Here is a 57,671-nt window from a genome sequence, read left to right on the forward strand (position 1 = left end):
GCCGTACGCGGGCCGGGCGACGGGGGACCCGTCGGGAGCGGCTGCCGCCGCGGAGCCGTCGGAGTGCCCGGAACCGTCGTCAGCCGCGCGCACCGGCCCGGCGGCGCAGCAGCGCGAAGCCCAGCGCGCCCGCCCCGACGGCGGCCGCGGCGCTGCCGCCGACCAGCTTGGTGCCGGCGTCGTCGAGGGCCCCGCTGCCGTCGCCGGCCTGGGCGGCGCCCTGAGGCACCGACTTGACCTGCGGCTGGTCGGCGCGGGAGTTGTCCTGCGGGACGGGGCCGCGGCTGGGCTGCGCCGCGCCGCTGGGGGTGACGGTCGGCGCGGCGGGGGCGGCCGGGGCGGGCTGGGCGCCCTTGGCGGACGGCGCGGCCGGGGCGGGCTGGGCGGCACCGTTGGCGGCCGCCGGCTGGGAGACGGCCGGGGCGGGATGCGCGGGCTGGCCGGGCTTGGCGGCGGGTGCCGAGGGCGCCGCGGCCGGCTGGTCGGGGTGGTCGACGGCCGGGGCGGTCGGGGACGGGGTCCGGACCCCGTCGGCCCAGGCCTGGCCGCCGGAGACGGTGGCGAACAGGGCCGCCCCCGCGATCGTGCAGCCCGCCAGGGCCCGACGGGCGGTCGAGTTGGTGGTGCGGGTGGAGCGGTGCTTCGACATACGGGCGTCTCTCCTTGTCGCGGTGCGCCCACCGTGCGGTCGGCGCGTCCCGACCGACAGTAGGAGGGCCTTGTCGCGGTCCCCGGGAGGTCGTGTCACGACTGTCCATCGGCTGGGTAACAGCCGGCCGTGACCGTTGCACGGCGTGGTGCGCGCAAGGGTTGCGGACGGCGGGCGGAGCTCCGGCGGGGTGGGTACGGGGCCAACCCGAGGGGGGTTCCGGGGTGCCCCGGCGAGCCGGTGGCGCGGCTGGTGCCGAGTACTGAAGGAGCGGTCCGGCCCGGTAACGACCCAGGCCCTGTCGCCCCTACGGCGCCCGGGAGTTCAGGGCTGGAGCAGCATGCCGAGCCGGGGGCCGCCCCGGCGGTGGAGCCGGCGCAGGAAGGAGAGCACACCGCTGGTGCCGACCGCCCAGGCGGCGGACTCGACGGTGGGATCGGTGGCCGGGAACACCGGTCGGCCCGCGCGGCCGCCGCTGCGGGCCAGGACCAGCCCGGCGATCTCCTCGGCGGCCTCCCAGTGCCGCTCGTCCCCGGTGGCCAGCGCCAGGTCGATCAGCAACTCCCCGGCGCCCGCGAGCCCGCAGCACTGGACGACGGGTGCCGTCCTCGGGGCCGACTCGCGACAGGCCCGGGCGGCGTCGGCGGCCCGGGTGAGGAACTCGTCCGCGCCGTAGTACCGGCCCGCCTGGACGAGCGTCGTGCCGATGCCGGCCAGACCCCGGCACCAGGACCCGTACCGGCGGGTGGCCCCGGGCCGGCCGGCGGCCACCACGAGCCGGGGGACGTCCTCGGCGAGCGCGTCCACCAGACGGCGCGCCGCGGCGGCAGCCTCGACGTCTTCGGTGCTGTGGGCGCTCTGGGCGAGGTCAAGGGGGCTGGCCGGAGCGGTGGTTGTGGCAGTCGTGCCGGACGCGGCGGACAGGCCGAGGAGGAAGTGGGCGACTCCGGCGCGGCCGTGCGCGAAGCCCTCTTCGAGTGCGGCGGTACCCGGGTTCGGCGTCTCCCGGGGCCCGTCGGCCCGGCCGTCGGTGAGCAGCCGGGCGCAGGCCCGGGCCGTCGCGAGGTGCTGCTCGGCCTCGGCTTCGCGACCCGCGGCGCGCGCTCGCCCGGCCAGCAGCAGCCGGCCGGTTCCGAGGCCGGCCGCGCCGGAGATCTGGTCCGTGGAGCGGACGTCACCCGGACCGGGATCGGTGCCGAGCGGCTCCTCGGTGCCCAGCACGTCGGCCGCCCGGGCGAGGAAGAGGTCGACCCCGGTGCGGCCCTCGTACAGGCCGGGGCCGAGCCGGTCGATCGCGGGGTGTGCCGCCGTCCACCGGGCCAGCGCGGCGGCCGCCGCCCGGGCGTCGGGGCGGTCGGCGTGCTGCAGCAGTTCGAGACCGAGCCCGGCGCTGCCGTCGTAGAAGGAGAGCAGGGCGCGCGGCTCCCTGCTCCGCGCCTCGGCGGTGACCAGCTCGCCGGCCAGCCGCACGCAGGTGGTGACGGTGTGGTCGACGACCTCGCCGAGCAGTTCGGCGGTCACCCGGGGCGGACGCGGCGGCGCGGGAACGCGCCGAGCGCGGTCGCTGCGCTCGCCCACGGTGCCCGCAAGGCCCGTGCCGGGCGGCGCGGCGTGGTGGCGCAGGGCGTCCGCGGCGGCCGCTCGCTCCGCCGGGTCGAAGCCGAGCAGGCCCGCGACCAGCGCGACCGCCGGGTGCTGCGGGTCGGGCAGCGCACCGGCCAGGCAGGCCAGCGTGCGGTCGCGGTTGGTGGCCCGGTCCGGGTCGATCACCACCGGGTCGAGACCGGTGGCCGCGTAGTGCAGCGTCGTCCCCAACGCGTAGTAGTCGTCGGTGGGGTGGGCGGTCGTGGTCGCCGGGCCGGGCAGTCCGTACCCCCGGGTCGTCCCGGCCGGCCGTTCGCCGTCGAGGGCGCTGATGCCGAAGTCGACCAGCGCGCACCCGCCCGCCGCGTCGAGCACCACGTTGGCCGGCTTCAGATCGCACATCACCACGCCGCGCGCGTGCACCGCGTCCAGTGCCCGGAGCAGTCCGCGCGCCAGCGACCACCAGTCGCGGCCCGGCCCGTGCGTGCCGCCGGGCCCGGCGGCACGGGCCTCGTAGGGGCCGACTTGGAGCACGTCGCGACGCAGGTCGCGCCGGCCGCAGGCGCTGCTCACCAGGTACTCGTCCTCGCCGTGCCGGACGTAGTCGACCAGGCGCGGCACTCCGCCCACGCCCGCCAGTGCGGTCAGGACCCGCCGCTCGTGCCGGAGCCTGCCCCGCGCGTCGATGCCGGCGGCGTCCTCGGCGACGAAGGCGCGGGCCTGCTTCACCACCACCTCGCGGCCGGTGACCACGTCGACCGCCCGGTACACATGGCCGCCCGGTGCGCGGGTGATGCCGGCGGTGATCCGGTAGCGGCCGCCGTCGCCGATCCGGGTGCTCGTCCGTCGCGGGGCGGTGCGCGGTGCGAACGGGTCGCTCACCCAGGGTGGTTGGCGATAGTGGGGGGCCGCCGGGGCGGGAAAGGTCTCGCCGGCCGGGCCGGTCATGACGAGCGTCGAGTCCTCGGCGGCGACCCGGAACAGGCCGTACCGGTAGTAGACCGGGGCGTCGGCCCGCAACTGCCGGTCACTGGGCACCCGGGGGCCGGTCCAGCCCGTCAGCGCGTTCGCCAACTCGTCCGCGAGGGCGGCCTCTTCGCCGGGGCGCGGGTAGACCGTGACGGCCTTGCCCACGGCGGCCGGGTCGCGCAGTCCGGTGTTCAGCTCGCGCAGCACGGCGGTGCCGGCGGCGAACTTGGCGTCGCAGGTGCGCCGCAGCAGGATCGGGACCACCGCGTCCAGCAGGTGCGGGAACCGGTCGGGGCGGGCCGACACATGGAGCTTCCAGCCGTGCGGGAGCGCCGGCATGTCGGGGTCGTGCAGATACAACCAGTCGTCGGCGCGGTGCAGTTGGCGGCGCGAGCCCGGGGCGGCCGCGACCAGGGCGGCGATCCGGGCCCGCAGCGCCCCGGCGGTGCCGGGGTCCGGCCGCGCGCCGGTCGGTGCTGCTGCTGACGGCACGAGTCCACCACGTCCCGGGGTCCGGTCGCACGGGTACCCCGCCGGGTGTCGGCGGGCAGGTGCGAGAAGGTACGGCGTGCGAGCCGGTGCGGTGGCCTGCGGGCTTGCGGCGCACGGAAGTTCGGGCGGCGCCCGCCCGCAGGCCGGGTGTCCGGCGAGGGTCAGGCGTCCACCGCGCAGTCGAAGCGGGTGGGGACGTAGGTGACGAACGGGTCGTCGAGACAGGCCGCCGGGGCGAGGTCGGCGTCGAACTCGTCCTCGAACGCGATCACCTCGTCGTCGATGTCCAGTAGGCCGGCGTCGCGGATGTCCAGTACCAGTGCACTCATGGGTGGTTCCTCCCATTCACCTTGGCTGATTCCCGTGCGGGCGGCCCATGCTAGCCATTCGTTCGGGCCCGCCATAGAGGTGCGACAGCGCAGATGTTCGACCCTTTCGGACCGTCGGGCCGCGCTGCTTCGCACCCGTCCCAGGGGCACCACCGGCACCCCGGGTGCCCGCCGGTTCGGCACGGCGGGGGCGAGGTCGGGGGCGGTTCGCGCACACGGTCCCGGCCCGTCGCCCCGCCCCGGGTCGCCCCGCCCCGGTGCACTCCGCCGTGCGACGGAGTGCACCGGGCCGGGTCTCGGACAGCTGTGCCGGGCAGGGGGCCGACGGGCGTCGGTGCGGCACTGGCGTCAGGTCAGAACTTGACGTCGGTGCAGGAGTAGAACGAGTTGTTGGTGTCGGCGATCTCCCAGACCGCCACGACGACCTGGTGGCCGGTGCGGCCGCTGGGAAGGGTCCCGGTGTGGGTGGTCGTGGCGGCGGGCTGGCGCCCGTTGTAGTTGACGGTCAGGAACGGGGTCAGGTCCAGGTTGGCCCGGGTGATCTTCTGGGTCGCGTCGTAACCGGGCTTGGTGAGGTAGTACTTGAACGTGGTGGTGGCGTGCCGGGCCTCGATGTTCCAGGTGAAGGTGAGCTGCTGGCCCGCCGTCACGTTGGTGGTCGGCCAGTTGCCGTTGCGCGGGGCGTCGAGCGGCGCCCAGCGCGGGTCGGCGCCGGCGCAGATGGTGCCGTCGGCCGGTCCGCGGCTGGGGAAGCCCTTCGGGCCCTCGACGCTCTGCGGCTCCCACTGGATGTCGCCGCAGTTGGTGACGACGCCCGCGCCGCACAGGGCCGCCCGGCTGGGCGGCAGGTTGATGAAGCCGTGCGACTGCGCCGGCAGGGCCAGCGTGAGCGGCAGCGCGACCGCGGCCGCGGCCACGACGGCGAGATGACGTTTGCGCATGGTGCTCCTCCGTGGGGGTGGATGGAGTGTGCGCCCGACGCAGGGCGCGCGCGTGGGGGTGCGGCGGCCGTCGATCTCTTGGCATGCCTGCGCCAGGTCGGTGTGGTCCCCACCGTAGGAGTTGTGGCCCCGGGCCGTCAATGGTCTGAACCATTCGCCGTCATGAACGCCCTTTCCCCAGAGGGGCGTTCGTCATTCCTGCGCGGCGACAGGGTGGCCGGCCGGTATGTTCGGGAGCGGCCCGGCGGGAGCGCGGTACGGTCCTCAGTCGTCGCCGGCGGTCTCCGCCAGGGCCCGGCGGAGGGCGGTGGGGGTCCACTGCGCGTCGGCCCCCGGGCGGGTGCCGAGGTAGTCGGCGATCCGTCCGAGGTCCCAGCCGTGGGCCTGGACCAGTCCGGCGGCGATGGTGCGCAGATAGGCGGCGCGGGGTGCCCGCAGGTCGGCGTCGGCCAGGCCGCCGGAGGCGGTGAGGGTCAGCACGGGGGTGTGGTCGAGGGAGCCGGGGCACACCAGCGTCCCGTAGCGGCCGGGCCACAGCCGGTCCCGCCCGGTGCGCAGGGCGGTGGCCGGCGAGAGGTCGGCCCCCGGCGCCCGGTGCCTCTCCTGGGCCGCGATGTCGCTGAACTGCCCGGTGGTCAGCAGATACGCGCGCGCGGGCACCACGCCGGGGCGGTCCGGGTCGTAGAAGGCCGTGCCACCGCCCCAGACCGTCGACTCCAGCGCGAAGTACAGCTGCCCGGGGAGCGTCACCGGCACGGCCCGCTCCGGCGGCCGCCCGTCGCGGCAGCCGGGGTACGTCCGGGCGCCACCCGCCGGCCGGCCGCCGCGAAGGTAGCAGGCCAGCCGCTCGGCGCACATGTTCGAGCCGTACGCGGCGTACCAGACGTGGTCGGGTTCGCCGCCGGCCGCCGCGGCGCCCGCCGGGCGGAGCCGCCACCGTGCCACGATGTCGCGGCTCCCGGCCGCGCGCCCGGCGGCGACCGGCCGGAAACCGGGCCGGGGCAGACCCGGGGTGGCGCCGTCGGGTCGGCCTACTCGGTCCGCCACTTGAGCTCGACCTCAAGCTCGATCTGCCCGTCCTCGACCTCGACCTCGATCTCGATCTGGAGTTCGTCGGGGACGCGCACGGTCAGTGTGCCGGGGCCGAGGTCCAGCTCGGCGCTGGCGCCGTGCCGCAGCGCGTCCGCGAGCGCGGTCAGCCGGTCGGCCGCTTCGAGCCGGGTCAGCGAGGCCTTCTGCTCGAACTTGAGCTCACTCACGGACGCCTCCAAACCCGGGGACCGGCGGATACGTCCAGTGTGACCCCGCCGCCCGGCCGCCGCCCGGGCAGTCCGGTCACGGCCGGCCGCCACCGGTCGCTCTCCGCGGTCCCGTGCCTCCCGGGCGTGACCCCGGACCGCCCGCGATCGGCCCGCCCAGACCGGTCACCCGGGCGGCTCACGCCCCGGCGGGTCCGAATCGCGGCGGGGGTGCCGGATCCGGGTCCGGGAACGGTGGGACGGGGGGAGGCACGGGTACGGGTTCCTCGCCCGGATGGCGTGGCCCGGGGGCCGGGTGCGGGAACGGCTCGGTGTCCGGGTCCGGGGGTGTCGGTCTGGTCATCACGGCCACCTCTCGCTTCGGGGGTGCGGCGGGGTGCGCGGGCGGAGTCAGCGGCCGAGCGCGTGCTCCAGCTCCCGCTTGTTCATCTTCGAACGGCCCTTGATGTTGCGGTGCCTGGCCTCGTTGTACAGCTGGTCGTAGGTGCGGCCCCCGGCGCCCTCGTGGGACCGCAGTCCGCCCCGCCGGCCGGAGGAGATGTCGTGGGTGGAACTCCGGCTGGCGGTCCGCGCCTCGCCGTGTCTGGCCCGCTCCTTGTTGACCGTCCGGGCGGCGATCTCCTCCGCCACGTCCTCGCTCTCGCCGCGCTCCAGCACGCTCTCCTTGATGTGCTCGTACTGGCGCTCCCGCTTGGGGCTCGATTCTCGGGGCATCGCGGTTCTCCTCTCCTGTCGGCGCGCGCCTACCCGGTCGCCGCGCGGCGAACCGGCGGAAGCCGGGGGAGTTCCCGCCGGCCCGTATCGCGCGTCGGGCAGGGCTACTCCTGCGGGTCGGCCAGCAGGCCCTCCGGCAGGTAGCCGGAGCGGGTCTCCAGCTGCCAGCCGTGCGCCCGGACGGCGAGGGCGGCCAGGGCGACGGTCTCGACCGGCAGCAGGGTCCTCGGCTCCGGGTCCGGTCCCACGCCGTCCCGGTGGAGGCGGAGACGCTCGGTCAGGGCGTGCTCGAAGGCGGCCCGGTCGTCGTCCAGGAGCACGCGGAGCAGCCGCTGGTCCGGGGTGAGGGCACCGGCCGCGTCCAGCCGCCGGGCGGCCTCGGCGCGGGCCCGCGCGTCGGGCTTGGTGATCGGCTCCGGGGCGACCCGCATCGCGGGCCAGGTGCCGACCATGTCGGCGAGGTACCCGCACAGCGCGTCCATCGCGGCGAGGTCGCCGGGGTCCGACACCGACTCCAGCGGCGAGTACGGCACCCCGTCGCGGATCGCGGGCGCGTAGTCGTCCTTGAGCAGGGGGCCGACCACCCGCTCCGGCCGGTGGAGCAGGTCCGTGGTCACGCAGAGCGCGAAGGTGTCGAGCCAGGTGCGCGCCGTGGACACGTCGTCCACCGCGTCGCCGAAGGCGAAGTCCCCGCTGTCGAGGGTCTCGTCGTTGAGCGGGAAGTAGACCTCGAAGTCGCCGTTCGGGAAGCTGCCGAGCGCCAGTGCCCCGAGCGCGCACTCGGCGGCCGCCCGCAGGACGTTCCGGCCGGACGGACCGGTCAGCGCGGGGTCCGTCAGGGTGCGGGCGCCGACGTGGTCGAGGAGTTCGCCCTGCAGCCGGATCAGGCCCCGGATGGACAGCGAGTCGTAGCGGAGCGAGTGCCAGCGGTTGAACGACTGTCCGCGGATGTCGTCGAGGGCCCGGGCGATGCGGTCCTCGCCGACCTTGTGGCACGTCACTTCCTGCACGACTACTGCCTTTCCTGTGATCGTTCCGGCTGGCCGCCCGACGCTACCAGGGCGGTTGCCGCCCGGCCGACCCGCCCCGGACGGGCCGGACCCACCGGGGCGGGGAGCGTCACCGCCCCCGCCGCGGGGGCCGGTTCACCGCCGGATCCGCCCGCGCCGCACCCCGCCGCGGGGCGGTCGCGCGGGGCCGACCCGGCCGTCGGCGGGCGGGCGGGCACCGGGCGGGCCCCGGGACTGGCAGACTGGTGATCGTGACCGCCGACTTGCGCCCCTTGTGGCAGCCCTTCTCCGAGCCTTCCGCGACCGTTCCCGTCCAGACGGACCGCCACCACCTGCAGCCCGTGGAGCGCGCGCCGTTCCTGGAGCCCGCCGGGGTGGCCGACCAGGAGGAGCAGTTCCCCGAGGCCTGAGGCCGCCCGCACGACTCCCGGCGGCCGACCCCCGCCCCCACCCTCACCATCCTGCCGTCGCTCCATCCGTCGTCGCTCCGCCCCGTGGCCGCTTCGCCCGGTGCGGGTCGACTCATGCGTCGGGCCACCGTCGCGCGCCACCGCCCCGCGGATCCTGCCGGGCGGCCGCCGCCGGTGCGCGGCCACCCGCCGTCGCACCGGCGTCCTGCGCGGGCCGCGCGGGGACGCCCGCCCTGAGATGGACGATGCCGCCGTCCTCCAGGGCGCGCAGCGCGGCGGTCAGCCGCGCGGCCAGGTGCCGGGGCAGCCGCCGCTGGGCCTCCCCCGGATCGTGCCAGGAGGCGGCGCGGATCTCCACGTCGGCGAACCGCAGCGCGCCGGCCTGCGCGGCCGTGAGCGGCGCCGCGTCGTACAGGAAGCAGGTGACGGCCCGTCCGTGCCCGGTGGCCGTCGCGGGCGCGGTGTCCACCACCAGGAGCCGCCCGACCGGGAGGTCCAGCGCCAGCTCCTCCCGCAGCTCGCGGGCGGCGGCCTGCTCGGGGGACTCGCAGGCCTCGACCATGCCGCCCGGCAGCTCGGCCTCCGGCTTGTAGGACGGATCGAGCACCAGCACCCGGCCGGCGGTGTCGCGCACCAGCACGGTGGCCGCCGCCATCGGCGCCGGCAACTGGGCGAAGTGGTCGCGCGGCGGCATCGGCGGGCGGTGCCCGTCGCGCAGCACCGCCGTGTGCGCGCCGCGTTCGGCGGCCGCCGCGGCGGCCAACCGCCGGGCCACCGTCGGCACGAGCAGCGTCAGCGCCTCCCGCTCCGGTACGAACTTCGCGGCGCGGATCTCGCCGGGCTGCAGCACCAGCGCGGCCGCGTCCACCGCCGCCCTCGGGCGGGCGGCGTAGACGAGGGAGATGATCGCCCGGCCCCACCGTTCGGCCGGGGCGGTGTCGACAGCCAGCAGGCGGCCGATCTCGGCGTCGAGGCCGAGCTCCTCCTGGAGCTCGCGCACCAGGGCGGGTTCGGGCTCCTCGTCCTCCAGCATGCCGCCGGGAAGGTCCCAGCCCGGCTTGTAGTCGGGGTCCACGATGAGCACCCGGCCGAGGTGGTCGCGGATCAGGGCGTCGGCGCAGGCGGCCGGTGCGGGGTGCGCGACGAGGTAGCGGGCCAGCTCGGGGTCGGGCAGGGGGGGTGGGTTCACGGCTCTCCTGACGGGGCCCTGCCGGCGAACGGTCCGGACGCGGCGGTGCGCCGACAGGGCGGACGGGGGGTGGACGCGGGCCGCGCCGGTGGGAGGCGGCTCCGGGACCGGACGGACCGGCGGTCGCCACCGGAGCGGTGGGCCGGGGACCGGCGGGGCAGCGGGCCGTCAGGCCTGCCCGGGGAGCGCGGCGACGCGCCCGGCGCCGTCCCGGGTGCGGACCCCGGGGCGGCGAAGTCGGCCCACCGGCAGCCCGGTTCGGGCCGTGCTCGGGCGGGACGCGCCGGAGCGCGACGGCGGCGGGGCGGCAGGGGGACTGGCGGTGGTGCGGACGCGCACGGTGCTCTCCCGGTCACATCGGAGTTCGTCGGTCCACCGATGATGGCCGCACGGCCCGCCGGTCCGGCGGCGTTTCCGGACCGCGCCACTCGAAGGTGTGGTCCCGTCCCGGCCGCCGCCCGGCCGGACCTCCCGACGGGCGCGACGGGCGCGACGGGCGCGACGGGCGCGACGGGCGCGCCGGGCCGGGCGCGCCGGGCCGAGCGCGACGTCCCGCGGTACGACCGGTTGCGGAGGACGCCACCCAGGTAGCGGCCACCACCCGCCCCCCGAACGGTGGTTGACGGCCGGCCGGGAGGCGGGTGGTGGCGGGCGGGTCGACGTCCACCATCCTGAGAGCGAGGTCAGCCTTCCCTAACGTCCCGAGCTGGAGGCTGTCGCGGACCAGGACCATGGCTGATGGGGCGTCGTCCTCAAGCCGAGGCGTGGCAGGGACTTCGCGTTGACGGTGACCGGCCTCGAGGACGTCACGGAGAACTGCCGCCGGGTGCGCTTCACGGACGGCGGGCTGCTCGCGGCCACCGGTGTCCATCCGACCACGTGGATGCGGCTCTGGTTCTCCCGGTGCCGGCCCAGTTCGCCCGCCGGGAACTCGCCGTCCCGAAGGGGCGGTTGCCCGCGCTCGGCTACTGGCGCCCGTGACCGCGCCGCCGCGCCGCCGCGGTCCGGGCGGACTGTGCTCCGGGTGCCCCGGTTTCGCACGGGCGGGCGACGTTCGTACGGGATGGTGACGGGAAGGGTGAAGAAATGTAAGGTTACCCTTGCCTAAGTGGTTCTGGAGCGACCGAACCGCACTCCCTCCGGCACTCGCGAAGCCGGGTGGCGGGGTGGAGGGGAGCGAATGCCGCACATCCCGGTGCGGGCATCCTGAGTGCAGGGGGATCGGTGGAGAACGGCCTGGCCGGGCGCGCACGTCGCACCGGGGTTGCTGGAACTTCGCGCACGGGTGGCCCCCTCGCGGCGCTGCCGTGGCTGGAGCGGTTCCGCGGCAAGATCGTCGTGATCAAGTTCGGCGGGAACGCGATGGTGGACGAGGGCCTTAAGGCGGCCTTCGCCCAGGACGTCGTGCTGCTCCGCTACGCGGGTGTCCGGCCGGTCGTGGTGCACGGCGGCGGTCCGCAGATCAGTGCCCAGCTGGGGCGCCTCGGGATCAAGTCCCACTTCACCAACGGCCTGCGGGTCACCACGCCGGAGGCGATGGACGTCGTCCGGATGGTGCTGGCCGGTCAGGTGCAGCGCGAGCTGGTCGGCCTGGTGAACCGCCACGGCCCCTTCGCGGTCGGCATGACCGGCGAGGACGCCCACACCATGACGGCCGTCCGGCGGCACGCCGTCGTGGACGGCGAGCGGGTGGACATCGGGCAGGTGGGTGACATCGCGTCCGTCGATCCCTCGATGGTGCGCACGCTGCTGGCGGACGGCAGGGTCCCGGTCATCTCCCCGGTCGCGCGCGGCGTGGGCGGTGACGTCTACAACGTCAACGCGGACACCGCCGCCGCCGCGGTGGCCGCCGCGCTGGGCGCGGAGCTGCTGGTGATGCTCACCGACGTGGCGGGCCTCTATCGCGACTGGCCGCACTCGCAGGAGGTGGTCCCCTCCCTGACCGCCACCCAACTCGCCGAACTCCTGCCGAACTTGGCGAGTGGCATGGTCCCGAAGATGGAGGGCTGCCTGCGGGCCGTCCGGGCCGGCGTGGGCAGTGCGCGGGTGCTGGACGGGCGGGTCCGCCACGGGGTGCTGGCGGCCTTCGGCGGGCCGCCGGTGGGTACCGAGGTGGTGCCCGACGCGCCGCTGGTGCGCCGGGACGAGACGGCCGGCGCGGAAGGGCGGCAGGTCGCGATGGTCGGTTCGGGCACGATCTGAATGTGACTCACCCGATCACGTGATAGAACTTAGGTAAGCCTTACCTATGGCAAATGGGCGAGTGACGGACGGCCGCCGCGGCGGCCGACCGGACACCGGCGGGGCCGAGAAGCAAGAAGCAACGGAAGGATCGATCATGTCGAGCGAGAACGGCGCAATCGACCGAGGCGAGGGCGCCGACGACCTGGTCGGCATAGGCTTCGGTCCCGCCAACCTGGCCCTGGCCATCGCCGTCGACGAGCACAACCGCCGGGACCCTCAGCAGGCACTCAAGGTCGGCTTCCTGGAGAAGCAGGCGACGTTCGGCTGGCACCGCGGGATGCTGCTGGAGGGGGCGACCATGCAGGTCTCCTTCCTCAAGGACCTCGTGACGATGCGGGACCCCCGCAGCCGCTTCACCTTCCTGACCTACCTCCAGGAGCGCGGCCGGCTCGCGGACTTCATCAACCAGAAGTCCTTCTACCCGACCCGCCTGGAGTTCCACGACTACTTCGAGTGGTGCGCCGCCGAGTTCGCCGGTCTGACGGCCTACGGCCGCGAGGTCACCGCGGTCCGCCCGGTGACCACCCCGGACGGCCGGGTCGAGGTCGTCGAGGTGGAGTCCCGGTCGGTCACCGACCCGGCCGACCGCGAGGTCCGGCTGGCCCGCAACATCGCGGTGGGCACCGGCCTGAAGCCGCGGATGCCCGAGGGCGTCACCGCCGGGGACCGCGTCATCCACACCCGCGACCTGCTGTTCCGCGCCCCCGACCTGATCGAGCGGCGCGCGGAGCTGCGCCACCGCCGCTTCACGGTGGTCGGCGCCGGCCAGTCGGCCGCCGAGGCCGTCGAGTTCCTGCACCGGACCTTCCCCGAGGCGGAGATCTGCGCCGTCCTCACCCGCTACGGCTACAGCCCGGCCGACGACAGCCCGTTCGCCAACCGGATCTTCGACCCGTCCGCCGTGGACGAGTTCTACGCCGCGCCGGACGAGGCCAAGCGGACCCTGCTCGACTACCACGCGAACACCAACTACTCGGTGGTCGACGGTGACCTGATCGAGCAGCTCTACCGGACGGTCTACCAGGAGAAGGTGGCCGGCCGGGAGCGGCTGCGGATCCTCAACGCCACCCGGCTCACCGGCGTCGGGCAGCTGGCCGACGGCGCCGTCGCCGAGATCCGCTCGCTGACCACCGGCGAGACCATGGCCCTGGAGTCGGACGCGGTGGTGCTCGCCACCGGCTACGAGCACGTCGACCCGCGGGACCTCCTCGGCGACCTCGGCGCGACCTGCCGCACCGACCAGCTCGGCCGCCTCCGGGTCGACCGCGACCACCGGGTGCTGACCGACGACCACGTCGAGGTGGGGATCTACCTCCAGGGCGGCACCGAGCACACCCACGGCATCACCTCGTCGCTGCTCTCCACCCTGGCGGTGCGCTCCGGCGAGATCTGCGACTCGCTGCTGCTGCGCCACACCGGCCGCCAGCTGCGGGCCGAGGACGGCCGCCTCGGCGTGACCGGCTGACGGTCCGCCGGCCTGCCGGGCCGCACCGGCGAACTCCCCCTCGACCTGGAAGCGAAAGAACCACGCCATGACCGATACCAGCCCGTCCGGGTCCGCCCCCGTCCTGGACACCGAGAGCATCCGCGCCGACATCGCCGAACTCCTCGGCGAGGAGCCGGCGGCGGTCGGTGACGACGACGACCTCCGGGACCTCGGGCTCGACTCGATGCGCCTGATGCACCTGATCGAGAAGTGGCGCGCCCGGGGCGCCCGGGTGGACTTCGCCGACCTGGCCGACCTCGGCGCCCCGACCGTCCGGGTGTGGTCCGCCCACCTCTCGGCAGCCTGACCCCCGAGCAGCCCGCGGGGCTCACCCCTCGCCCCGCCCACCGCACGCCCAGCGCCCCCGCGCACGCCACGCAGTACCCCCAAGGAGAACGATGAACACCCGTGCCCTGCCGTCCCGTGGTCTGAGAATCGCCGCCGTCGCCGGTGTCGCCGCCCTCGGCCTCACCGCCTGCGGCTCGAACGGCGACAGCAGGAGCGAGGCCGCCTCCGGTGCGTCCGGCGGGGCCAAGGCCGCCCAGGTGATCGAGGCGACCAACGGCAAGGTCACCGTCCCGGCCGGGGTCAAGCGGATCGTCTCCGTCTCGTACGCCACCGGCGCGCTGCTCGACCTCGGCGTCCAGCCGGTCGGCACCAGCACCATCGACGACAACAACCCGATGGAGCTGCTGCCCTCGCAGACCGAGGCCGCCAAGAAGATCGAGGCCATCGGCTCCGGCATCGAGATCAACGTCGAGAAGGTCGCCTCCCTCAAGCCCGACCTGATCGTGGTCGAGGGCGCCACCGCCTTCGACTGGGGCGTCAGCAAGCTCGAAGGCATCGCGCCGACCCTCTACTTCGGCATCGACAAGCCGGTCGACCTGTACACCGCCCAGGAGAAGATCGCCACGGCCGTGGGCAAGGAGGCCGAGTTCAAGAAGCTGAAGTCGGACTACGACACCAAGGCCGCCAAGATCAAGGCCGACTACGCCGGCAAGCTCAACACCGTCAAGTGGACCATCGCGTCCTCCTACGGCGGCGGCGAGTTCCTCGTCGACACCAGCAGCTCCTGGGTCGGCCGGGTGCTGAGCGACGTGGGCGCCACCTTCTCCCAGGCGTCCGGCGACACCAAGGAGCACGAGGTCACCTACTCGACCGAGAAGCTCGACGTGCTCGCCGACGCCGACATCATCCTGGTGCCCAGGATGGCCGCCACCGGCGAGGTCCCGCAGGACACCAAGGACCTCGACAAGCAGCCGTCCTGGAAGAACCTCAAGGCCGTCCAGGCGAACAAGGTCATCCCGGTCACCTACGCGACCAGCGACCGGTACGGCACCTCGATCGACGTGCTCGGCCAGATCGAGACCATCCTCAAGGGCCTCTAGGCCCCGGCCGGCCCGCCGGGCACGAACCCGGCGGGCCGCCCCGCGCCCCGCGCCCCAGCACCGCGCACACCAGGGCGCACCAGCACACCAGGGCGCACCAGCGCACCAGCACGCACCACCACGCACCACAGCGCACCAGCGAGCGCCCCGGGCTTGCATCGTCGGCGGGGCCGCACCGAACCGGGAAGGGCCGACCATGCCTCAGGCGGGCACCAACACCACGCAGGTCGAGCCGGCCGCAGTCCTCCAGGAGCTGACGGCGGCACAGGCAGGGGTACTCGCCGCACAGCGGATCGACCCGGACAACCCGGCCTACAACGTCGGCCAGTACGTCGAGATCACCGGGCCGTTCGACCCCGCGCTGCTGGAGCGGGCGCTGCGCCGGACCCTCGCCGAGGCCGACGGCCTGCACGTCCGGCTCGCCGAGCACGAGGGCCGCACCGTCCAGCTGCCCACCGCCTTCGACGCCGAGGCCTGGCAGCTGCCCCGGCTCGACACCAGCGCCGCCGCCGACCCGGTGGCCGCCGCCACCGCGCTCGTCCGGGCCCAACTCGCCGTCCCGACCCCGCTGGAGGGCCCCGAGGCCGGCCCGCTGCACGGCGCCCTGCTGGTCCGGGTCGGCGAGCAGCGCCACCTCTGGTTCCAGTGGTTCCACCACCTGGTCGTCGACGGCTACAGCGTCGCGCTCCTCACCCGCCGGGTCGCCGAGGTGTACACCGCCCTCGCCGCCGGCACCGACGTGCCCGACAGCCCGCTGCGCCCGCTCGCCGTCCTGGTGGAGGCCGAGCGCGAGTACCTCGCCGGCCCCGCCGCCGCCGAGGGCCGGGAGTACTGGAACGCCCGCTTCGCGGACCGCCCCGCCGTCGTCGGCCTCACCGAGGCGACCGCCCAGGCCGCGCCCGCCGCCCGGTACCACCGCGTCGAGCTGACCGCCGAGGACTCGGCCGCCGTCCTCGCCTCGGCCCGGGCGGCCCGCGCGACCTGGGCCGAGGCGGCCGCCGCGGCCCTCGCCGGCTACCTGCACCTGATGACCGGGACGCCGGACGTCGTGCTCGGCATGCACTTCATGGCCCGCACCGCCCCGGGCACCCTGCGGGTGCCCGGCATGGCCGTCAACATCCTGCCCGTACGGATCGCCGTCGCCGGGACGGACAGCCACACCGGGCTGATGCGCCGCGCCGCCGCCGAGCTCACCGCGACCCGCCGCCACCAGCGCCACCGGGGCGAGGAGATCCGCCGCGACCTCGGCCTGGTCGGCACCGACCACCGGCTCCACGGGCCGCTGCTCAACATCAAGCCCTTCGACCTCGCGCTGGACTTCGCGGGCAGCCCCGGACAGACCGTCACCCTGGCCTCCGGCCCGGTCGACGACCTCTCGCTGTCCGTCACCAAGACCCCGGACGACCGGCTGGTGCTGGAGTTCGGGGCCAACCCGGAGCTCTACACCCGGGCCGCGCTGGAACTGCACGCCGACCGCTGCGCCGGCCTGCTCGCCCGGCTCGCCGCCGACCCGGAGCGGCCGATCGGCGACCAGCCGCTGCTCGCCGACGCCGAACGGGCCGCCGTGCTGCACGACTGGAACGCCACCGCCCGGGAGGTCCGCGAGGGCACCCTGGTCAGCCGGATCGCCGAGCGCGCCGCCGCCACGCCGCAGGCCCCCGCCGTCGTCTTCGAGGGCGAGACGCTCAGCTACGCCACGCTCGCCGAGCGCTCCGACGCGCTGGCCCGCTCGCTGGTCGCCGCCGGCGCCGGCCCGGAGACCGTGGTCGCCGTGGCCGTGCCGCGCTCCGCCGACCTGATGGTCGCCCTGCTCGCCGTCCTCAGGGCCGGCGCCGCCTACCTGCCGCTGGACGCCGACTACCCGGCCGACCGGCTCGCCCACATGATCGAGGACGCCCGCCCGGTCCGCGTCGTCACCGTCCCCGAGGTGCTGGACCGGCTGCCGGAGAGCGCCCGCGCCGCCGCCGTCCTGATCGGCCCCGGCCACACCCCCGCCGGCGCCACCACGACCGCCCTGCCCGCCGTCGACCCCGACTCCGCGGCGTACGTCATCTACACCTCCGGCTCCACCGGCCGCCCCAAGGGCGTCGTGGTCCCGCACCGCGCCATCGTCAACCGGCTGGCCTGGATGCAGCACGCCTACCGCCTCACCCCCGAGGACCGCGTCCTGCAGAAGACCCCCGCCAGCTTCGACGTCTCGGTCTGGGAGTTCTTCTGGGCGCTCTGCGAGGGCGCCGCCGTCGTCCTGGCCCGCCCCGAGGGCCACAAGGACCCGGCCTACCTCGCCGCCCTGATCGCCGACACGGGCGTCACCACCCTGCACTTCGTGCCGTCCATGCTCCGCGCCTTCCTGGAGGAGCCGACCGCCGCCGCCGGCTGCGGCGGCCTGCGGCGCGCCTTCTGCTCCGGTGAGGCCCTGCCCGGCGACGTCGTCGAGCGCTGGTACGCCGCGCTGCCCGACGTCCCGCTGCACAACCTCTACGGGCCCACCGAAGCGGCCGTCGACGTCACCCACCACCCCACCGAGCCCGGCGCCGGCGTCGTCCCGATCGGACGCCCCGTCTGGAACACCCGCCTGTACGTGCTGGACGCCCGGCTGCGGCCGGTCCCGGTCGGCGTGCCCGGTGAGCTGTACCTGGCCGGCGTCCAGCTGGCCCGCGGCTACCTGGGCCGCCCCGGCCTGACGGCCGAGCGCTTCGTCGCCTCCCCGTTCGCCGACGGCGAGCGGCTCTACCGCACCGGCGACCTCGTCCGCTGGGCCCCCGACGGCACCGTCGAGTACCTCGGCCGCACCGACGACCAGGTCAAGGTCCGCGGCTTCCGGATCGAACTCGGCGAGATCGAGGCCGCCCTGGAGGCGCTGCCCGGGGTCGCCCAGGCCGCCGTCGCCGCCCGCGAGCTCACCCCCGGCGGCGCCCGCCAACTGGTCGGCTACGTCGCCCCGGCCCCCGCCGACCCGGACGACCTGCTGGCCGCCCTGGCCGCCACCCTGCCCGAGCACATGGTCCCGGCCGTCCTGGTCGGCCTCGACGCGCTCCCGCTGAGCCTCAACGGCAAGCTCGACCGCAAGGCGCTGCCGGCCCCCCGGCAGGCCGGCGACGGCGCCGCCCGCGCCCCGCGCACCGAGACCGAGCGGATCCTCACCGACCTCGTCGCCGAGGTCCTCGGCCTGGACACGGTCGGCGTCGACGACAACTTCTTCTCCCTCGGCGGCGACAGCATCTCCGCCATCCAGCTCGGCAGCCGGGCCCGCCGGGCCGGCCTCGCCCTCACCCCCCGGGTGGTCTTCGAACGGCGCACCGTCGCCCGGATCGCCGCCGTCGCCGAGCAGACCGCCCCGGCGGTCCGCCGGCCCGGCGTCGAGGGCACCGGCCCGCTGCCCGCCACCGCGATCAGCTCCTGGCTGCGCGAGCGCGGCGGCCCGGTCACCCGGTTCAGCCAGCACACCGTGGTCACCGTCCCGGCCGGCCTCGACCGCGCCCGGCTCACCGCCGCCCTGGACACCCTGACCGACCACCACGACGCCCTGCGGCTGCGCCTGGACATCGCCGCCGACGGCACCTGGACCCAGCAGATCCGGCCCGCCGGCAGCGCCCCCGCCGCCGAGCGGCTGCGCCACCTCACCGTCGCCCCGGCCGAGCTGTCCGCCGCCGCCGCGATCGAGCGCGAGGCCGCCGTCGACCGGCTCGACCCCGAACAGGGCGTCGTGCTGCAGGCCGTCCACCTGGACGCCGGCCCGGACACCGACGGCCTGCTCGTCCTCGCCGCCCACCACCTGGCCGTGGACGGCGTCTCCTGGCGCATCCTGCTCCCCGACCTGCGCGCCGCCTACGAGGGCCGCCCGCTCGACCCGGTCGCCACCTCGCCGCGCGGCTGGGCCCTCGGCCTCGCCGAGGCGGCCACCGGTGACCGGATCCGCGCCGAACTGCCCGGCTGGCAGGCCGTGCTGGCCGACGGCGCCGGCCCGCTGCTCGGCGACCGCCCGCTCGACCCGGCCCGCGACACCGCCGCCACCACCCGCCGGCTGCGCCTCACGCTGCCCGCCGCCCGCACCGCCCCGCTGCTCACCGCGGTGCCCGCCACCCACCGGGCCGGCGTGGACCACACCCTGCTCGCCGGTCTCGCGCTCGCCCTGCTCGGCCGCCGCCGCGACCGGCACGGCGCCGGCGCCCGCGCCGACCTGCTGCTGCGGCTGGAGGGCCACGGCCGCGAGGACCAGCTCGTCCCCGGCGCCGACACCACCCGCACCGTGGGCTGGCTGACCACCGAGTTCCCGGCCCGCCTCGACCTGGCCGGCCTGGACCTCGACGAGGCGCTGACCGGTGGCGCCGCCGCCGGCCGCGCCCTGGCCCTGGTCAAGGAGCAGCTGCGGGCCCTGCCCAACGCCGGCGCCGGCTACGGCCTGCTCCGCCACCTGGACCCGGTCTCCGGCCCCGCCCTGGCCGACGCCGACCAGCCGCAGCTGCTCTTCAACTACCTCGGCCGCTTCACCGCGGACGGCGCGCACTGGACCGTCGCCCGCGAGGCCGGCGACGCCGTCGCGGCCGGCGCCGACCCCGCGCTGCCCACCGCCCACGCCCTGGAGGTCGGCGCCTTCGTCCACGACGGCCCCGACGGCGCCGAACTCGCCGTCACCCTCTCCTGGCCGCACGGCGTCCTGACCGAGGCGGCCGTCCGCGACATCGCCGAGCGCTGGTTCGCCGCGCTGGACGCCCTCGCCGCGTACGCCGCCCGGCCGGACGCCGGCGGGCTCACCCCCAGCGACGTCCCGCTGGCCGCCGTCAGCCAGCCGCTGCTGGACCGGATCGCGGCCGAACACCCCGGCACCGTCGACGTCCTGCCGCTCTCCCCGCTCCAGGAGGGCCTGCTCTTCCACGCCCTCTACCAGCGCGAGGAGGGCACCGACGACCTCTACACCTCGCTCACCTCGCTGGACCTGCGCGGCCCGCTGGAGCGGCCGGCCCTGCGCCGCGCCGTGGACGCCGTGGTCAACCGGCACTCCGCGCTGCGCTCCGGCTTCACCGCGATCGGCGAGCACCCGCTCCAGCTGGTGGCGGACACCGTCACGGTGCCCTGGACCGAGCACGACCTCACCGCCCTGCCCGCCGGCCGGCGCGACGCCGCGGTCGCCGGGATCGAGGACGAGGAGGCCTCCCGCCGGTTCGACCTCGCCCGGCCGCCGCTGGTGCGCTGCGCGCTCGTCACCCTCGGCGCGGACCACCACCGCCTGGTGCTGACCCGCCACCACATCGTGATGGACGGCTGGTCCACCCCGGTCCTGCTGCGCGAGCTGGTCACCGCCTACGGCGACGGCGGCGCGAGCGCCGCGCTGCCCGCCACCACCCCGTACGCCGACCACCTCGGCTGGCTGGCCGCCCGGGACGCCGGCGCCGACACGCTCGCCTGGCGCGAGGCGCTGGCGGGCCTGGAGGCGCCGACCCTGCTCGCCGACACCCTGGGCCGCCCGGCCGGTGGCCCGGCCGCCGCCGGCGCCGAGATCCACCTGCCGCTGTCCGCCGAGCTCGCGGCGGCGCTCACCGGCACCGCCCGGGCGCACGGACTCACCCTCAACACCCTGGTCCAGGGCGCCTGGGCGATCCTGCTCGGCCGTCTCACCGGCCGCGCGGACGTGGTCTTCGGCGCCACCGTCTCCGGCCGTCCCGGCGACCTGCCCGGCGTGGAGTCCATGGTCGGCCTGTTCAGCAACACCGTGCCGGTCCGCTTCCGCCCCGAGGAGGACGAGCCCGCCGTCGAGGCGCTCACCCGGCTGCAGGCCCAGCAGTCCGCGCTGCTCGACCACCAGTACCTCGGCCTGGCCGACATCCAGGCGCTCGCCGGGCACGGCACCCTCTTCGACACCCTGCTGGTCTTCGAGAACTACCCGGTCGACCCCGACCGGCTGACCGCCCGCGGCCTGCGGGTCGCCGGCATCGGCAACCGGGGCGCCACCCACTACCCGCTGACCGTGCTCACCCTCCCCGGCGAGGCGCCGCGGCTCACCGTCGAGTACCGCGCCGACGTGTTCACCGCCGAGCAGGCCGCCGCCGTCGGCGCCCGCCTGCTGCGGGTGCTGGAGACCGTCGCCACCCGGCCCGGGACGCCCGTCGGCGAGCTGGAGATCCTGGACGGGCGGGAGCGCGACACGCTGCTGCACGGCTGGAACGCCACCGGCCGCGAGGTCCCCGCCGGGACGGTCGTCGACGCCTTCGAGGCCCGCGCCGCCGCCACCCCCGACGACACCGCCGTGGTCTTCGGCGACCGGCGCCTCAGCTACGCCGAGCTGGCCGGGCGGGTCGAGCTGACCGCCCGCCACCTCGCCGCGCTCGGCGCCCGCCCCGGCCGGGTGGTCGGGCTGGCACTGCCCCGCTCGGCCGAGCTGGTGGCCGCCCTGCTCGGGGTGCTGAAGTCGGGCGCCGCGTACCTGCCGGTCGACCTCGACCACCCGGACGAGCGGATCGCGCTGATGCTCGCCGACGCCGAACCGCTGGTCACCCTGACCACCGACGAGGTCGCCCGCACCCGCCCGGTCCTCGCCGGGCACGGCCTGGGCACCCTGACCACCGGCCGGCTCGGCGCGCTGGACGCCGACCCTGTCCGCCCCGACCCCGACGACCTCGCCTACGTCATCCACACCTCCGGCTCCACCGGCCGCCCCAAGGGCGTCCAGGTGCCGCACCGCGGCCTCGCCAACATGCTGGAGCACCACGGCGGGACGGTCTTCGCCCGGGCCGAGCGGGCCGCCGGCGGCCGCCGGCTGCGGGCCGCGCACACCGCGTCGTTCTCCTTCGACTCCTCCTGGGAGCAGCTGCTCTGGCTGATCCGCGGCCACGAGCTGCACGTCTACGGCGAGGACCTGCGCCGCGACCCGCAGGCCCTGGTCGCCCGGCTGCTCGCCGACCGGATCGACACCCTGGACGTCACCCCGTCGTTCGGCCAGCAGCTGGTCGAATGGGGCCTGCTCGACTCGGCGGAGCACCGCCCGCTGCTCTTCCTGGTCGGCGGCGAGGCCGTCGGCGACGCCCTGTGGAGCCGGATCCGCGACACCGAGGGCGTGCTCGGCCACAACTTCTACGGCCCGACCGAGTACACCGTCGACACCCTGGGCGCGGCCCTGGACGAGAGCCCCACCCCGTTCGTCGGCCGGCCGATCGGCAACACCCGGGTCTACGTGCTGGACGCCCGGCTGCGGCCCGTCCCGGCCGGGGTCCCCGGCGAGCTGTACATCGCCGGCGAGGGCCTGGCCCGCGGCTACGGCAACCGCCCCGGCCTGACCGCCGGCCGCTTCGTCGCCTGCCCGTTCGGCGACGGCATGGGGGCACCCCCGGCCGGAGGCGGGGCGAGGATGTACCGCACCGGCGACGTGGTCCGCTGGCGCGGCGACGGCACGCTGGACTACCTGGGCCGCGACGACGACCAGGTGAAGATCCGCGGCTTCCGGATCGAGCCGGGCGAGGTCGAGGCCGCGCTGGCCGCCCTGCCCGGCGTGGCCCAGGCCGCCGTGCTGGCCCGCGCCACCGCCACCGGCGTCAAGCGGCTGATCGGCTACGTCGTGCCCGCCCCCGGCGGCGAGGCCGACCCGGCCGCCCTGCGCCGGACGCTGGCCGGGTCGCTGCCCGAGTACATGGTCCCGGCCGCGATCGTGCCGCTGCCGGTGCTGCCGCTGAACGTCAACGGCAAGCTGGACCGGCACGCCCTGCCCGAGCCGGAGGCGAGCGCCTTCGCGGCGCCCGCCGGCCGCGCCCCGCGCGACGAGCGCGAGGCCGTGGTCTGCGGCGTCTTCGCCGAGGTGCTCGGCCTGCCGCAGGCCGGGGTCGAGGACGACTTCTTCGACCTCGGCGGCCACTCGCTGCTCGCCACCCGCGTGGTCGGCCGGCTCCGCGCCGCGCTGCGGGTCGAGGTCGCCGTGCGGGACCTCTTCGAGAGCCGCACCGCCGCGGCCCTGGCCGCCCGGCTGGCCACCGCCGCCACCGGCCGCCCCGCCCCGGCCGCGCGGCCCCGCCCCGAGCCGCTGCCGCTCTCCGCCGCGCAGGCCCGGCTCTGGTTCCTGTACCGGCTGGAGGGCCCCAGCACCGCGTACACCATCCCGTGCGCGCTGCGGATCGACGGCGCCGTCGACACCGACGCGCTGCGCGCCGCCTTCGCGGACATCCTGGCCCGGCACGAGGCGCTGCGGACGGTCTTTCCCGACCGGGACGGCCGGCCCCACCAGCGGATCCTGACCCCCGAGCAGGCCGGCGTGCCCTTCACCGTGGAGGAGGTCGCCGCGGGCCGGCTCGACCGGGCGGTCGCCGCCGCCGGCGCCTACGCCTTCGAGCTCGCCGAGGAGATCCCGGTCCGCGCCACCCTCCTCCGCACCGGGCCGCAGCGGTCGGTGCTGAGCGTCGCGCTGCACCACATCGCGGGCGACGAGTGGTCCGAGGGGGTGCTGCTGCGCGACCTTGACCACGCCTACGCCGCCCGCCTGGCCGGCACGGCGCCGGTCTTCGAGCCGCTGCCGCTCCAGTACGCGGACCACGCGCTCTGGCAGGCCGACCTGCTCGCCGACCAGGACGGCAGCGCCGCCACCCAGGCCCGCTACTGGACGCGGCGGCTGGCCGACCTGCCGGCCGAACTCGCCCTGCCGACCGACCGGCCGAGGCCCGCCGAGGCCACCGGCCGGGGCGGCGCGGTACGGCTGCGGCTGCCCGACGCCCTCCACCGGGCGCTGCGCGGCTACGCCCAGCGCAGCGGCGCGACCCCGTTCATGGTCACCCAGGCGGCCGCCGCGCTGCTGCTCGGCGGGCTCGCCGGCACCACCGACGTGGCGCTCGGCACCCCGGTCGCCGGGCGCGCCGACGAGGTGCTGGAGCCGGTCGTCGGCTTCTTCGTCAACACCCTGGTGCTGCGTCACGACCTCTCCGGCGAGCCGACCTTCGACGACCTGGTGGCCCGCGCCCGGGAGACCGTGCTGGGCGCGCTCGCCCACCAGGACCTGCCGTTCGACCGGCTGGTCGAGATCGTCAACCCGGAGCGCTCGCTCGGCCGCCACCCGCTGTTCCAGGTGATGGTCCAGCACCGCAAGGAGGCCGGCGGCCTGGACCGCCTGCTGGGCGCCCGCACCACGCTGCTGCCCGACCCGGTGCACGCGGCCCGCTTCGACCTGGCCTTCACCTTCGTGGAGTCCGCCGACGGCGACCACACCGACCTGACCGTCATCTACGCCGACGACCTGTTCCACCGCTCCACCGGCCGGCTCTTCGGCGCCCGCCTGCTGCGGGTGCTGGAGCAGGCGCTGGCCGCGCCGGACCGCCCGGCCGCCCGGGTCGAGCTGACCGGCGCCCAGGAGCGCCGCGGCCTCGCGGGGGAGTGGAACGCCACCGACCGCGAGGTGGCGCCGGGCACCCTGGTGACCCGGATCGCCGAGCGGGTCGCCGCCACGCCCGACGCGGTCGCGGTGGCCTTCGAGGGAGCGGAGCTGACTTACCGCGGCCTGGACGAGCGGGCCGGCCGGCTGGCCCGCGTGCTCGCCGCGCACGGCGCCGGACCGGACCGGATCGTCGCGGTCGCCGTGCCGCGCTCGGTCGAGCTGATGGTCGCCCTGCTCGCGGTGCTCAAGTCCGGCGCCGCCTACCTGCCGCTGGACACCGAGTACCCGGCGGACCGGCTGGCCGCGATGGTCGAGGACGCCGCCCCGGTCTGCGTGCTCACCCTGCCCGGCACGGCCGGCGCGCTGCCGGTCGTCCCCGGCGTGCCGGTGCTCGGCGTCGACGCCGACGGGCCGCAGGCCGAGCCGGTCGCCCCGGAGCCGGAGCACCCCGCCTACGTGATCTTCACCTCCGGCTCGACCGGCCGCCCCAAGGGCGTCGTCGTCCCGCACCGGGCGATCGTCAACCGGCTCGACTGGATGCGCGAGGTCTACAGCATCGCCCCGCAGGACCGGATCCTGCAGAAGACCCCGGCCGGCTTCGACGTGTCGGTCTGGGAGTTCTTCCTGCCGCTGGTCAGCGGCGCCCGGGTGGTCCTGGCCAGGCCCGGCGGCCACCGGGAGCCGGAGTACCTGGCCGCGCTCGCCGCCGGCGCGGGCATCTCCACCGCGCACTTCGTGCCCTCGATGCTCACCGCCTTCACCGCGGTGGCCGAGGCCGACCGCACCGTCCGGGACCGCTTCGCCGGTGTGCGCCGGGTGTTCTGCTCCGGCGAGGCGCTGCCGCCCGCGGCGGTCGAGCGCTTCGCGGCCCTCTGGCCGCAGATCGAGCTGCACAACCTCTACGGGCCCACCGAGGCCGCCGTGGACGTCACCTACCACCGCGCCTGGGCCGGCTCCGGCGTCGTCCCGATCGGACGCCCCGTCTGGAACACCCGCCTGTACGTGCTGGACGCCCGGCTGCGGCCGGTCCCGGTCGGCGTGCCCGGCGAGCTGTACCTGGGCGGTGTCCAGCTGGCCCGCGGCTACCTGGGCCGGCCCGGCCTGAGCGCCGGCCGGTTCGTCGCCGACCCGTTCGCCCGGGGCGAGCGCATGTACCGCACCGGAGACCTGGTCCGGCGGCTGGTCGACGGCGAGGTCGAGTACCTCGGCCGCACCGACGACCAGGTGAAGATCCGCGGCTTCCGGATCGAACTCGGCGAGGTGGAGGCCGCGCTGGCCGCCGCACCGGGCGTGGCCCAGGCGGCCGTCGCCGCCCGCGCCGTCACCGAGGGCGGCGCCCGCCAGCTGTTCGGCTACGTCGTCCCGCAGCCGGGCGCCTCGGTCGGCGGCGACGCCGTCCGCGTGGCGGTGGCCGCGGTGCTGCCCGAGCACATGGTCCCGGCCGCCGTCACCGTGCTGGACGCGCTGCCGCTGAGCGTCAACGGCAAGCTCGACCGCAAGGCGCTGCCCGACCCGGCCCGCCGCGCGGCCGCCGCCCCCGCGGCGGCCGGGCAGACTCCGGGCCGCTCGCTGGCCAGGGTCTTCGCCGAGGTGCTGGGCCTGCCCGAGGTCGGCGAGGAGGAGAACTTCTTCGCCCTCGGCGGCGACAGCATCGTCTCCATCCAGCTGGTCAGCCGGGCCCGCGCGGCCGGCTTCCCGATCGCCGCCAAGGACGTCTTCCAGTACCCGACTCCGGCCGCGCTGGCCGCCGCCAAGGGCCTGGGCACGCCCGCCCCCGCCGGCCCGTCGGCCTTCGCGCCGCCCGCCGACGGCGAGCTGCCCGCCCTGCCGGTGGTGCACTGGCTGCGCGAACGCGGCGGCCCGATCGACCGGTTCAACCAGTCCGTCCTGCTGACCGTCCCGGCCGGGCTGCGGGAGCAGCCCCTGCGGGACGCGCTGGCGGCCCTCGCCACCCGCCACCCGGCGCTGCGGCTGCGGCTGGACCGCACCGACGGCCTCTGGACCCAGGAGGTCCTGGCCGCCGACGCGGCCCCCGCCCTGACCGACCCGCGCACCCTGCGCCGGGTCGACGCCCGGGCCGCGCGGGAGGCGGGACCCGCCGGGTGGACCGCCCTGCTGACCCGCGAGGCGGACGCGGCCGCGGCGGCGCTCGACCCCGGCACCGGCCGGGTCCTAGGCGCCGTCTGGTTCGACGCCGGCCCGGACACCGACGGCCGGCTGCTGCTGACCGTCCACCACCTCGCCGTGGACGGCGTCTCCTGGCGCACCCTGCTGCCCGGCCTGCGCACCGCCTACGAGGCGCTGGCGGCCGGCGGCCGCCCGGCCCTCGAACCGGAGGCCCACAGCCTGCGGGCCTGGTCCGAGCAGCTGCTCGCGCACGCCCACGAGCGCGGCCGGATCGCCGAGGCCAGGCAGTGGCGGGAGGTCCTCGACGGTCCGGCCGGGCCGCTCGGCGGCCTCACCGCCGACCCGGCCCGGGACACCGTCGCCACCCTGCGCACGCTGCGCCGCACCCTGCCCGCCGACCGCACCGAGCCGCTGCTGACCGTCCTGCCGCAGTCCTTCGGCGCCGGCGTGGACGACGTGCTGCTGGCCGGCCTCGCCCTCGGCGTGGCCGCCGCCCGCCCGGGCGCCGCACCGGCCGTCCGGGTCGACCTGGAGGGCCACGGCCGGGGCGGCAGCGAGGCGGCCGGGCTCACCCCTGACCTCGCCCGCACCGTCGGCTGGTTCACCACCGTGCACCCCGTCCGGCTCGACCTGACCGGGCTGGACCCGGCCGAGGCGATGACCGGCGGCGCGCTCACCGGCCAGGCGCTCAAGCAGGTCAAGGAGCAGCTGCGGGCCGCCCCCGACCGGGGCCTGGGCTTCGGCCTGCTGCGCCACCTCAACGCGCAGACCGCGCCGCTGCTGGCCGCGGTGCCCCGCTCCGAGGTGCTGTTCAACTACCGCGGCCGGACGGACACCGGCGCCGGACCGCAGGGCGGCTGGGCGTTCGCCCCGCAGGACGAGCGCACCGCCGTCGCCGCCGCGGCCGGCCCCGACCGGCTGATGCCGGCCGGCTACCCGCTGGAGATCGACGCGGTCGTCGCCCCCGGCCCCGACGGCCGCCCGGAGCTGACGGTCGAGTGGAGCTGGCCGGGTGCGCTGTTCGGCGAGGACGAGGTGGCGGCGCTGGCCGCCTCCTGGTTCGCCGCGCTCGACGCGCTCGCCCGGCACGCCGCCGGCGGCGACGCGGGCGGGGTGACGCCGTCCGACCTCGACCTCGTCCGGCTCAAGCAGACCCAGATCGACCGGCTGGAGTCGCGGCTGCGCAGGCGCCGCCGATGAGCCGCGAACCGGGCGGCGCCGCCGCCCCCGACCCCACCGACCGCCACCCCACCCCCAGGACCGAGAACCCCGTGACGAACGACTCCACCGCACCGATCGACGACTCGCAGGCCCAGGCCCCGGCCGCGTCGGCCCTGGAGGACGTCTACCCGCTCTCCTCCTTGCAGGAGGGGCTGCTCTTCCACGCGCTCTACGACGACGAGGCGCGCGACGTCTACGTCGTGCAGTCGCACCTCGACCTGGCCGGCCCGGTCGACGGCGCCCGGCTGGCCGCCGCCGTCGACGCGCTGCTGGTGCGGCACGCCAACCTGCGCGCCGGGTTCTGGTACGAGGACCCGGAGGCGGTCGTCCAGTTCGTCCAGCGCGAGGTGGAGACCCCGCTGCGGGTGGTCGACCTGACCGCCCCGGCCGGGGCGGAGCAGGACGCCGCGGTACTGGCCGCGATGGACGAGGACTGGCACCACCGGTTCGAGCTGGACGCCCCGCCGCTGCTGCGGCTGGCCCTGCTCCGGCTGGGGCCGGACCGCTCCCGGCTCGTCATCACCTGCCACCACCTGCTGCTCGACGGCTGGTCGATGCCGATCCTGGTGCGCGAGCTGCTGGCGCTCTACGGGTCGGCCGGCGACCTCGCCGCGCTGCCCGCCGTCCGCCCCTACAAGGACCACCTGGCGCTGCTCGCCACCCGCGACACCGCCGCCGCCGAGGCCGCCTGGGGCGCCGCGCTGGCCGGCTTCGCCCAGACCCACCCGGTCGCGCCGGGCGCCGGCGTCGCCACCGCCGTCGAACCGGCCGTGGTCACCCTGCACGCCGAGCGCGAGCTCTCCGCCGCCGTCGCCGAGGCCGCCCGCGGCCGGGGCCTGACCCTCGGCAACCTCGCCCACACCCTCTGGGGCGTCCTGCTCGGCTCGCTCACCGGCACCGCCGACGTGGTCTTCGGCACCACCGTCTCCGGCCGCCCCGACGACCTGCCCGGCGCCGACACCATGGTCGGCCTCTTCATCAACACCGTGCCGGTGCGCGTGCGGCTCGCCCCCGGCGCCACCCTGGCCGGCGCCGCCGCCGCCGTCCAGCGCGAGCAGGCCGAGCTGATCGCCCACCAGCACCTCGGCCTCGGCGTCATCCAGCGGCTCGCCGACGTCGAGGGCGCGCTGTTCGACACCCTGCTCGTGGTCGAGAACTACCAGGGCGGCGGCGACGCGCTCCGCACGAGCCTGGGCACCGTCGAGGGCCTGGCCGTCACCGCGCTCGGCGCCCGCGACGCCACCCACTACCCGCTGGGCCTGACCGTGCTGCCCGGCGAGCGACTGCGGCTGGAGCTGGAGTACCGGCCCGAGCTGTTCACCGAGGCCGAGGCCGGCCGGATCGCCGACCGCTTCCTGCGCCTGCTCGCCGCGTTCGCCGCCGACCCGGACACCCCGCTCGCCCGGCTGGACCTGCTCGACGCCGCCGAGCGCGCCGCGCTGCCCGCCACCGTCTCCGGCGGCGAGCACCGCGTCCCGGACGCCACCGCCGCCGACCTGTTCGCCGACCGGGCCGCCCGCACCCCGGATGCCCGGGCCCTGGTCGGCCCCGGCCTGACCGGCGGCCCGGCCCCCGTCCAGCTCTCCTTCGCCGAACTGGACGCCGCCGCCGACCGGCTGGCCCGGCTGCTGCGCGCCCACGGCCTGGGCGCCGACGACATCGCCGCCCTCGCGCTGCCGCGCTCCGCCGAGTCGGTCACCGCGCTGCTCGCCGTCCTGCGGGCCGGCGCCGCCTACCTGCCGATCGACCTCGACCACCCGGACGAGCGGCTCGCCCTGCTCCTGGCGGACGCGCGCCCCGCCGTCGTCCTGACCACCGCCCAGGTCGCCGCCCGGCTGCCCGAGGTGCCCGGCGCCGCCGTCCTGCTGCTGGACGACCCGCGGACCGCCGCCGACCTCGCCGCGCTGCCCGCCGGCCCGCTCACCGACGCCGAGCGCGGCGGTCCCGTCCACCCCGACGCCGCCGCGTACGTCATCCACACCTCCGGCTCCACCGGCCGGCCCAAGGGCGTGGTGATCCCGCACCGCGGCCTCGGCAACCTGATCCAGGACCACCTGGCCACCACCTTCGCCGACGCGCTGCGCGCCACCGGCCGGGCCCGGCTGCGCGCCCTGCACACCGCCTCGTTCTCCTTCGACTCCTCGTGGGAGCAGCTGATCTGGCTGATCGGCGGCCACGAGCTGCACGTCCTCGGCGAGGACGACCGCCGGGACGCCGAGGCGGTGGTCGGCTACACCCGCGCCCACCGCGTCGACGCCCTCGACGTCACCCCCTCGTACGCCCAGCAGCTGCTCGACAGCGGCCTGCTGGCCGGCGAGCACCGCCCGGCGGTGCTGCTGCTCGGCGGCGAGGCGCTGCCCGAGCCACTCTGGACCAGGCTGCGCGGCGAGGCGGGCGTCACCGCCGTCAACTACTACGGCCCGACCGAGTTCACCGTCGACGCCCTGGTCGCCGACCTCGCGGACAGCGCCGCCCCGGTCATCGGCCGCCCGCTGCGCGGGACCCGCGCCCACGTGCTGGACGGCCTGCTGCGGCCGGTCCCGGCCGGCGTGCCCGGTGAGCTGTACCTGGCCGGCCCGCAGCTGGCCCGCGGCTACCTGGACCGGCCCGGCCTGACCGCCGGCCGGTTCGTCGCCGACCCGTTCGCCCCGGGTGAGCGCATGTACCGCACCGGAGACCTGGTCCGCCGCCGGGCCGACGGCGAGGTCGAGTACCTCGGCCGCACCGACGACCAGGTGAAGATCCGCGGCTACCGGATCGAACTCGGCGAGATCGAGGCCGCGCTGGCCGGGCAGCCGGGCGTGGCCCAGGCCGCCGTGCTGGTCCGGCCCGGCGCCGTCCGGCGCATCGTCGCCTACGTCGTCCCCGCCAAGGGCGCCCCGCTCGACACCGAGGAACTCCACCGGGCGCTCGCCGCCCGGCTGCCGGAGTACATGGTGCCGTCCGCCTTCGCCGTGCTGGACGCGCTGCCGCTGACCGTCAACGGCAAGCTCGACCGGGCCGCACTGCCCGACGAGGCGCTCGCCTACACCGGCCTGGCGGCCGGCCGGGACGCCGGCTCCGAGACCGAGCAGCTGCTCTGCGACCTGTACGCGGAGGTCCTCGGCCTGCCGCGGGCCGGCGTCGAGGACGACTTCTTCCGCCTCGGCGGCGACAGCATCTCCTCGATCCGGCTGATCGGCGCCGCCCGCGCCGAGGGGCTCTCGCTCAGCCCGCGCGACGTGTTCGAGCGCCGCACCCCGGCCGCCCTCGCCGAGCTGGCCGACCGCCGCGAGGCGGCCGGCGCCGCCCCGGAGCTGCCCGAGCTGCCCCCGGCGACCGAGGCCGAACTGGCCCTCGTCCGCGCCGCCGTGCCCAAGCTGGAGATCGAGGACGTCTGGCCGGTCTCCCCGCTCCAGGAGGGCCTGCTCTTCGAGGCCGGGTACGACGAGCAGGCGCTGGACGTCTACACCTCGCGCGACGTGCTCTCGCTGACCGCCCGGATCCCGCTGGAGGTGCTGCGCGCCGCGGTGGCCGCCGTGCTGGACGGCCACCCCAACCTGCGGGCCGGCTTCCTCCAGGAGGGCCTGGAGCGCCCGGTGCAGTTCCTGCCGCGCGCCGTCGACGTCCCGCTCACCGAGGTCGACCTGTCGGCGCTCGGCACGGACGACTTCGAGGCCGAACTGCGCCTCCTCAAGGAGCGCGAGGCGTTCACCCGCTTCGACCTCGCCGCGCCGCCGCTGCTGCGGCTGGTCTCGGTGCTCGCCCCCGACGGCGGCCAGCGCGTCCTGATCACCAACCACGCGCTGCTCTGGGACGGCTGGTCCTCCGGGCTCTTCCTCCAGGAGGTGCTGACCCGCTGCGCCGGCGAGCGCCCGCCGGCCGCCGGTCTGCCCTACCGGGACTTCCTGCGCTGGCTGGCCGGCCAGGACCAGGAGGCCGGCCGGGCCGCCTGGCGCTCCGCGCTGGAGGGCCTGGCCGAGCCGACGCTGCTCGCCCCGCAGGCCCGCGAGCGGGCCGCGCTGCTGCCGGAGGAGGTCGTCGTCGAGGCCCCCGCCGGGCTCGGCGAGCGGCTGGCCGCCTTCGGCCGGGAGCACGGCCTGACCCTCAACACCGTGCTCTCCGGCGCCTGGGGCCTGCTGCTGGCCGGTCTGACGGCCCGCGAGGACGTGGTGTTCGGCGCCACCGTCTCCGGCCGCCCGGCCGAGCTGCCCGGCATCGACGCCACCATCGGCATGTTCCTCAACACGGTGCCGGTCCGGGCCCGGCTGGACGGCGAGGAGGGCGTCGCCGCGTTCCTCACCCGCCTCCAGGACGAGCAGAGCGCCCTGCTGGCGCACCACCAGACCGGGCTGGGCGAGATCCAGCGCGGCACCGGCTTCGGCCGGCTGTTCGACACCCTCCAGGTGCTCCGCAACACCCCGGCCGACGAGGGCCTGCGGGACCGCCTGCGCGAGCGCCTCGGCCTGCGCCAGGTGACGGACGTCGACGCGACGCACTTCCCGCTGATCTTCATCACCAACCCCGGCGAGCACCTCACCTTCGAGTGGAAGTACCGCCCGGACGTCTTCGAGCGGGCCGTCGTCGAGGAGCACGCCGAGCGGCTGCTGGCCCTCCTGGAGCAGATCCTGGAGCGCCCCGACCGCCCGGTTCGCACCTTGGATGTGTTGACGGTGCGTGAGCGCGGTCTGGTGTTGGGGGAGTGGGTGGCGACGGGTCGTGGGTTGCCGGGGGCGACGGTGGCGGATCTGTTGGCGGAGCGTGCGGTGGCGGTGCCGGGTGAGACGGCGTTGGTGTTCGGTGGGGTGTCGTGGTCGTACGCGGAGTTGGATGCCCGGGTGAACCGGTTGGCGCGGTTGTTCGTGGCGCGGGGGGCGGGGCCGGAGAGGGTGGTGGCGCTGGGGTTGCCGCGTTCGCTGGAGATGGTGGCGGCGTTGTTCGCGGTGCTGCGGACGGGTGCGGCGTATCTGCCGTTGGAGCTGGACTATCCGGTGGAGCGGTTGGCGTTCATGGTGGAGGACACCGCTCCGGTCTGCCTGGTGACGGATTCGACGGCCGCGGGTCGGATGCCGTCGTTCGGGGGTGTGCTGTTGTTGGACTCGCCGGAGGTGGTGGCGGAGTTGGCGGCGTTGCCGGAGGGTCCGCTGGGTGTGGTGGTGGATCAGGACAGTCCGGCGTATGTGATCTTCACCTCGGGTTCGACGGGTCGGCCGAAGGGTGTGGTGACGCCGTACCGGGGTCTGACGAACAGGCAGTTGAACCATCGTGAGGCGATCTTCGATCCGGTGGTCGAGTCCGCGGGGGGTCGCCGGCTGCGGATCGCGCACACCGTCTCGTTCTCCTTCGACATGTCCTGGGAGGAACTGCTCTGGCTGGTCGAGGGCCATGAGGTGCACGGCCTGGACGAGGCCCTGCGCCGCGACGCCCAGGGCCTGGCCGACTACTTGGACGTCCACGGGATCGATGTCATCAACGTGACGCCCTCGTACGCGCAGGCGCTGGTGGAGGCCGGTCTGCTGGACGAGGACCGGCACCGTCCGGTGCTGGTGCTGCTGGGTGGTGAGGCGGTGGCGGAGACGCTCTGGACCAGGCTGCGCGAGACGCCGGGAGTCATGGGTTACAACTTGTACGGGCCGACCGAGTACACCATCAACACCCTCGGTGGCGGGACGCTGGACTCGCCGACCGCGACGGTGGGCCGGCCGATCTGGAACACCCGGGCGTACGTCCTGGACGCCTGTCTGCGGCCGGTTCCGGTGGGTGTGGCGGGCGAGCTGTATGTGTCGGGGGTGGGTCTGGCGCGGGGTTACCTCAACCGGGCGGGGCTGACGGCGGAGCGTTTCGTCGCGGACCCGTTCGGCGAGCCCGGGGGCCGGATGTACCGCACCGGCGATGTGGTGCGCTGGCGTCAGGACGGGCTGCTGGACTTCCTCGGCCGTGCCGACGACCAGGTGAAGATCCGCGGCTACCGGGTCGAGCCCGGCGAGATCGAGGACGCCATCGCCCTGGACCCGGCCGTGGCCCAGGCCGCCGTGCTGGTCCGCGAGGACACCCCCGGCGTCAAGCGCCTGGTCGCCTACCTCGTCCCCGCCGCGACGGCCGTGGACCTCGCCGCCGTTCGCAACGAACTCGCCGCCCTGCTGCCCGAGTACATGGTGCCGTCGGCGTTCGTGCTGCTCGACGAGCTGCCGCTGACCGTCAACGGCAAGCTCGACCGCAAGGCCCTCCCCGCGCCCGCCGGCACCGGGACCGGCCCCGGCCGCGCCCCGCGCGACGCCCGGGAGGAGATCCTCTGCGGCGCCTTCGCCGAGGTGCTCGGCCTCGCCGAGGTCGGCCCCGAGGACCACTTCTTCGACCTCGGCGGCCACTCCCTGCTGGCCACCCGGCTGATCGGCCGGGTCCGCGCGCTGCCCGGCGGCGCCGGGCTCACCGTCCGCGACCTCTTCGAGGCACCCACCCCGGCCGGCCTCGCCCACCGGGCCGGCGCCGGCGACGACCCGCGCCCCGCCCTGGGCCGCCGCGAGCGCCCGGCCGACCTGCCGCTCTCGCACGCCCAGCGCCGGATGTGGTTCCTGCAGAACCTCGACGACTCGGGCGCCACCTACAACGTGCCCCTGGTGGTGCGGGTCACCGGACCGCTGGACCGGGCCGCCCTCGGCGCCGCCGTCCGCTCGGTGACGCAGCGGCACGAGAGCCTGCGCACCGTCTTCACCGAGCGCGACGGCGACGTCCACCAGCGGATCCTGGAGGCCCCGGCGGCCGAGGCGGCCGTGCACCTGGTCCGCTCCTCCGAGTCGACGCTGGACGCCGACCTCCGGAGCGCCGTCCGGTACGGCTTCGACCTCTCCGCCGAACTGCCGCTGCGGGTCAGCCTGCTGGAGCTCGGCCCGGAGGACCACGTGGTGGTGGTGCTCTTCCACCACATCGCGGGCGACGAGTGGTCGATGCTCCCCTTCATCGAGGACCTCACCGGCGCCTACGCGGCGCACACCGACGGCCGCACCCCCGACTGGGCGCCGCTGCCGGTCCAGTACGCCGACTACACGCTCTGGCAGCAGGAGCTGCTCGGCTCGCCCGAGGACGAGCGGAGCCTGCACGCCCGGCAGGCCGGGTACTGGAAGCAGGCACTCGCCGGGCTGCCGGAGGAGCTGCCGCTGCCGACCGACCACCCGCGCCGTCCGGTGGCCGGCTACCGCGGCGACACCGTGCGCGGCCAGGTCCCCCCGGCCGTCTACCGCGGTCTGCGCGAGGCCGCCCGGGCGACCGGCACCACCACCTTCATGGTGCTCCAGGCGGCCGTGGCCACCCTGCTGCACCGCCTGGGCGCCGGCACGGACATCCCCCTCGGGGCGCCCGTCGCCGGGCGTTCCGACAGCGCGCTGGACGGGCTGGTCGGCTTCTTCGTCAACACGCTGGTCCTGCGCAACGACCTGTCCGGCGACCCGACCTTCGCCGAGCTGCTGACCCGCACCCGGGACACCGACCTGGCGGCCTTCGCCCACCAGGACCTGCCGTTCGACCGGCTGGTCGAGGCGGTCAACCCGCCGCGCGTGCCCGGCCGGCACCCGCTGTTCCAGGTGATGCTCGGCTACCAGCACAACGACGGCCAGGCCGGACGCCTGCTCGGCCTGGAGAGCCGGATCCTGCCCTTCGAGCTGGGCGCCGCGAAGTTCGAACTCGACTTCAACTTCGAGGAGACCTCCACCACGGAGGAGATCGACATCGCCTTCGAGTACGCGGCCGACCTCTACGACCGCACCACCGCCGAGGCCCTGGTCGAGCGACTGCTGGCCCTGCTGGAGCAGGTCGCGGCCGACCCGGGCCGCCGGATCGGCGCCCTGGATGTGTTGACGGTGCGTGAGCGCGGTCTGGTGTTGGGGGAGTGGGTGGCGACGGGTCGTGGGTTGCCGGGGGCGACGGTGGCGGATCTGTTGGCGGAGCGTGCGGTGGCGGTGCCGGGTGAGACGGCGTTGGTGTTCGGTGGGGTGTCGTGGTCGTACGCGGAGTTGGATGCCCGGGTGAACCGGTTGGCGCGGTTGTTCGTGGCGCGGGGGGCGGGGCCGGAGAGGGTGGTGGCGCTGGGGTTGCCGCGTTCGCTGGAGATGGTGGCGGCGTTGTTCGCGGTGCTGCGGACGGGTGCGGCGTATCTGCCGTTGGAGCTGGACTATCCGGTGGAGCGGTTGGCGTTCATGGTGGAGGACACCGCTCCGGTCTGCCTGGTGACGGATTCGACGGCCGCGGGTCGGATGCCGTCGTTCGGGGGTGTGCTGTTGTTGGACTCGCCGGAGGTGGTGGCGGAGTTGGCGGCGTTGCCGGAGGGTCCGCTGGGTGTGGTGGTGGATCAGGACAGTCCGGCGTATGTGATCTTCACCTCGGGTTCGACGGGTCGGCCGAAGGGTGTGGTGACGCCGTACCGGGGTCTGACGAACATGCAGTTGAACCATCGTGAGGCGATCTTCGATCCGGTGGTCGAGTCCGCGGGTGGTCGCCGGCTGCGGATCGCGCACACCGTCTCGTTCTCCTTCGACATGTCCTGGGAGGAACTGCTCTGGCTGGTCGAGGGCCATGAGGTGCACGTCCTGGACGAGGCCCTGCGCCGCGACGCCCAGGGCCTGGCCGACTACTTGGACGTCCACGGGATCGATGTCATCAACGTGACGCCCTCGTACGCGCAGGCGCTGGTGGAGGCCGGTCTGCTGGACGAGGACCGGCACCGTCCGGTGCTGGTGCTGCTGGGTGGTGAGGCGGTGGCGGAGACGCTCTGGACCAGGCTGCGCGAGACGCCGGGAGTCATGGGTTACAACTTGTACGGGCCGACCGAGTACACCATCAACACCCTCGGTGGCGGGACGCTGGACTCGCCGACCGCGACGGTGGGCCGGCCGATCTGGAACACCCGGGCGTACGTCCTGGACGCCTGTCTGCGGCCGGTTCCGGTGGGTGTGGCGGGCGAGCTGTATGTGTCGGGGGTGGGTCTGGCGCGGGGTTACCTCAACCGGGCGGGGCTGACGGCGGAGCGTTTCGTCGCGGACCCGTTCGGCGAGCCCGGGGGCCGGATGTACCGCACCGGCGATGTGGTGCGCTGGCGTCAGGACGGGCTGCTGGACTTCCTCGGCCGTGCCGACGACCAGGTGAAGATCCGCGGCTACCGGGTCGAGCCCGGCGAGATCGAGGACGCCATCGCCCTGGAGGCGGCCGTGGCCCAGGCCGCCGTGGTGGTCCGCGAGGACACCCCCGGCGTCAAGCGCCTGGTCGCCTACCTGGTGCCGGGTGAGGGTACCCTTATCGAGGCCGCCGCGGTCCGGCGTATGCTGGCCGCCCGGCTGCCCGAGTACATGGTGCCGTCGGCGTTCGTGGTGCTCGACGAGCTGCCGCTGACCGTCAACGGCAAGCTCGACCGCAAGGCCCTCCCCGCGCCCAGCGCCACCGACTTCACCGCGTCGGGACCGCTGCGCGGACCGAGGTACCCGAGCGAGCAGGCCGTGCACGCGGCGTTCACCGACGTGCTGGGCCTGCCCGCACTCGGGATCGACGAGAACTTCTTCGACCTCGGCGGCCACTCGCTGCTCGCGATGTCGCTGCTCCAGCGGATCCGGGCGGAGTTCGCCGGTGACTTCGGCCTCGCCGACCTGCTGGCCCGGCCGACCGTGGCGGCGCTCGCCGAGTTCCTCGTCGACCGTCTGGTCACGGCCTCGCTCGGCGAGGAGCCTGAGAGCACGCCGGCCTGTTCCGGCTGACCGCCCGTCCACCGACCACTACCCCCAAGGAGACGACATGAGCGCCACCAACCCGTTCGAGGACGACGACGCCCGTTACTTCGTGCTCGTCAACGCGGAGAACCAGCACTCCCTCTGGCCCGCCTTCGCCGAGATCCCGGCCGGCTGGACGGTCGTGCACGGCGAGGACAGCCGTGAGGCGTGCACCGCCTACGTGGACGCCAACTGGACGGACATGCGCCCGGCCAGCCTGGTCGCCCGTACGGCCGCCGCCGGCGTCTGACCCACCACAGGGGGGACGGCCCGACCGGGCCGTCCCCCCGCCCCGTATTCGAATCAGTGACCAGACGGGCGAGCGATCGAGTGAGCGATGTGAGCAACCGACAGACGGAACCCGCCGCGGGGCCCCGGGACGGCCTGACGGCCGAGGAACTCGCGGACGAGGACCTGGCGCCCGGAGCACTCTCCCCGGAGCGCCGCCGTCGGGCCCGCGCCCTGCTACGAAGCTCCCTGCGGCCCCACCGGGCCACGGTGGCCGCGGCGATGGTGGCGGCGGCGATCCGCCAGATCGCCCTCCTGGCCGTGCCGTGGTGCGTCAGCCAGGCCCTGGACGAGGGCATCAAGCCCGGCGACGGCGGGGCCCTGCTGCTCTGGTCCGGCGCCGCCGCCGGCGCCGCCGCGGTCCAGTTCGTCGGCCTGTACGGCTGGCAGTACTGGGCCGGCTACGCCGATGCCAAGGTGGGCGCCGACCTGAGGGGCCGACTGCTGCGCCACCTCTCCGGCCTGGACCGGGCCGCGCTCGCCTCGCGCGGGCACGGCGACCTCGCCATGCGCGCGACCCGCGACACCGACCTGGTCCGCGAGTGGGTGCACGGCCTGGCCGTCTGGGTGGTGCTGGCCACCACCTTCGTGGTCCTGCTGCCCGCCCTCGCCGCCCTCGACCTGACCCTGCTGCTGGTCACCCTGGCGACCCTGCCGTTCCTGGTCTGGGTCAACCTCCACTTCCCCAAGCGGTTCGCCGCCGCCAGCGGTGAGCTCTCCCGGGCCCACAGCGAACGCGCCGACGCCGTCGCCGACCTGCTCCAGGTCGGCACCGGCCTGCGCGGCACCGGCGGTCACCGGCCCCTGGTCGACCGCCACCACACCGCCAGCGCCGACGTCACCGACCGGACCGTCGTCGCCGCCCGGGTGGAGGCCGGCTGGGCGGCCGTGGCGCCGTTCGTCCCCCGGCTCGCCGTCGCGGCCGGCGTCGGCATCGGCGGCCTGGCCGTCCTCGACCGGCGGCTCTCCATCGGCGACCTGGTCGCCTACACCTCCTGGATGGCGATCATCACCCTCGCCACCCGGGTCCTGGTGGACCGTCTGCTGGAGCGCGGCCAGGCCGACGTCGCGGCCGCCCGGATCGACGAGGCCCTCTGCATCCGCCCGGTGGTCGCCGAACCCGCCCCCGACCGGGCCGTGCACCTGCCCGCCGCCGGCACCCTGGTGCTGGCCGGCGCCACCGCCGTCCGGGACGGCCGGACCGTGCTCGGCCCGGTCGACCTGGCGGTCGGGGACGGCGAGTTCGTCGCCCTGGAAGGCGCCACCGGCTCCGGCAAGAGCACCCTGCTGCGCCTCGCCGTCCGCCTCGACGACCCGGACGCCGGAACCGTCTCCTACGGCGGCGTCGACCTGCGCGACGTCCGGCTGGACGAGGTCCGCTCGCGGATCGCCTACGTGTCCCAGCGGCCGGTCCTGCTCTCCGGCACCGTCGCCGACAACCTCCGGCTCGGCCGCGAGTTCGACGACGCGGCGCTGCACGAGGCCTGTCGGACCGCCGGCATCCACGACCAGCTCACCGCGATGCCCGACGGCTACCTGACCGAGCTGGGCGAGGGCGGCACCGCCCTCTCCGGCGGCCAGGTCCAGCGGCTGGCCATCGCCCGCGCCCTGCTCGGCGACCCCCGGGTGCTGCTGCTGGACGACTCGACCTCCGCGCTGGACACCACGACCGAGAAGCTCGTGCTGGAACGGCTGCGCGGCTGGGCCGCCGGCCGGACGGTCGTCTTCGCCTCGCACCGCGGCGCCGTCCTGGAGGCCGCCGACCGGGTGGTCCGGCTGCGCTCCCAGGCCTCCGACGACACCGCCACGACGACCCCCGGCACCCCCGGAGCCGACCCGACCGAAAGGCCCGAGAGCGCCATGACTGTGACCACCGCGGAGGCGGCCCATGGCTGAGCAGCCCCTGCTCCAGGACGAGGCGGACCACCGGGGGGTGCTGCGCCGGGCGGCGCCGTACCTGCGCCCGCACCGGGCCCGGCTCGTCGTCGCGCTGCTGGTCGGCCTCGCCGACTCCGCCGCGCTGGTCGCCGTCGCCCCGCTGGTCGGCGTGGCCGCCTACGCGCTCGACCACGAGGACCGCGGCGGCCTCGGCCTGGCCGTCCTGCTGCTCGCCGTGTTCGCGGTCGGCCAGCTGGTGCTGGCCCGGGTCGGCGAACTGCTGCTGATCCAGGGCGGCGAGCAGGTCGTCCGCACCCTGCGCGAGCAGTGCGTGGAGAACCTGGCGACCGCGCCGCTGCGCTTCCTGGAGACCCACCGCAGCGGCGAGCTGCTGCGCCGCTCGACCGGCGAGGTCGCCGCGCTGGCCGCGTTCGTCCGGCTGCACCTGCGCAGCCTGGTCGCCTCGGTGGCGACCCTGGTCTTCACCCTGGTGATGCTGGCCTGGTACTCCTGGGTGCTGCTCCTCGTCCAGCTGGTCGTCTTCGTCCCGCTGACCCTGCTGGTCACCCGCTGGTTTCAGCGCGACGCCGGCGCGGCCTTCGGCGCCAAGGCCGGCGCGGAGGCCACCGTCGCGGCCACCTTCTCCGAGACCCTGACCGCCCGTGAGGCCCTCCAGACCTCGCGCGGCCTGGCCGGGTGGACGCGCCGCTTCGACGGCGAGAACACCCGGGCGGTGCACGCCGCCCGCCGGGCGCTGCGGGTGGAGAACCGGATCGACCTGGTGAGCCTGATCGAGGGCCTGGCCCTCGTGGTGCTGCTGCTGGTGGGCGGCTGGCTGGTCGTGCGGGGCACCCTGACCATCGACGCCGTGGTCGTCTTCGTGCTCGCCAGCCGCAACCTCTTCGACTCCTTCGCCGACCTCTCGCAGCTGGTCGGCGAGGTGCAGACGGCGCGCACCGGCCTGGCCCGGCTGCTGGACCTGCTGGCGGCGACCGCCCCCGCGGACCGCCCGAAGACGGCCGCCGCCGCCCTGCCGGCCCGGGGCGACCTGCGCTGCGAGGGCGTCGAGTACGCCTACCGGGCGGACGGCCGCACCCTGCACGGGATCAGCCTGGACTTCCCCGAGGGGAGCCGCACCGGGGTCGTCGGCGAGACCGGCTCCGGGAAGACCACGCTGTCCAAGCTGCTCTGCGGCCTCTACCACCCGGACTCCGGCACCGTCAGCTTCGCCGGCACCGACCTCGCGGCCGTGCCCGAGGCGGAGCTGCGCCGCCGGATCGTGCTGGTACCGCAGGAGGTGCGGATGGTCACCGGCACGGTGGCCGAGAACCTGGCCCTGGTCCAGGGCGCACCGGACCGCGCTGCCATCGAGCGGACGGTCGACCAGCTGGGCCTGCGGGCCTGGCTCGCCGAACTGCCGGGCGGTCTGGACGCGGAGGTCGGGCTGCGCGGCGGCAACCTGTCGGCGGGGGAGCGGCAGATCCTCGGCCTGGTCCGCGCGGTGCTGGCCGACCCGGCCGTCCTGGTCCTCGACGAGGCGACGGCCGACATCGACCCGGCCACCGCGGCCCGGCTGGAGCACGCCCTGGACGAGCTGCGGGCGGACTGCACGCTGATCGTGATCGCGCACCGGCCGGCCACCATCGCGCGGCTGCCCCGCGTCGTCCGGCTGGACGGCGGCCACCTGGTCGGTGACGAACCGGCAGGTGGGCTGCCGATCGGGGCGACGCGACTGGTCTGACAATGCGAGGTTAGGCTAACCTAATCGGAAGTGAGTGCTGGTGCCGCTCCCCGTTCACCGGGGGGCGGCTCCCGCGCCTCCCGGCCTGCGCACACCTCCCACCGGATTGGGCTGACCGATGACCACAGAGACCGCGCCACCGCGCATGCGGATCGTTCGCCACCCGCTGAAGTACCGCCTGCTGGAAGTCCGGCGGGTCACCCGGGTCACGCCCGGCACGGTGCGGGTCACCTTCGGCGGTCCCGACCTCGAAGGTTTCTGCGAGCAGGCCCCGACCGACCACGTGAAGCTCTGCTTCGCCGAGGACGGGGCCGCCCTGCCGGTCGTGCCGGTGGTCGAGAACGACACCTGGATGGACGCCCCGGTCGAGCCGATCACCCGCGACTACACCGTGCGCCACTACCGGCGGGCCGAGCAGGAGCTCGACATCGACATGGTGCTGCACGGCGCCGGCGTCGGCTCCAGCTGGGCCGAGGCCGCCGAACCCGGCATGCGGCTGGGCGTCCTGGGCCCGCGCGGGTCGGAGGAGATCCCCTTCGTCCACGACTGGTACCTGCTCGCGGCCGAGGAGACCGCCATCCCGGCGCTCGGCCGCTGGCTGGAGATGCTCCCCGCCGGCGTCAAGGTGATCGCCTTCGCCGAGGTGCCCGGGCCCGAGCACGAGCAGGTCTTCGAGACCGCCACCGACGCGACCGTCACCTGGCTGCACCGCGGCGACGCCCCGGCCGGCAGCACCGACCTGCTGGAGCGGGCCGTCCGCGCGGCGCAGCTGCCGCCCGGCCTGGGCTTCGCCTGGGTCGCGGGTGAGGCCAACGCGCTCAAGCCGATCCGCCGTCACCTGCGGGCGGAGCGCGGCCTGGACCGCCACCAGGTCGACGTGGACGGCTACTGGAAGCGTGGCGTCGCCAACCACGACCACCACGAGGGCGAGCACGAGCACGCATGACGACCGCCACTGCGCCGCGCGCCGCGGCCGGGGCGAAGATCACCCCGCCCGGGCGGATCGGCACCGGCCGACGGCTGGCCTGGCTCCTCGGAGCACTGATGCTGCTGGCCCTGCTCGCCCTCGCGGGCATCGCGATCGGCGCCCGTTACATCCCGCCCGGCCAGGTCCTGCACGTCCTGTTCCACCACGAGCCCACGTCCGAGGACTGGATCGTGGTGCACCACGCGCGGATCCCGCGCACGCTGCTCGGCATCGCCGTCGGCGCCGCCCTCGGGGTCGCCGGCGCGATGATGCAGGCGCTCACCCGCAACCCGCTGGCCGACCCCGGCCTGCTCGGCGTCAACGGCGGCGCCGCCGCGGCCGTGGCGGCCGGGACGGCCCTGTTCGACCTGCGGAGCTTCCACTCCTACATCTGGTTCGCCCTGGCGGGCGCCGCCGTCGCGGCCCTGGTGGTGCAGATCCTCGGTGGCGGCGGCCGGGCCTCGGCGACCCCCGCGCGCCTCGCGCTGGCCGGAACCGCCGTCACCGCCGTGCTGACCGCCTTCGTCAACGGCCTGATCCTGCTCGATCCGCTGACCCTCAACCGGTTCCGGTTCTGGCAGGTCGGCACGCTGGCCGGCGTCGACTCCGCGGTGCTCGGCCAGGTGCTGCCGTTCCTGGCGGCCGGCGGAGCGCTCGCCCTGCTGCTGGGCCGTCCGCTGAACGCCCTCGCCCTCGGCGACGACGCCGGGCACGCGCTGGGCGCCCACCCGGCCCGCACCCGGGCGTTCAGCCTGGTCGCCGTCACGCTGCTGTGCGGCGCCGCCACCGCGGCGGTCGGCCCGATCGCCTTCGTCGGCCTGGCCGTTCCGCACCTCGCCCGCCACGTCTGCGGCCCGGACCAGCGCTGGATCATGCTGCTCTCGGCGGTCCTGGCCCCGGTGCTGCTGGTCGGCGCGGACATCCTCGGCCGGGTGCTCCTGCACCCGGCGGAGCTCCAGGCCGGCGTGGTCACCGCCTTCATCGGCGCGCCGCTCTTCATCGCCCTCGTCCGCGGCCGAAGGATCGCCCAACTGTGAACAGCCCCCTGACGGTCTCCCGGCCCGCCGCACCCGTCGTGACCGCACCGGACGGCCCCGCCGCCCGGCCCCCCGTCCCGCTGCGGGCGCTGCGGCTGCCCGGCGGGCGCTCGCTGCGCTGGCACCGCCGGGCGACGGTGGTCGGCGGGCTGCTGGTGCTCGCGCTGCTCGGCGTCTGCGCCTGGCTGCTGACGGCCGGTGACTACCCGCTGCCGGTCTCCGACGTGATCGACGTGCTCACCGGCGGCGGCGTCCGCGCGGACCGCTACATCGTCATGGAGGTGCGGCTGCCGCGGCTGCTGACCGCCCTCCTGGTGGGCGCCGCGCTCGGCCTGGCCGGCGCGCTCTTCCAGACGCTCGCCCGCAACCCGCTGGGCAGCCCGGACGTCATCGGCTTCACGGTCGGCTCGGCCACCGGGGCGCTGGCGGTGATCCTGGTGATCGGCGGCAGCGCCGCCACCGTCGCCTTCGGCGCCGTGGTGGGCGGGCTGGTCACCGCGTTCCTGGTCTACCTGCTGGCCCGGCGCGGCGGCACCCAGGGCTACCGGCTGGTGCTGGTCGGCATCGGGGTCAGCTCGCTGCTCTCCTCGCTCAACGCCTACCTGATCGCCCGGGCCTCGTTCAGCGACGCGCAGAGCGCGGCGGTCTGGCTGACCGGCAGTCTCAACGCCCGCGGCTGGGAGCACTGCGGGCCGATGGCGCTCGCGCTGGCAGTCCTGCTGCCGGCGGCGGTGCTGCTCGGCCGCCCGCTGCGGATGCTGGAGATGGGCGACGACGCGGCCTCCTCGCTCGGGGTGCGCACCGAGCGGGTGCGGATCTGGCTGGTGCTGATCGGCGTCGCGCTGACGGCCGCCGCCACCGCCGCGGCCGGCCCGGTCCCGTTCGTGGCGCTGATCGCCCCGCAGGCCGTCCGCCGGCTGACCCGGGCCACCGGCCCCAACCTGGTGGGCTCCGCGCTGCTGGGCGCGGTGCTGCTGGCCGTCAGCGACCTGGCGGCGCAGCGCCTGCTCGCCCCCACCCAGCTGCCGGTCGGTGTGTTCACCGGCGTGGTGGGCGGCTGCTACCTGGTCTGGCTGATCGCCGGTCAGTGGCGGGCCTCGCGCGGCTGACCCCGCACAGCCGAAGTCCCCGGGTCCGATCACGGACCCGGGGACTTCGGCTGTCCGGCGGCGGTCTCAGCCCTCCAGCGTCCTGAGGAAGACCAGGGAGCGGCGGGCCGGGTCCAGCCGGTCGGCCCAGGCCCGCGGTGCGAGCGCGGCCGGGATCTCCTCGAAGCCGTAACGGCGGAAGAGCGCTCCGCCGCCGGTGCTGGCGGTGACGAGGGTGCGCACCCCGTGCCGCCCGGCCTCGTCCAGCAGGGCGTCCAGGAGCTGCGAGCCGAGGCCCGCGCCGCGCAGGCCCTCGCGGACGCAGAAGTTGTGCACCAGCCCGGGGGCGGGGTGGGCCGGGAGCTCGGGGGCGAGCAGTCGCAGCGCCACGCAGCCGTCCGGTCCGGACGGGCCGTCGACCAGGAGGAAGCGGTCCTCCGGCGAGCGGTAGTCGGCCGGCCGGCGGCGGCGCAGCTCGCCCGAGACCATGGACGGCTCGGAGAGCGCGAAGAGCGCCGCCGCGTCGGCCGCCGTCGCCCGCCGTACCGGCAGGATTCCGGTGACGGTGCGGCTCACCTGGTCCTCGACCGGTGTCCGGGTGCCATCGGGACCACCAGCGGGGTACCGGTCTGCGGGTCCTCGATCACCTGGCAGGGCAGGTCGAAGACCTTCTCGACCAGCTCGGCGGTGACGATCTCGCCGGGCGGGCCCTGGGCCACCACCGCGCCGTCCCGCATGGCGATCAGGTGGCTGGCGTAGCGGGCGGCCTGGTTGAGGTCGTGGAGCACCGCGACGAGGGTGCGGTTCTGCTCCTCGTGCAGCCGGGCGCACAGGTCGAGGACCTCGACCTGGTGGGCGATGTCGAGGAAGGTGGTCGGCTCGTCGAGCAGCAGCAGCGGGGTCTGCTGGGCGATGGCCATCGCCAGCCAGACCCGCTGTCGCTGGCCGCCGGAGAGCTCGTCGACGAAGCGGGCGGCGAGGGTGTCGACGTTGGTGGCGGCCATCGACTCCGCGACCACCCGGTCGTCCTCCCTGGACCACTGCCGGAACAGCCCCTGGTGCGGGTAGCGCCCGCGGGAGACCAGGTCGGCCACGGTGATGCCGTCGGGTGCGGTGGAGCTCTGCGGGAGCAGGCCCAGCCGGCGGGCGAGTTCCTTCGAGGGCAGCGCGCTGATCTGCTCGCCGTCCAGCAGGACCCGGCCGGCGGCCGGCTTGAGCAGCCTGGCGAACGCCCGCAGCAGGGTGGACTTGCCGCAGGCGTTGGGGCCGACGATGACGGTGAAGGAGCCGTCCGGCACGCCGATCGACAGGTCGGTCGCGATGGCGCGGTCGCCGTAGCGCAGCGTCACGTGGTCGGCGTAGAGCCGCCCGGACTCCTCGGGCGCGGTCACGAGGCCTCCAGGAGCTGGTCGGTGGTCAGCACGACGGCGCACTTCTCGGCGGCCCAGCGCAGGCCCTCCAGGTGCTTCTCGGCGGAGAAGTCGGCGGTGGCGTCGGCCACCACGAAGGCCTGGATGTCGCGGCTCCAGGCGTCGGCCGCCGTCATCAGCACGCCGATGTGGGCGTAGACGCCGACCAGCACCAGTTGGTCGCGGCCGGACCGGGCCAGGATGTCGGCCAGTTCGGTGCGGGCGAAGGCGCTGTACTTCCACTTGAGCAGCAGGGTGTCGCCCTCGGCCGGGGCGACCGCCTCCGGGACGGCCTGCGCCCACGCGTCGGCGGGCAACCCGGGCCCCCAGAAGTCCAGTTGGAGGCCGCGCTGCTCGGGGGTCTGCCCACCGCGCTGGTGCGAGTAGACGACGGGCACGCCGTTCCCGCGGGCGTACTCCAGGACCTGGGCGGTCCGGGCGAGGGCCGGGGCCAGCGGCGGGCCCTCGGCGGGGAACGCGGACAGGAAGTAGTTCTGCAGGTCGTGGACGAGCAGGACGGCCCGGGCGGGGTCGACCCGCCACGGGACCTTGGGCGCGGGGAGCTGGTCGACCCGCGGGGGATCGTACGGGGCGATGGTGGGCAGAGCCATGGTGTCTGGACTTGCTCTCTTCCGGGGCGGAGCGTCAGGAGGTGGTGGTGCGGAGGTCCTTCTTGCTGACCTTGCCGATGCCGGTCTGCGGGAACTCGGTCACGAACTCGACCAGGTCGGGCACCTTGTAGTCGGCCAGGCCGCGGGCGCGCACGAAGGCCTTCAGCTCGACCACGCGCGGGCGGGGCGCCTCGGGGCGCAGGATCACGTAGGCCCGGCTGCGTTCGCCGAGGTGCTCGTCGGGCACGGCGACCACGGACACGTCGTGGACGGCCGGGTGGGCGAGCAGCACGTTCTCGACCTCCTCGGCGGCGACCTTCTCGCCGCCCCGGTTGATCTGGTCCTTGGCCCGGCCCTCGACCACCAGGTGGCCGGTGGGGGTCCGGCGGACCAGGTCGCCGGTGCGGTAGAAGCCGTCCCCGGTGAAGGCGGTGGCGTTGTGCTCGGGCGCGTTCCAGTAGCCGCGGATGGTGTACGGGCCGCGGGTGAGCAGGTGGCCGGTGGCGCCGTCGGGCAGGTCGCGGTCCTCGTCGTCGACCACCCGCACCTCGTCGGCGGGGGAGATCGGACGGCCCTGGGTGGTCAGCACGGTGTCCTGCGGGTCCTCGGGCCGGGTGTAGTTCACCAGGCCCTCGGCCATGCCGAAGACCTGCTGGAGGCCGCAGCCGAGCGCGGGACCGAGCCGGCGGGCGGCCTCCTCGCTGAGCTTGGCTCCGCCCACCTGGAGCAGGCGCAGGCTGGAGAGGTCCCGGCCGGCGCCGGGCGCCGCGTTGGCCCAGGCGAGGGCGAGCGGCGGGACGACGCCGGTCAGCGTGACCCGCTCGCTCTCGATCAGCGCCAGCGCGGTGGCCGGGCTGGGCTCGGGGGCGAGGACCACCCGGCCGCCGGCGTGGAAGACACCGAGGCTGCCGGGGGAGCTGAGCGGGAAGTTGTGCGCGGCGGGCAGCGCGCAGAGGTAGACGGTCTCCGCGCTCAGCTCGCAGATCGCGGCGGACTCGCGGACGCTGTACAGGTAGTCGAAGTGGTAGCGGGGGATCAGCTTGGGCAGGCCGGTGCTGCCGCCGGAGAGCTGGAGGAAGGCCAGGTCGGTGGCGGCGGGAGGGTCCTGGACCGGCGCGGGCTCGTCGGCGCGCAGGTCGTCCAGCGAGGTGTACGGCCCCGGGTCGCCGGCCACGAAGACCTCGGCGAGGGCGGGCACCGCGGCGGTGACCCGGCCGGCCATCTCCCGGTAGTCGAAGCCGGCGTGCCGGTCGGCCACGATCAGCGCGCGGGCCCCGGCGAACTCGCAGAAGTAGGAGATCTCGGCGTGCCGGTGGGCGGGCAGCGCCATCACCGGCACCACCCCGGCGCGCAGCGCGCCGATGAACACCTCGTAGAACTCGGCCACGTTGGGGAGCTGGAGGACGATCCGCTCGCCCCGGCGGATGCCCCGGGCCAGCAGCCCGGTGGCCATCCGGTCGGCCCGCCGGTCGAGTTCGGCGTAGCTCCACCGACGCTCCCCGTCGACGACCGCGATCTGCCCCGGCTGCTCGGCGGCGTGCCGGCGGACCATCTCGTCGAGCAGTTCGTCGGTCCAGTAGCCGGCCGCCCGGTAGCGGCGGACGTACTCCTCGGGCCAGTCGGTCACTTGTCGTCTCCCAGTCCGGCGGCGTGGAGAAAGGTGCGGAACTTCGCGCTGGTCTCGGCGAGTTCGTGCTCCGGTACGGAGCCCGAGACCACACCGGCGCCGGCGAACAGCCGCAGGCCGTCCCCGTCGGCCTCCGCGCAGCGGAGCGTGACGACCCATTCGCCGTCGCCGTCGGCGTCCCCCCAGCCGACCACCCCGGTGTAGAACCCGCGGTCGAAGGGCTCCAGCGTACCGATCAGCGCGCGGGCCCGGTCGGTCGGCGTCCCGCAGACCGCCGGCGTGGGGTGCAGGTCGAGCGCGAGGTCGAGCGCGCTGGTGGCGGGGTCGCGCAGGGTGCCGGTGACGACCGTGGACAGGTGCCACATCGCGGCGGTGCGGATCACCGACGGCCGCTCGGGCACGACCAGGTCGTAGCAGTGGGGTTCGAGCGCGCGCCGGACGGCGTCCACCACGAAGGCGTGCTCCGCGAGGTCCTTCGGCGACTCCAGCAGGGCGGCGGCGCGCCGCCGGTCCTCCACCGGGTCGTCGCTGCGCGCGGCCGAGCCGGCCAGCGGGTTGGAGGTCACGGCGGTGCCGCGCCGGGAGACCAGCAGCTCGGGGCTGGCGCCGACCAGGGTCGCGCTGCCCTCGCCGGGGACGGCGAAGGTGTAGCCGTGCGGGTCGCGGTGGATCAGCCGGCGGAGCATGGCCGGGAGGTCGGCGCCGCCGGGGGTGGACAGCTCCAGGGTCCGGGCGAGGACGACCTTGCTGAGTTCGCCGTCCGCGGCGAGGATCCGGACGGCGTCGGCGACGGCGTCCCGGTAGCCCTCGGGGGCCGGGACGGCACGGCTGGTCCAGACCGGGCCGGTGCGGTCCCCGGGCGCGAGCCGCAGCAGCGGGTCGTCGTGGACCGGCTGGGCCCACTGGGTCCGGTCGGGTATGAAGAGCGCGGCCGGGCGGCCGGGGGCGAAGGGGACGGCGCCGACCACGAGCGGGTCGGGCCGCTCCGGGGTGCGCGCCTCCCGCAGCAGGCGGGTGGCCTCGGCGGGATCGGTGACGGCCGCCCGGCTGCCCGTGGCGAGCAGCGTCCGTCTCGGACCGGCGAAGAACGCCCGGTCGGGCCCCGGGCGGTAGGCGGCCAGCAGGGCACCGCCGACGCGGTGGTCCGCGGTGGTGCCGCCGGTCTCGTTCACTGTGGTCATGCTGCTCCGTTCGGAAAGGCGGGATCGGCTCTGCCCGGTGGATCGTCCGACCGGTGGATCGAGTGCGGGGGAGAGGACGGCTCAGGCGCGCAGGGTGGCTCCGCCGTCGACGTAGAGGTCCTGCATGGTGATGTGCCGGGCCCGGTCGCCGGCCAGGAACACCACGGCCTCGGCGATGTCCTCGGGGTCGGCGATCCGGCCGAGGGGTATCCCGACCCGGTAGCTGGCCGGGTCGCCGTCGATGACGCGCTGTTCGGCGGCGTCGTCGCGCCACAGCGAGCGCTGCATCTCGGTGTCGGTCGAGCCGGGGGAGACCAGGTTGCAGCGGACGCCCGACCGGGCGAGCTCCAGGCCGAGGCAGCGGACGAACATCGCGGTGGCGGCCTTGGACGCGGCGTAGGCGGCCATCGTGGTGCGCGGCACCCCGGCGGCGTTGGAGCCGACGGTGACGATGCTGCCGGCGCCGCGCTCGGCCATCCGGCGTCCGACCGCCCGGCAGGTGTGGAACACCCCCGTGGTGTTGACGGCGAAGGTGGCTGCCCAGTCCTCGTCGGTGGTCTCCACGGCGAGGGCCGGGCGCAGGATCCCGGCGACGTTGACCAGGATGTCGATCGGGCCGACCGTGCGCTCCACGCGCTCGACCCCGGCCTCGACGGCGGCGGCGTCGGTGACGTCCAGCAGGCCGAGCCCGGGGCCGTCGGCCCGCCGGTCGGTGGCCACGACGTGGGCCCCGCGCTCGGTGAGCAGGCGGGCGACCGCGGCGCCGATGCCCTGGGCCGCGCCGGTGACGAGCGCGACGCGCCCGTCGAACTCCGCGGTGCGGTCGGGGCCGGCCGAGGCCCGGACTCCCGTGTCGGTGGCGGGCGGAGCGGGGACGTCCACGGGGGAAGTCGGCATGAGAGATCTCCGGGAGCGGGCAGGTCGGTCGAATGGGCTGAGCACCACAGTTCGGTAAGGCTAGCCTAACCATGTTTCCCTGGGGCGACCAGGGTGGGTGTGCCCCGGAGTGGTGTTCTCGGTGTCGCGATCAGGGGGGCCCCGCTGTCGGCCGACGGGCTGGTGCCCGGCCCTGACGCCCCCACCGGGCGCCCGATGTCCCGGATTCCCCCGACACTCCCCCGATCGCCGAGGGATCCTTGACGTGACTTCATAAGTTAGGCGAGGCTAACCTTATGTCGATCGGTTCCCCGTCGCGGGCCGGCCGGGGTGGCCGAGGCCCGTCCCGCGCCCCCGTGCGGACGCGCGCACGCCGATCGGCTGCTCCCCGGCGGCGGGTCCCACGACCCGCCGGCCGTGGCCGACCTCCGGGCCGGCGGCGGCTCCGCCCCGCATGTGCAACGGCTCCCGCCCGGGCCCGTGTCCCGGTGAAGATTGGCTGACCGGATGAATCCCTCCGCACCCGGGGCTGCTGGCACTGAGCAGCTTCCTCATGTCCCGCACCGGCCAGGCCGCCCGTCGACGCCTCGCGATCCAGGCGGAGCGCCGCGGGCTCCGGCTCTGGCACGTGATGGTGCTCTGCGCACTGGAGGAGGACGGCAGTCACTCCAAGGGCGAGCTGGCCGCCCGGCTGGAGATCGGCTCCAGCGACGTGATCAAGGTGGTCGACGACCTGGTCGGTGCCGGGTACGTCACGTGCACCCGCTCCTCGGCCGACCGCCGACGGGTGCACGTCGACCTCACCGCGCCGGGCCGGTCGGCGGCGGCCGGGATCAACTCGGACCGGGCCGCCGCCGACGACGAAGTCCTCGCCCCACTGTCCGGCGAGGAGCGGCTCCGGCTGTTCGACATGCTGAACCGGCTGAACGGCCACCTGGGGCAGGCCGAGGCCGGGCCCGACCGGCCCGCGCCCCGGCCCGAACCTCGGCCGGTCCGCGGGCACGCTCGGTGAGGTGTCGGCCCGTCAGCAGCTGCACCCCCACTCGGGCGTCCGGGGCGTGTCGGGAAGGGCGGTGGCGCGGAGCGCCCCGGCGGGCGCGGGGTGGACGGTGCGGCCGGCCTTGATGGTCTCGACGACGGTGATGTCCTTGATCTCCTCGGGGTCGACGGCCAGCGGGCTGGCGCTGAGGATCACCAGGTCCGCGAGCTTGCCGACCTCGATGGTGCCCTTGCGGTCCTCCTCGAAGTACTGGCGGGCCGCGTTGACGGTGATCGCGCGCACGGCGTCCAGGGCGTCGACGCACTGCTCGGGGCCGACCACCACGCCCTCGGTCCGGCTGCGCCGGGTCACCTGGCTGGACAGGATGGCGATCGAGTTGGGCAGCGCCACCGGGGCGTCGTGGTGCGAGGTGTAGGCGAGGCCCTCGTCCAGCGCCCAGCGGGCCGGCGAGATGGTCGCGGCCCGCTCCTCCCCGAGGACGGTGCCCCGGTACCAGTCGCCCCAGTAGTAGGTGTGCATGGAGAAGAAGGACGGGATGACGCCCAGCCGGGCGAACTCCCGGACCTGGTCCCGGCGGGCGGTCTGCGCGTGGATCGCCACCGTCCGCCGGTCGGCGGGCCCGGTCAGCTCGGTGGCGCCCTCGACCGCCCTGAGGAACTGGTCGATCGCGGCGTCCCCGTTGACGTGGGCGAGCACCTGCCAGCCCCGGGCGTAGGCGGTGCCGACCTGCTTCAGGACGGTGCTGTCGTCCTCGATCGCGGGGTAGCCGCGGTAGTCGTCGGGCAGTCCGGCCGGCGGGGTCAGGTACGGCTCGGTGAGCCAGGCGGTGCGGCCCTGCGGCGAGCCGTCCAGGACCAGCTTCACACCGGCCGCGCGCACCCCGTCGACGTACTCCCGGCTCGCGCCGACCGGGTCGTCCTCCGGGGCGTCGGCGAGCAGGTCGGCCTTGACGTAGGCGACCACGTCGATCTTGAACGGCACGGCGGCGGCGGTGTCCCGCAGCGCCTTGAGGTTGGCCGGGCTGGTGCCGCCCTCCTGCACGGTGGTGAAGCCGAACCGCGCCGCCGACTCCGCGCCCTCGATGAACAGGGCCAGCAGCGCGGCCTCGGGCAGGCCCGCCATCGCCAGCTCCGAGGCGGGATTGAAGGCCTTCTCCTCCAGCACCCCGTCGGGCTCGCCGTAGGAGGGCGGTACCGCGAGCTCCCGGCGGCGGATGACCCCGCCCTCCGGGTCCGGCGTGGCGGCGCCGTACCCCAGGCGCTCCAGGCCCAGGCTGTTCACCGCGCCCAGGTGGAAGGACTGGTGGATGGCCAGCACCGGGCGGCTGGTGGAGACCTCGTCGAGGTCGTCACGGGTCGGGTGGACGCCCTCGGCGAGCATCGCGTCGTCGTAGCCGAAGCCGATGATCCAGTCGGAGTCCCGGCCCACCGGGCCCTCCGCCCAGGCCCGCAGCTTCTCCTTCAGCGTGGCGAGGTCGGCGACGTCCCCGTCGGGCTCGGCCAGCAGGTCGGCGATGGTCGCCTGCAGCCCGATCCCGCCCAGGTGCCCGTGCGCGTCGACGAACCCCGGCAGCAGCGCCCCTCCCGCGAGGTCGCGCAGCCGCGTCCGAGGCCCCCGCCAGCCGTCGACCGCTTCGTCGAGGCCGCCGACGAAGACGATGAGCCCGTCCTTGACCGCGACGGCCTCCGGCGCCGGCCCGTCGGCGACGGTCACGATGTCGCCGCCGTGGAAGATGAGGTCGGCCTGCTCGGCCATGCTGCTGCCCCTTGGGTGGATGCGAATGGTGACCGGGCCACTACCCCACGTGATCGTTCGTCAACCCTCCACCGGATCGCCCGCTCCGCGGTCCTGCGGCGAGCCGCCCGCCCGGCACGTCGCCCCGAGCCGGGCGGGGAACGGCCGACCGCGCACCTCGCGGTCCGGGCCGGCCACGCGGTCTGCCGGGGCCCTTCGGCGCGGGGAAGCCCGGGTGCCGCCCGCCCGCCCGGCGGCGCTCTTGCCAGGAACCGGGGAACGGCGTGGCCGGGAGGCCCGCACCGTCGTCTCCTGAGCCACCGGCGGCCCGGTCGGTGGCCGCCCCACCGGCAGCCCGCCGCTTCGTCCGCTGCCCGGGCCGCCCGGGGCCCGGACGCCCGGCATGTGCGAGGACCCGCGGCGCACTGGCATGATCGCCGCATGGCAGAACGCATCATCGGCGCTTGTGACGGCGCTTCGAAGGGCAACCCCGGTCCGGCCGCCTGGGCCTGGGTCATCGCCGACGCCGACGGCCGGCCGCAGCGCTGGGAGGCCGGGCCGCTCGGCCGCGCGACCAACAACGTCGCCGAACTGACCGCGCTGAAGGAGCTGCTGGGCGCGGTCCGGCCGGGAGTGCCGCTGGAGGTCCGGATGGACTCCCAGTACGCGATGAAGGCGGTCACCCAGTGGCTGCCCGGCTGGCGCCGGAAGGGCTGGAAGACCGCCGCCGGGACTCCGGTCGCCAACAAGGACCTGATCGTGGCGATCGACGCGCTGCTGGCCGGGCGCGACGTCGAGTTCGTCTACGTCCCCGCGCACCAGGTCGACGGCGATCCGCTGAACGCCGTCGCCGACCGGGCGGCGAGCGACGCGGCGGTGGCCCAGCAGCCGGCGAGCGGCACCTCCGTCGACGCGCCGCTGCCCGCCCCCCGCGCGGACGCCGCACCGACGGCCGGGCCTCGGCAGGCCGGGGCCCCGGCCGCCAAGCGGACCGGCGGCCGCGCGGGCGCCAAGTCCGCCGGGGGCCGGACCAAGGCCAAGTTCCCCGGCTCCTGCCGCTGCGGCCGCCCGTACGCCGTCGGCGACCCGATCGCCAAGAACCCGGACGGCTGGGGCCACCCCGACTGCGCCCAGGCCGCCGAGGCCGGCACCCGCTCCACCTGAGCCGTCCCGGTCCGCCCGGCCTGCCCGGGCGGACCGCGGGTCGGGCGGTCAGCCCCGGTCCGACCCCTTGCGGGAGTTCAGCAGCAGCGGTAGCAGCGAGAGCACCACGACGCCGCCCACCAGCAGCCACAGGTAGCTCTCGATCCCGGGGACGGCGGCGCCCAGCCAGTACCCCATCAGCACCAGGCTCTGCGACCAGAGCACACCGCCGACGATCTGCCACACGGTGAAGGTCCGGGTGGGCACGTCCAGCATGCCCGCCAGCGGACTGAGCACGGTCCGGACCAGCGGCACGAAGCGGCCCAGGACGATCGCCTTCCGGTAGCCGTAGCGGCGCAGCAGCGCCTCCCCCCGGGCCGCCGCCGACTTCAGCCGCCCGCTGCGGCTGCGGGCCAGCGCCGGCCGGCCGCCGTGGCGCCCGAGCAGGAAGCCCACCTGGGCCCCGGCCACCGCCCCCACCGCGGCGCAGAGCATCACCTGCCAGAGCGACAGGTGGGGCCCGGAGCGGCTGCCTGCGGCGCAGAGCACCCCGGCGGGCAGCAGCAGGGTGTCACCGGGGAGGAAGAACCCCACCACCAGCAGTCCCGACTCGGCGAACACCACCACCAGCACGGCCAGCGCGCCGAAGGCGGCGAGCAGGGAGTCCCCGCTCGTCGGGTCGACGGCCAGCAGCACGCCGCTCACCCGGTCCCGGCCGCGGCCGTCCGCCGGTCCGGGTGTCGTCCTGCGGGAGAACTGGGCACGTGGTGAACCGTACTCGCGCGCCCGCGCCACCCGCCACAGCAAGCGGTGCGCGGCCCGGCGGGGCCCGCCGTCCGGCCGCCGCCGGCGAGGGTGAGTTGCCCGCCTGTGCACCGGGCCGACATGCGCGGGACGCCCGGAGGTCACGCGGATCGAGTGGGATCGGCCCGGCTCTCCCGTTCCCGAGCGACCCCTGGACCCCCCATGCGACGCACCCTCACCTCCACCGTGGCGCTGGCCGCGTCCGCGCTGCTGTCCCTGGCCGTGGCCGTCCCCGCCCAGGCGCACGGCGGCCCAGCGGCGGGCCCGGCCTTCGGCACGCCGGCCGGCGCCACCACCAAGGCGCCCTACCGGCCGCTGCAGAGCGTCCGGAGCCTGCAGCAGGCACCGGCCGGCTACACCGCGGTCCTCACCCAGACCGTCTCCCGGCACGGCGCCCGCGCGCTCAGCGACAGCGAGGACGGCGACCTCCTGGTGAAGCTCTGGCAGCAGGCCGCCGACGAGGGTGCGCTGACCCGGGTGGGCAAGGGCTTCGGCCCGGACGTGCGGGCGCTGCTCGACGCCAACGCGAAGGTGGGCTACGGGGCGCTGACCGGGCAGGGCCGGCGGGCGCTCCAGGACACGGCCGAGCGGATGGAGCAGCGGCTCCCCGGCCTCTTCCGGCGGATCGCCGCCGGGGCCGACGACCCGGCGGGCCCGGACCGGATCGACGTGGTCAGCTCCGGCCAGCCCCGGGCGGTCGACTCGGGCACCGAGTTCACCAAGGGCCTGCTGGCGGCCGAGCCGGCGCTGGCGAAGGCCGTCGACCCGGCCCGGACCGACACCGACCTGCTCTACTTCCACAAGTCCGCCGTGAACAAGGACTACACCGACTACGTCAAGAAGGACCCGCGGCTGGCGGCCACCCTCGCGGCGGTCAGGGACCAGCCGCGCAGCCACCGGGCGGCCCGGAAGGTGCTGGGCCGGATCTTCACCGGGCCGTTCGTCGACCGCCTCGCGGCCGGCGGCTACCCCTTCGCCGGGAACGAGGTCGACGCGGCCCAGGCCGTCTTCAACCTGTACAGCGTCACCGCCGACCTCACCGACGAGGGCGACTGGCACCTGGGCCGCTACATCGGCTCCGAGGAGGCCGCCTGGTTCGGCTACCTCGACAACGCCGAGGAGTACTACACCAAGGGCCCGGGCTTCGCCGGTCAGGACATCACCTACAAGATGGCCGGAGTGCTCCTCGACGACCTGTTCCGCAAGGCCGAGAACCGCCGGGCGGGCACCGGCGGTCCGGCCGCCGAGCTGCGCTTCACCCACGCCGAGGAGATCATCCCGCTCGCCGCGCTGATGCGGCTGCCCGGCAGCACGACCCAGGTCACCGAGGCGTCCCCGTACACCTACGCGCGCAACGCCTGGCGCGGCGCGACGGTGGCCCCGATGGGCGCGAACATCCAGTGGGACCTCTTCCGCAAGGGCGACGACTACCTGGTCCGGATGCTGTACAACGAGCAGCAGACGGCCTTCCGGCCGGGCTGCGCGCCGGTCTCGAAGGGCAGCTACTTCTACGACCTGGACGAGCTGGAGCGCTGCTTCGGCCGGACCGCGTAGCGGACGGGGCACCCGGGCGGCCGGTGGCCGCGGGCCCGGTGGCACGGAGGGTCAGTCCCGTGTGCTGTACTACGCGTTCACCGATTCCCCACAGCCCCTCAGGAGTGACCCGCCGGATGAGTGCCACCTGCCCGCAGTGCGAGGCGTCCGACCGGTCCGTCCCGGTGTCGCGGGCTCTCGCGGACACCACGGAGCCGCTCGAGGAGCCGGTTCGCGCGCTGCTCGCCCCGCCGCCCGAGCCGAAGCCGGCCCGGGAGCTGAGCGGCGGCGCGATCGCGCTGTCCGCCCTGGCGGCGATCTTCGCCGTGGTCGGGATCCTCTCGCTGGTCCGCGACCGGGAGGACCTCTCCGGGTACGACGCGGCCTACCGGGCGGGCTACCTGGCCGGTCCGTTCGTCCTCCCGCTGATCCTGCTGGCGGCCGCCGCGATCGTGGAGCTCGTCGCGCGCTCCCGCCGCCGGCCCGGCTCCGGGTCCCCCGAGGAGGCGGCGCACCGGCAACCGCACGCCCGGGTGTGGCAGGCCGGGTGGCTGTGCCGGCGGTGCCGGGTCGCGTTCTTCCCCGAGGCGTCGATCCGCCCGGGATTCCCCGCCTCGCCGGCGATCCCGCTGGAGCAGTTCCCGCACTGGGTGATGACCGCCGCCGAGCGGGCCTTCGGCGCGCAGGCCCGGCCCGTGGCGGGCTGACACCGTCCGGGCGGGTCCTCCGCCGGTGCCCGGTACGGCCGGTGGCGGCGCCGGGGCCGGGGGAGGAGGATGGCCACGCCGAGGAGGTGTGGCCGAGTGGTGGACGAACAGGGCATCCCTACGGGCGCGGTGAGCGGCGCGGTGGGGGCCGGCAACGGCCCGGCGCTGCGCCTGGAGGAGGTCGCGCGGGAGGGGCCGGGCGCCCGGCAACCCGCGCTGAGCGTGGCCGACGCCCGTACCGGGCGCAGCACCGGGATCCCGCCCGGGCGGCGGATGCTGCTGCGGGTCGGTGTCCGGCTGGGCTGCGCCGGCGGCCGGATCGGGGCGGGGGACCTGCGGGCCGCGCTGGTCGGTGACGTCCTGCAGAGGGTCGCCGAGATCGAGGGCCTCCAGGTGGTGCGGGTCCTCGCCGTGCCGGAGGGCGCCGCCGCCGACTTCGGGCGTGCCGCCGCCGCTCTCGGTGTCCACCCGCCGGTCGCCGTCGTCGCCTCCGGTGATCCGGACGGTCCGCTGGGCGGCCCGCCGGACGTCCAGGTCCTGGCGGCGGACGCCGAGCGGGCGGGCGGGGCGGGCGTCTGGCTCGGGGTCGGCCCCGCCGGGCCGGACCGGGGCGGCGAGCTGGCGGCCGGTCTCGGCTCCGGCGCCGTCGACGCCTCCGCGCTGCGGCTGGCCCTGCTCGCCCGCCCGTACCGCGAGCCGGTCGTGGCGGGTCCGCGTGAGCTGGCCGAGGCGGCGGGCACGCTGCGGGACTGGCGGCGGCAGGTCGCCTACTGGGCCTGGGGGCCCTCGAAGCCCGTGCCGGACGAGATCCGGCGGGAGGCCGCGGCCGCGTTCACCGGGGACCTCGACACCCCTGCGGTGCTCGCCCTGCTGCACCGCGTCGGGGCGGCCTCCGGGCTCGCGGACGGGGCCCGCTTCGAGACCTTCGCCGCCCTGGACCGGGTGCTGGGGCTGGAACTCA

Annotated in this window: 35 protein-coding genes and 1 pseudogene (1 of these 36 running past the window's edge); 19 read left to right on the forward strand and 17 right to left on the reverse strand. The window is 75.7% G+C overall.

All coding sequences use genetic code 11. From position 1 onward, the window contains the following. Positions 1-79 precede the first annotated feature (79 nt). The 8 genes from ACFWA9_RS10360 to ACFWA9_RS10395 form a co-directional block, all read right to left on the reverse strand. Complete coding sequence (locus tag ACFWA9_RS10360; protein WP_380385344.1) at positions 80-649, reverse strand: hypothetical protein; 570 nt, start codon at positions 647-649, stop codon at positions 80-82. A 324-nt stretch (positions 650-973) separates the two neighbouring features. Then, positions 974-3,694: a class IV lanthionine synthetase LanL gene (gene lanL, locus ACFWA9_RS10365; protein ID WP_380385347.1), complete on the reverse strand. Its 2,721-nt coding sequence runs from the start codon at positions 3,692-3,694 to the stop codon at positions 974-976. A gap of 161 nt (positions 3,695-3,855) precedes the next feature. Continuing rightward, positions 3,856-4,023 (reverse strand): SflA family class IV lanthipeptide, encoded by a 168-nt coding sequence (locus ACFWA9_RS10370; RefSeq protein WP_352290048.1) that lies wholly within the window; start codon positions 4,021-4,023, stop codon positions 3,856-3,858. Positions 4,024-4,376: 353 nt separating this feature from the next. Continuing rightward, positions 4,377-4,964 (reverse strand): lytic polysaccharide monooxygenase, encoded by a 588-nt coding sequence (locus tag ACFWA9_RS10375; protein ID WP_329491508.1) that lies wholly within the window; start codon positions 4,962-4,964, stop codon positions 4,377-4,379. A 264-nt stretch (positions 4,965-5,228) separates the two neighbouring features. Continuing rightward, a complete protein-coding gene (locus tag ACFWA9_RS10380; RefSeq protein ID WP_380385350.1) occupies positions 5,229-6,011 on the reverse strand; it encodes a histone deacetylase in 783 nt (260 codons plus the stop codon). Beyond that, positions 5,996-6,223: an amphi-Trp domain-containing protein gene (locus ACFWA9_RS10385; protein ID WP_329491510.1), complete on the reverse strand. Its 228-nt coding sequence runs from the start codon at positions 6,221-6,223 to the stop codon at positions 5,996-5,998. Before ACFWA9_RS10385 ends, ACFWA9_RS10380 begins: the two co-directional genes overlap by 16 nt. Positions 6,224-6,613: 390 nt before the next feature. Further along, positions 6,614-6,937, reverse strand: a complete 324-nt coding sequence (locus ACFWA9_RS10390) for a plasmid stabilization protein (RefSeq protein ID WP_380385353.1) — start codon at positions 6,935-6,937, stop codon at positions 6,614-6,616. A 104-nt stretch (positions 6,938-7,041) separates the two neighbouring features. Beyond that, positions 7,042-7,947 carry an immunity 49 family protein gene (locus tag ACFWA9_RS10395; RefSeq protein WP_380385356.1) on the reverse strand — a complete coding sequence of 302 codons (906 nt, stop codon included), beginning with the start codon at positions 7,945-7,947 and terminating at the stop codon, positions 7,042-7,044. Positions 7,948-8,198: 251 nt separating this feature from the next. Here ACFWA9_RS10395 and ACFWA9_RS10400 point away from each other — a divergent pair, with 251 nt between their 5' ends. Further along, positions 8,199-8,357 (forward strand): hypothetical protein, encoded by a 159-nt coding sequence (locus ACFWA9_RS10400; protein WP_352290058.1) that lies wholly within the window; start codon positions 8,199-8,201, stop codon positions 8,355-8,357. Positions 8,358-8,469: 112 nt separating this feature from the next. Here ACFWA9_RS10400 and ACFWA9_RS10405 read toward each other — a convergent pair whose 3' ends face one another. Continuing rightward, positions 8,470-9,546, reverse strand: coding sequence for an NUDIX domain-containing protein (locus ACFWA9_RS10405; protein ID WP_380385359.1), 1,077 nt, complete (start codon positions 9,544-9,546; stop codon positions 8,470-8,472). Positions 9,547-10,327: 781 nt separating this feature from the next. On the opposite strand from ACFWA9_RS10405, the pseudogene ACFWA9_RS10410 reads away from it, so the two are divergent. The 13 genes and pseudogenes from ACFWA9_RS10410 to ACFWA9_RS10470 all read left to right on the forward strand — a co-directional run. After that, positions 10,328-10,450: pseudogene (locus ACFWA9_RS10410) on the forward strand (siderophore-interacting protein); the annotation flags it as partial. 332 nt (positions 10,451-10,782) lie between these two features. Continuing rightward, positions 10,783-11,748 carry an acetylglutamate kinase gene (argB, locus tag ACFWA9_RS10415; RefSeq protein ID WP_380385432.1) on the forward strand — a complete coding sequence of 322 codons (966 nt, stop codon included), beginning with the start codon at positions 10,783-10,785 and terminating at the stop codon, positions 11,746-11,748. 136 nt (positions 11,749-11,884) lie between these two features. Beyond that, positions 11,885-13,255 (forward strand): lysine N(6)-hydroxylase/L-ornithine N(5)-oxygenase family protein, encoded by a 1,371-nt coding sequence (locus tag ACFWA9_RS10420; protein ID WP_380385362.1) that lies wholly within the window; start codon positions 11,885-11,887, stop codon positions 13,253-13,255. 67 nt (positions 13,256-13,322) lie between these two features. Next, positions 13,323-13,583 carry a phosphopantetheine-binding protein gene (locus ACFWA9_RS10425; RefSeq protein WP_359810970.1) on the forward strand — a complete coding sequence of 87 codons (261 nt, stop codon included), beginning with the start codon at positions 13,323-13,325 and terminating at the stop codon, positions 13,581-13,583. 91 nt (positions 13,584-13,674) lie between these two features. Continuing rightward, positions 13,675-14,664 carry an ABC transporter substrate-binding protein gene (locus tag ACFWA9_RS10430; RefSeq protein WP_352290082.1) on the forward strand — a complete coding sequence of 330 codons (990 nt, stop codon included), beginning with the start codon at positions 13,675-13,677 and terminating at the stop codon, positions 14,662-14,664. 196 nt (positions 14,665-14,860) lie between these two features. Next, the gene (locus ACFWA9_RS10435) at positions 14,861-27,337 is read left to right on the forward strand and encodes an amino acid adenylation domain-containing protein (RefSeq protein ID WP_380385366.1); all 12,477 of its coding nucleotides are present in this window, start codon (positions 14,861-14,863) and stop codon (positions 27,335-27,337) included. Then, positions 27,334-37,074 (forward strand): amino acid adenylation domain-containing protein, encoded by a 9,741-nt coding sequence (locus ACFWA9_RS10440; RefSeq protein ID WP_380385369.1) that lies wholly within the window; start codon positions 27,334-27,336, stop codon positions 37,072-37,074. The genes ACFWA9_RS10435 and ACFWA9_RS10440 overlap by 4 nt, the downstream gene beginning before the upstream one ends. Before the next feature lie 37 nt (positions 37,075-37,111). Continuing rightward, a complete protein-coding gene (locus ACFWA9_RS10445; RefSeq protein WP_352290088.1) occupies positions 37,112-37,336 on the forward strand; it encodes an MbtH family protein in 225 nt (74 codons plus the stop codon). 89 nt (positions 37,337-37,425) lie between these two features. Beyond that, on the forward strand, positions 37,426-39,270 hold the full coding sequence (locus ACFWA9_RS10450; protein WP_380385372.1) for an ABC transporter ATP-binding protein: 1,845 nt from the start codon (positions 37,426-37,428) through the stop codon (positions 39,268-39,270). Further along, positions 39,263-40,993: an ABC transporter ATP-binding protein gene (locus ACFWA9_RS10455; RefSeq protein ID WP_380385375.1), complete on the forward strand. Its 1,731-nt coding sequence runs from the start codon at positions 39,263-39,265 to the stop codon at positions 40,991-40,993. The genes ACFWA9_RS10450 and ACFWA9_RS10455 overlap by 8 nt, the downstream gene beginning before the upstream one ends. A gap of 118 nt (positions 40,994-41,111) precedes the next feature. Beyond that, positions 41,112-41,939, forward strand: coding sequence for a siderophore-interacting protein (locus ACFWA9_RS10460; protein WP_380385378.1), 828 nt, complete (start codon positions 41,112-41,114; stop codon positions 41,937-41,939). Next, positions 41,936-42,997, forward strand: coding sequence for a FecCD family ABC transporter permease (locus tag ACFWA9_RS10465; protein ID WP_380385381.1), 1,062 nt, complete (start codon positions 41,936-41,938; stop codon positions 42,995-42,997). The genes ACFWA9_RS10460 and ACFWA9_RS10465 overlap by 4 nt, the downstream gene beginning before the upstream one ends. Then, positions 42,994-44,106 carry a FecCD family ABC transporter permease gene (locus ACFWA9_RS10470; protein ID WP_380385384.1) on the forward strand — a complete coding sequence of 371 codons (1,113 nt, stop codon included), beginning with the start codon at positions 42,994-42,996 and terminating at the stop codon, positions 44,104-44,106. The genes ACFWA9_RS10465 and ACFWA9_RS10470 overlap by 4 nt, the downstream gene beginning before the upstream one ends. Positions 44,107-44,172: 66 nt before the next feature. On the opposite strand, the gene ACFWA9_RS10475 is transcribed toward ACFWA9_RS10470, so the two are convergent. The 6 genes from ACFWA9_RS10475 to dhbA all read right to left on the reverse strand — a co-directional run bounded on the left by ACFWA9_RS10475 (position 44,173) and on the right by dhbA (position 49,810). Continuing rightward, positions 44,173-44,661, reverse strand: coding sequence for a GNAT family N-acetyltransferase (locus ACFWA9_RS10475; RefSeq protein ID WP_380385387.1), 489 nt, complete (start codon positions 44,659-44,661; stop codon positions 44,173-44,175). Continuing rightward, entirely contained in the window at positions 44,658-45,476 is an 819-nt protein-coding gene (locus ACFWA9_RS10480) for an ABC transporter ATP-binding protein (protein WP_329491527.1), read from the reverse strand. The genes ACFWA9_RS10475 and ACFWA9_RS10480 overlap by 4 nt, the downstream gene beginning before the upstream one ends. Further along, entirely contained in the window at positions 45,473-46,105 is a 633-nt protein-coding gene (locus ACFWA9_RS10485) for an isochorismatase family protein (protein WP_329491528.1), read from the reverse strand. Before ACFWA9_RS10485 ends, ACFWA9_RS10480 begins: the two co-directional genes overlap by 4 nt. Positions 46,106-46,139: 34 nt before the next feature. Further along, complete coding sequence (locus ACFWA9_RS10490) at positions 46,140-47,732, reverse strand: (2,3-dihydroxybenzoyl)adenylate synthase (protein ID WP_380385391.1); 1,593 nt, start codon at positions 47,730-47,732, stop codon at positions 46,140-46,142. After that, entirely contained in the window at positions 47,729-48,913 is a 1,185-nt protein-coding gene (locus tag ACFWA9_RS10495; RefSeq protein WP_380385393.1) for an isochorismate synthase, read from the reverse strand. The genes ACFWA9_RS10490 and ACFWA9_RS10495 overlap by 4 nt, the downstream gene beginning before the upstream one ends. Positions 48,914-48,994: 81 nt before the next feature. Continuing rightward, complete coding sequence (gene dhbA, locus ACFWA9_RS10500) at positions 48,995-49,810, reverse strand: 2,3-dihydro-2,3-dihydroxybenzoate dehydrogenase (RefSeq protein WP_380385396.1); 816 nt, start codon at positions 49,808-49,810, stop codon at positions 48,995-48,997. A gap of 532 nt (positions 49,811-50,342) precedes the next feature. Between dhbA and ACFWA9_RS10505 the strand changes: the two genes are divergently transcribed. Continuing rightward, entirely contained in the window at positions 50,343-50,801 is a 459-nt protein-coding gene (locus ACFWA9_RS10505) for a MarR family winged helix-turn-helix transcriptional regulator (RefSeq protein ID WP_380385399.1), read from the forward strand. 12 nt (positions 50,802-50,813) lie between these two features. Here the strand turns inward: ACFWA9_RS10505 and ACFWA9_RS10510 are convergent, their stop codons facing one another. After that, a complete protein-coding gene (locus ACFWA9_RS10510) occupies positions 50,814-52,544 on the reverse strand; it encodes an amidohydrolase (protein ID WP_380385402.1) in 1,731 nt (576 codons plus the stop codon). A gap of 420 nt (positions 52,545-52,964) precedes the next feature. Between ACFWA9_RS10510 and ACFWA9_RS10515 the strand changes: the two genes are divergently transcribed. Further along, positions 52,965-53,687, forward strand: coding sequence for a ribonuclease H (locus ACFWA9_RS10515; RefSeq protein WP_352290114.1), 723 nt, complete (start codon positions 52,965-52,967; stop codon positions 53,685-53,687). Between the two features lie 48 nt (positions 53,688-53,735). On the opposite strand, the gene ACFWA9_RS10520 is transcribed toward ACFWA9_RS10515, so the two are convergent. Further along, complete coding sequence (locus ACFWA9_RS10520) at positions 53,736-54,359, reverse strand: DedA family protein (RefSeq protein WP_380385435.1); 624 nt, start codon at positions 54,357-54,359, stop codon at positions 53,736-53,738. Positions 54,360-54,632: 273 nt separating this feature from the next. Here ACFWA9_RS10520 and ACFWA9_RS10525 point away from each other — a divergent pair, with 273 nt between their 5' ends. From ACFWA9_RS10525 to ACFWA9_RS10535, 3 genes are all read left to right on the forward strand, one after another. Beyond that, positions 54,633-56,024 (forward strand): histidine-type phosphatase, encoded by a 1,392-nt coding sequence (locus ACFWA9_RS10525; protein ID WP_380385405.1) that lies wholly within the window; start codon positions 54,633-54,635, stop codon positions 56,022-56,024. 116 nt (positions 56,025-56,140) lie between these two features. Then, entirely contained in the window at positions 56,141-56,710 is a 570-nt protein-coding gene (locus tag ACFWA9_RS10530) for a hypothetical protein (protein WP_352290118.1), read from the forward strand. Between the two features lie 96 nt (positions 56,711-56,806). Next, on the forward strand, positions 56,807-57,671 hold the 5' portion of the coding sequence (locus tag ACFWA9_RS10535; RefSeq protein ID WP_380385408.1) for a hypothetical protein. It continues 23 nt past the right edge of the window; the window shows 865 of its 888 coding nt (coding positions 1-865); its start codon is at positions 56,807-56,809; its stop codon lies beyond the right edge, outside the window.

The organism is Kitasatospora sp. NPDC059973 (assembly GCF_042737525.1).
Taxonomy (GTDB): Bacteria; Actinomycetota; Actinomycetes; order Streptomycetales; family Streptomycetaceae; genus Kitasatospora.

Bases quoted from the DNA above. Each gene is read 5' to 3' on its own strand.
- ACFWA9_RS10390 (WP_380385353.1), bottom strand. From the start codon at position 6,937: ATGCCCCGAGAATCGAGCCCCAAGCGGGAGCGCCAGTACGAGCACATC.
- ACFWA9_RS10445 (WP_352290088.1), top strand. From the start codon at position 37,112: ATGAGCGCCACCAACCCGTTCGAGGACGACGACGCCCGTTACTTCGTG.
- ACFWA9_RS10510 (WP_380385402.1), bottom strand. From the start codon at position 52,544: ATGGCCGAGCAGGCCGACCTCATCTTCCACGGCGGCGACATCGTGACC.
- ACFWA9_RS10370 (WP_352290048.1), bottom strand. From the start codon at position 4,023: ATGAGTGCACTGGTACTGGACATCCGCGACGCCGGCCTACTGGACATC.
- dhbA (WP_380385396.1), bottom strand. From the start codon at position 49,810: ATGCCGACTTCCCCCGTGGACGTCCCCGCTCCGCCCGCCACCGACACG.
- ACFWA9_RS10460 (WP_380385378.1), top strand. From the start codon at position 41,112: ATGACCACAGAGACCGCGCCACCGCGCATGCGGATCGTTCGCCACCCG.
- ACFWA9_RS10430 (WP_352290082.1), top strand. From the start codon at position 13,675: ATGAACACCCGTGCCCTGCCGTCCCGTGGTCTGAGAATCGCCGCCGTC.
- ACFWA9_RS10375 (WP_329491508.1), bottom strand. From the start codon at position 4,964: ATGCGCAAACGTCATCTCGCCGTCGTGGCCGCGGCCGCGGTCGCGCTG.
- ACFWA9_RS10530 (WP_352290118.1), top strand. From the start codon at position 56,141: ATGAGTGCCACCTGCCCGCAGTGCGAGGCGTCCGACCGGTCCGTCCCG.
- ACFWA9_RS10440 (WP_380385369.1), top strand. From the start codon at position 27,334: ATGAGCCGCGAACCGGGCGGCGCCGCCGCCCCCGACCCCACCGACCGC.
- ACFWA9_RS10465 (WP_380385381.1), top strand. From the start codon at position 41,936: ATGACGACCGCCACTGCGCCGCGCGCCGCGGCCGGGGCGAAGATCACC.
- ACFWA9_RS10525 (WP_380385405.1), top strand. From the start codon at position 54,633: ATGCGACGCACCCTCACCTCCACCGTGGCGCTGGCCGCGTCCGCGCTG.
- ACFWA9_RS10425 (WP_359810970.1), top strand. From the start codon at position 13,323: ATGACCGATACCAGCCCGTCCGGGTCCGCCCCCGTCCTGGACACCGAG.
- ACFWA9_RS10455 (WP_380385375.1), top strand. From the start codon at position 39,263: ATGGCTGAGCAGCCCCTGCTCCAGGACGAGGCGGACCACCGGGGGGTG.
- ACFWA9_RS10420 (WP_380385362.1), top strand. From the start codon at position 11,885: ATGTCGAGCGAGAACGGCGCAATCGACCGAGGCGAGGGCGCCGACGAC.
- ACFWA9_RS10515 (WP_352290114.1), top strand. From the start codon at position 52,965: ATGGCAGAACGCATCATCGGCGCTTGTGACGGCGCTTCGAAGGGCAAC.
- ACFWA9_RS10495 (WP_380385393.1), bottom strand. From the start codon at position 48,913: ATGACCACAGTGAACGAGACCGGCGGCACCACCGCGGACCACCGCGTC.
- ACFWA9_RS10505 (WP_380385399.1), top strand. From the start codon at position 50,343: ATGTCCCGCACCGGCCAGGCCGCCCGTCGACGCCTCGCGATCCAGGCG.
- ACFWA9_RS10485 (WP_329491528.1), bottom strand. From the start codon at position 46,105: ATGGCTCTGCCCACCATCGCCCCGTACGATCCCCCGCGGGTCGACCAG.
- ACFWA9_RS10435 (WP_380385366.1), top strand. From the start codon at position 14,861: ATGCCTCAGGCGGGCACCAACACCACGCAGGTCGAGCCGGCCGCAGTC.
- ACFWA9_RS10360 (WP_380385344.1), bottom strand. From the start codon at position 649: ATGTCGAAGCACCGCTCCACCCGCACCACCAACTCGACCGCCCGTCGG.